At 57.3% G+C, this 57031-nt stretch carries 55 protein-coding genes and 1 pseudogene (1 of these 56 cut by a window edge); 28 read left to right on the top strand and 28 right to left on the bottom strand.

From position 1 onward, the window contains the following. Positions 1–272, bottom strand: a pseudogene (locus GHN86_RS14325) (7TM diverse intracellular signaling domain-containing protein); it reaches 2073 nt to the left of the window's first position. A gap of 286 nt (positions 273–558) precedes the next feature. On the opposite strand from GHN86_RS14325, the gene GHN86_RS14320 reads away from it, so the two are divergent. The 4 genes from GHN86_RS14320 to GHN86_RS14305 all read left to right on the top strand — a co-directional run bounded on the left by GHN86_RS14320 (position 559) and on the right by GHN86_RS14305 (position 4076). Then, on the top strand, positions 559–1356 hold the full coding sequence (locus GHN86_RS14320) for a hydroxymethylpyrimidine/phosphomethylpyrimidine kinase (RefSeq protein ID WP_153378973.1): 798 nt from the start codon (positions 559–561) through the stop codon (positions 1354–1356). A 17-nt stretch (positions 1357–1373) separates the two neighbouring features. Then, on the top strand, positions 1374–2003 hold the full coding sequence (gene thiE, locus GHN86_RS14315; protein WP_153378972.1) for a thiamine phosphate synthase: 630 nt from the start codon (positions 1374–1376) through the stop codon (positions 2001–2003). A gap of 17 nt (positions 2004–2020) precedes the next feature. After that, positions 2021–3304, top strand: coding sequence for a glutamate-1-semialdehyde 2,1-aminomutase (gene hemL, locus GHN86_RS14310; protein WP_153386785.1), 1284 nt, complete (start codon positions 2021–2023; stop codon positions 3302–3304). A gap of 223 nt (positions 3305–3527) precedes the next feature. Further along, the gene (locus GHN86_RS14305; RefSeq protein WP_146384414.1) at positions 3528–4076 is read left to right on the top strand and encodes a tetratricopeptide repeat protein; all 549 of its coding nucleotides are present in this window, start codon (positions 3528–3530) and stop codon (positions 4074–4076) included. 41 nt (positions 4077–4117) lie between these two features. On the opposite strand, the gene GHN86_RS14300 is transcribed toward GHN86_RS14305, so the two are convergent. Beyond that, entirely contained in the window at positions 4118–4444 is a 327-nt protein-coding gene (locus GHN86_RS14300; protein WP_122783210.1) for a DUF1820 family protein, read from the bottom strand. A gap of 132 nt (positions 4445–4576) precedes the next feature. Between GHN86_RS14300 and miaB the strand changes: the two genes are divergently transcribed. From miaB to lnt, 5 genes are all read left to right on the top strand, one after another. Continuing rightward, the gene (gene miaB / locus GHN86_RS14295; RefSeq protein WP_153378970.1) at positions 4577–5905 is read left to right on the top strand and encodes a tRNA (N6-isopentenyl adenosine(37)-C2)-methylthiotransferase MiaB; all 1329 of its coding nucleotides are present in this window, start codon (positions 4577–4579) and stop codon (positions 5903–5905) included. 203 nt (positions 5906–6108) lie between these two features. After that, positions 6109–7128, top strand: coding sequence for a PhoH family protein (locus GHN86_RS14290; protein WP_153378969.1), 1020 nt, complete (start codon positions 6109–6111; stop codon positions 7126–7128). Next, positions 7121–7582, top strand: a complete 462-nt coding sequence (gene ybeY, locus GHN86_RS14285; protein WP_153378968.1) for an rRNA maturation RNase YbeY — start codon at positions 7121–7123, stop codon at positions 7580–7582. The genes GHN86_RS14290 and ybeY overlap by 8 nt, the downstream gene beginning before the upstream one ends. Before the next feature lie 37 nt (positions 7583–7619). Then, complete coding sequence (locus GHN86_RS14280) at positions 7620–8459, top strand: HlyC/CorC family transporter (RefSeq protein ID WP_153378967.1); 840 nt, start codon at positions 7620–7622, stop codon at positions 8457–8459. Between the two features lie 23 nt (positions 8460–8482). After that, positions 8483–10006 (top strand): apolipoprotein N-acyltransferase, encoded by a 1524-nt coding sequence (gene lnt, locus GHN86_RS14275; protein ID WP_153378966.1) that lies wholly within the window; start codon positions 8483–8485, stop codon positions 10004–10006. A gap of 110 nt (positions 10007–10116) precedes the next feature. Here lnt and GHN86_RS14270 read toward each other — a convergent pair whose 3' ends face one another. Both GHN86_RS14270 and GHN86_RS14265 read right to left on the bottom strand, forming a co-directional pair. After that, the gene (locus tag GHN86_RS14270; protein ID WP_153378965.1) at positions 10117–10878 is read right to left on the bottom strand and encodes a YdcF family protein; all 762 of its coding nucleotides are present in this window, start codon (positions 10876–10878) and stop codon (positions 10117–10119) included. A 156-nt stretch (positions 10879–11034) separates the two neighbouring features. Further along, on the bottom strand, positions 11035–11322 hold the full coding sequence (locus GHN86_RS14265; protein ID WP_153378964.1) for a hypothetical protein: 288 nt from the start codon (positions 11320–11322) through the stop codon (positions 11035–11037). A gap of 234 nt (positions 11323–11556) precedes the next feature. Between GHN86_RS14265 and leuS the strand changes: the two genes are divergently transcribed. From leuS to GHN86_RS14240, 5 genes are all read left to right on the top strand, one after another. Continuing rightward, positions 11557–14163, top strand: a complete 2607-nt coding sequence (gene leuS / locus GHN86_RS14260; RefSeq protein WP_153378963.1) for a leucine--tRNA ligase — start codon at positions 11557–11559, stop codon at positions 14161–14163. A gap of 90 nt (positions 14164–14253) precedes the next feature. Next, the gene (gene lptE / locus GHN86_RS14255) at positions 14254–14859 is read left to right on the top strand and encodes an LPS assembly lipoprotein LptE (protein WP_153378962.1); all 606 of its coding nucleotides are present in this window, start codon (positions 14254–14256) and stop codon (positions 14857–14859) included. Between the two features lie 43 nt (positions 14860–14902). Further along, positions 14903–15940, top strand: a complete 1038-nt coding sequence (gene holA, locus GHN86_RS14250) for a DNA polymerase III subunit delta (RefSeq protein WP_153378961.1) — start codon at positions 14903–14905, stop codon at positions 15938–15940. 79 nt (positions 15941–16019) lie between these two features. Further along, complete coding sequence (gene arfA / locus GHN86_RS14245) at positions 16020–16169, top strand: alternative ribosome rescue factor ArfA (RefSeq protein WP_003444166.1); 150 nt, start codon at positions 16020–16022, stop codon at positions 16167–16169. A 50-nt stretch (positions 16170–16219) separates the two neighbouring features. Next, positions 16220–17533, top strand: coding sequence for a lytic murein transglycosylase (locus tag GHN86_RS14240; protein WP_153378960.1), 1314 nt, complete (start codon positions 16220–16222; stop codon positions 17531–17533). 160 nt (positions 17534–17693) lie between these two features. Here the strand turns inward: GHN86_RS14240 and GHN86_RS14235 are convergent, their stop codons facing one another. The 13 genes from GHN86_RS14235 to GHN86_RS14175 form a co-directional block, all read right to left on the bottom strand. Then, positions 17694–18665 carry a S66 peptidase family protein gene (locus GHN86_RS14235; RefSeq protein ID WP_153378959.1) on the bottom strand — a complete coding sequence of 324 codons (972 nt, stop codon included), beginning with the start codon at positions 18663–18665 and terminating at the stop codon, positions 17694–17696. A 4-nt stretch (positions 18666–18669) separates the two neighbouring features. After that, complete coding sequence (gene lipA, locus GHN86_RS14230; RefSeq protein WP_153378958.1) at positions 18670–19710, bottom strand: lipoyl synthase; 1041 nt, start codon at positions 19708–19710, stop codon at positions 18670–18672. 1 nt (position 19711) lies between these two features. Then, the gene (gene lipB / locus GHN86_RS14225; protein ID WP_153378957.1) at positions 19712–20365 is read right to left on the bottom strand and encodes a lipoyl(octanoyl) transferase LipB; all 654 of its coding nucleotides are present in this window, start codon (positions 20363–20365) and stop codon (positions 19712–19714) included. Continuing rightward, positions 20365–20640, bottom strand: coding sequence for a DUF493 domain-containing protein (locus tag GHN86_RS14220; RefSeq protein ID WP_153378956.1), 276 nt, complete (start codon positions 20638–20640; stop codon positions 20365–20367). Before GHN86_RS14220 ends, lipB begins: the two co-directional genes overlap by 1 nt. A 79-nt stretch (positions 20641–20719) precedes the next feature. Beyond that, a complete protein-coding gene (locus GHN86_RS14215; protein ID WP_153378955.1) occupies positions 20720–21877 on the bottom strand; it encodes a D-alanyl-D-alanine carboxypeptidase family protein in 1158 nt (385 codons plus the stop codon). 173 nt (positions 21878–22050) lie between these two features. Further along, positions 22051–23043 (bottom strand): septal ring lytic transglycosylase RlpA family protein, encoded by a 993-nt coding sequence (locus tag GHN86_RS14210; protein ID WP_153378954.1) that lies wholly within the window; start codon positions 23041–23043, stop codon positions 22051–22053. Beyond that, positions 23043–24053 carry a lytic murein transglycosylase B gene (mltB, locus tag GHN86_RS14205; RefSeq protein ID WP_153378953.1) on the bottom strand — a complete coding sequence of 337 codons (1011 nt, stop codon included), beginning with the start codon at positions 24051–24053 and terminating at the stop codon, positions 23043–23045. The genes GHN86_RS14210 and mltB overlap by 1 nt, the downstream gene beginning before the upstream one ends. Before the next feature lie 17 nt (positions 24054–24070). After that, the gene (gene rodA, locus GHN86_RS14200) at positions 24071–25174 is read right to left on the bottom strand and encodes a rod shape-determining protein RodA (RefSeq protein ID WP_194286221.1); all 1104 of its coding nucleotides are present in this window, start codon (positions 25172–25174) and stop codon (positions 24071–24073) included. 31 nt (positions 25175–25205) lie between these two features. After that, positions 25206–27101, bottom strand: a complete 1896-nt coding sequence (mrdA, locus tag GHN86_RS14195; RefSeq protein ID WP_153378951.1) for a penicillin-binding protein 2 — start codon at positions 27099–27101, stop codon at positions 25206–25208. A 12-nt stretch (positions 27102–27113) separates the two neighbouring features. Beyond that, entirely contained in the window at positions 27114–27581 is a 468-nt protein-coding gene (gene rlmH / locus GHN86_RS14190; RefSeq protein ID WP_003444191.1) for a 23S rRNA (pseudouridine(1915)-N(3))-methyltransferase RlmH, read from the bottom strand. 9 nt (positions 27582–27590) lie between these two features. Continuing rightward, positions 27591–28085 (bottom strand): ribosome silencing factor, encoded by a 495-nt coding sequence (gene rsfS, locus GHN86_RS14185; protein ID WP_153378950.1) that lies wholly within the window; start codon positions 28083–28085, stop codon positions 27591–27593. Between the two features lie 69 nt (positions 28086–28154). Further along, on the bottom strand, positions 28155–28799 hold the full coding sequence (gene nadD, locus GHN86_RS14180) for a nicotinate-nucleotide adenylyltransferase (RefSeq protein WP_194286220.1): 645 nt from the start codon (positions 28797–28799) through the stop codon (positions 28155–28157). Positions 28800–28845: 46 nt separating this feature from the next. Next, the gene (locus tag GHN86_RS14175) at positions 28846–30117 is read right to left on the bottom strand and encodes a glutamate-5-semialdehyde dehydrogenase (RefSeq protein WP_153378949.1); all 1272 of its coding nucleotides are present in this window, start codon (positions 30115–30117) and stop codon (positions 28846–28848) included. Positions 30118–30293: 176 nt separating this feature from the next. Between GHN86_RS14175 and GHN86_RS14170 the strand changes: the two genes are divergently transcribed. Then, entirely contained in the window at positions 30294–30998 is a 705-nt protein-coding gene (locus GHN86_RS14170; protein WP_153378997.1) for a DNA-3-methyladenine glycosylase, read from the top strand. 166 nt (positions 30999–31164) lie between these two features. Further along, a complete protein-coding gene (locus GHN86_RS14165) occupies positions 31165–32481 on the top strand; it encodes a bifunctional DedA family/phosphatase PAP2 family protein (protein ID WP_153378948.1) in 1317 nt (438 codons plus the stop codon). 12 nt (positions 32482–32493) lie between these two features. On the opposite strand, the gene GHN86_RS14160 is transcribed toward GHN86_RS14165, so the two are convergent. Genes GHN86_RS14160 through GHN86_RS14150 form a run of 3 tightly spaced genes read right to left on the bottom strand, consistent with a single transcriptional unit; the run spans position 32494 to position 34173 of the window. After that, positions 32494–33087, bottom strand: coding sequence for an LON peptidase substrate-binding domain-containing protein (locus tag GHN86_RS14160; RefSeq protein WP_153378947.1), 594 nt, complete (start codon positions 33085–33087; stop codon positions 32494–32496). Between the two features lie 10 nt (positions 33088–33097). Continuing rightward, the gene (locus GHN86_RS14155) at positions 33098–33814 is read right to left on the bottom strand and encodes an LrgB family protein (RefSeq protein ID WP_153378946.1); all 717 of its coding nucleotides are present in this window, start codon (positions 33812–33814) and stop codon (positions 33098–33100) included. Then, entirely contained in the window at positions 33811–34173 is a 363-nt protein-coding gene (locus GHN86_RS14150; protein ID WP_153378945.1) for a CidA/LrgA family protein, read from the bottom strand. The genes GHN86_RS14155 and GHN86_RS14150 overlap by 4 nt, the downstream gene beginning before the upstream one ends. Positions 34174–34337: 164 nt before the next feature. Here GHN86_RS14150 and GHN86_RS14145 point away from each other — a divergent pair, with 164 nt between their 5' ends. Both GHN86_RS14145 and GHN86_RS14140 read left to right on the top strand, forming a co-directional pair. Then, complete coding sequence (locus tag GHN86_RS14145) at positions 34338–36020, top strand: C13 family peptidase (protein WP_153378944.1); 1683 nt, start codon at positions 34338–34340, stop codon at positions 36018–36020. A gap of 49 nt (positions 36021–36069) precedes the next feature. Beyond that, positions 36070–36711 carry an oxidoreductase gene (locus GHN86_RS14140; protein ID WP_153378943.1) on the top strand — a complete coding sequence of 214 codons (642 nt, stop codon included), beginning with the start codon at positions 36070–36072 and terminating at the stop codon, positions 36709–36711. 6 nt (positions 36712–36717) lie between these two features. On the opposite strand, the gene GHN86_RS14135 is transcribed toward GHN86_RS14140, so the two are convergent. The 4 genes from GHN86_RS14135 to GHN86_RS14120 all read right to left on the bottom strand — a co-directional run bounded on the left by GHN86_RS14135 (position 36718) and on the right by GHN86_RS14120 (position 41119). Beyond that, entirely contained in the window at positions 36718–37005 is a 288-nt protein-coding gene (locus GHN86_RS14135) for a YceK/YidQ family lipoprotein (protein ID WP_153386783.1), read from the bottom strand. Then, positions 36998–37627 carry a flavin prenyltransferase UbiX gene (gene ubiX / locus GHN86_RS14130; RefSeq protein WP_153378941.1) on the bottom strand — a complete coding sequence of 210 codons (630 nt, stop codon included), beginning with the start codon at positions 37625–37627 and terminating at the stop codon, positions 36998–37000. Before ubiX ends, GHN86_RS14135 begins: the two co-directional genes overlap by 8 nt. After that, complete coding sequence (gene mpl, locus GHN86_RS14125) at positions 37624–38973, bottom strand: UDP-N-acetylmuramate:L-alanyl-gamma-D-glutamyl-meso-diaminopimelate ligase (RefSeq protein ID WP_153378940.1); 1350 nt, start codon at positions 38971–38973, stop codon at positions 37624–37626. Before mpl ends, ubiX begins: the two co-directional genes overlap by 4 nt. Before the next feature lie 256 nt (positions 38974–39229). After that, positions 39230–41119: a sigma-54-dependent Fis family transcriptional regulator gene (locus GHN86_RS14120; RefSeq protein ID WP_153386781.1), complete on the bottom strand. Its 1890-nt coding sequence runs from the start codon at positions 41117–41119 to the stop codon at positions 39230–39232. 340 nt (positions 41120–41459) lie between these two features. Here GHN86_RS14120 and GHN86_RS14115 point away from each other — a divergent pair, with 340 nt between their 5' ends. The 10 genes from GHN86_RS14115 (at position 41460) to GHN86_RS14070 (ending at position 53122) form a co-directional block, all read left to right on the top strand. Continuing rightward, on the top strand, positions 41460–42980 hold the full coding sequence (locus tag GHN86_RS14115; protein WP_153378938.1) for an aldehyde dehydrogenase family protein: 1521 nt from the start codon (positions 41460–41462) through the stop codon (positions 42978–42980). A gap of 215 nt (positions 42981–43195) precedes the next feature. Then, complete coding sequence (eat, locus tag GHN86_RS14110; RefSeq protein ID WP_153378937.1) at positions 43196–44644, top strand: ethanolamine permease; 1449 nt, start codon at positions 43196–43198, stop codon at positions 44642–44644. A gap of 49 nt (positions 44645–44693) precedes the next feature. Further along, the gene (locus GHN86_RS14105; protein ID WP_153378936.1) at positions 44694–46094 is read left to right on the top strand and encodes an ethanolamine ammonia-lyase subunit EutB; all 1401 of its coding nucleotides are present in this window, start codon (positions 44694–44696) and stop codon (positions 46092–46094) included. A 2-nt stretch (positions 46095–46096) separates the two neighbouring features. Beyond that, positions 46097–46897, top strand: coding sequence for an ethanolamine ammonia-lyase subunit EutC (gene eutC, locus GHN86_RS14100; RefSeq protein WP_153378935.1), 801 nt, complete (start codon positions 46097–46099; stop codon positions 46895–46897). A gap of 353 nt (positions 46898–47250) precedes the next feature. Continuing rightward, complete coding sequence (locus GHN86_RS14095; protein WP_153378934.1) at positions 47251–47904, top strand: DedA family protein; 654 nt, start codon at positions 47251–47253, stop codon at positions 47902–47904. Between the two features lie 15 nt (positions 47905–47919). After that, positions 47920–48744 carry a zinc-dependent peptidase gene (locus GHN86_RS14090; protein ID WP_153378933.1) on the top strand — a complete coding sequence of 275 codons (825 nt, stop codon included), beginning with the start codon at positions 47920–47922 and terminating at the stop codon, positions 48742–48744. A gap of 87 nt (positions 48745–48831) precedes the next feature. Further along, on the top strand, positions 48832–49359 hold the full coding sequence (gene ppa / locus GHN86_RS14085; RefSeq protein WP_016779241.1) for an inorganic diphosphatase: 528 nt from the start codon (positions 48832–48834) through the stop codon (positions 49357–49359). A 255-nt stretch (positions 49360–49614) separates the two neighbouring features. Continuing rightward, a complete protein-coding gene (locus GHN86_RS14080) occupies positions 49615–50355 on the top strand; it encodes a LexA family transcriptional regulator (RefSeq protein ID WP_153378932.1) in 741 nt (246 codons plus the stop codon). 371 nt (positions 50356–50726) lie between these two features. Next, a complete protein-coding gene (locus GHN86_RS14075; RefSeq protein WP_153386779.1) occupies positions 50727–51968 on the top strand; it encodes a tyrosine-type recombinase/integrase in 1242 nt (413 codons plus the stop codon). A gap of 140 nt (positions 51969–52108) precedes the next feature. Further along, on the top strand, positions 52109–53122 hold the full coding sequence (locus tag GHN86_RS14070; RefSeq protein ID WP_153386777.1) for a hypothetical protein: 1014 nt from the start codon (positions 52109–52111) through the stop codon (positions 53120–53122). Between the two features lie 171 nt (positions 53123–53293). Here GHN86_RS14070 and GHN86_RS14065 read toward each other — a convergent pair whose 3' ends face one another. The 4 genes from GHN86_RS14065 to GHN86_RS14050 all read right to left on the bottom strand — a co-directional run bounded on the left by GHN86_RS14065 (position 53294) and on the right by GHN86_RS14050 (position 56487). Further along, positions 53294–54772: a YfjI family protein gene (locus GHN86_RS14065; RefSeq protein ID WP_153386774.1), complete on the bottom strand. Its 1479-nt coding sequence runs from the start codon at positions 54770–54772 to the stop codon at positions 53294–53296. A 12-nt stretch (positions 54773–54784) separates the two neighbouring features. Beyond that, positions 54785–54988: a helix-turn-helix transcriptional regulator gene (locus GHN86_RS14060; RefSeq protein ID WP_228389621.1), complete on the bottom strand. Its 204-nt coding sequence runs from the start codon at positions 54986–54988 to the stop codon at positions 54785–54787. 311 nt (positions 54989–55299) lie between these two features. Next, positions 55300–55710 (bottom strand): helix-turn-helix domain-containing protein, encoded by a 411-nt coding sequence (locus tag GHN86_RS14055; protein ID WP_153386772.1) that lies wholly within the window; start codon positions 55708–55710, stop codon positions 55300–55302. An 84-nt stretch (positions 55711–55794) separates the two neighbouring features. Then, positions 55795–56487 (bottom strand): YagK/YfjJ domain-containing protein, encoded by a 693-nt coding sequence (locus GHN86_RS14050; protein ID WP_153386769.1) that lies wholly within the window; start codon positions 56485–56487, stop codon positions 55795–55797. Positions 56488–57031: the final 544 nt, after the last annotated feature.

Raw genomic sequence — 57031 nt, 5'->3', positions numbered from 1 at the left:
GTGCGGTGTAGGTCGGGGTTTTGCGGTTGATAGCGCAAGTCCAGCTTGACCCAGAAGGCTGAGTGGGAATAACCGGCATTCAAGGTGTCTTTATTGAGAGGCTTGAACAGTTCGTCATGGCCGATAACATCTGCCAGCGTCGCCGTACCACTCGCATCTTCAAAGACTTGCATCACTCGGCCCAAGGGCAGGCTCTGTGTGGTTTCGTCAAAATCCACTGCGCTGGCCAGCATCGGCAGCCAGCCCAACAACATCATCAGCAAATAGCGCATACAGCCCCAACGTGGCTGCCTGGCAGTATGGGTAATTCGCTCATTCCCTTTGAGACCCCACTGACCAAACAACCTGTTATTAATTTGCGGCCACTTTAACATAGCCACTAGTGGCAAATATGCATCACTCTAAAATTCACATCAAAGGCTCTAGGTCGGGCTTTACAGGGATATTTCAGCGCAAGCAGAATAGTGGCAAAACGCCAACTAGCGATTGATCGCGCGCTGCACATCAGGCTTCGGGCAACGCGCCTGAAAAAACCGTTTGGTGGTAAGCTCGCGCACCATGAATATCTACAGTTCTCGCCCCGTTATCCTCTGTCTCTCCGGCCATGACCCCAGTGGGGGTGCCGGCTTGCAGGCAGATATCGAAGCTCTGCTGGCTCAAGGCTGTCACGCCGCTCCAGTGGTCACTGCCCTGACTGTGCAGAACACGGTCAATGTCCGCGACTTCCGCGTGCTGGATCGCGAGTGGGTACTGGCGCAAGCCGATGCCGTGCTCACCGACTCCTGCGTTGCGGCGGTCAAGCTGGGCATGCTCGGCTCGCTGGAAATGGTCGACACTGTCGTCCAATTGCTGCAAGCCAACCCGCATCTGCCGATGGTCTGCGACCCGGTACTGCGCGCGGGCGGCGGAGGACGTCTGGGCAAGGACGAAGTAGGCTTCGCCATGCGCGAGCGCCTGCTGCCTTTGGCTACCATTGCCACGCCCAACTTGCCTGAAGCCCGCATCCTCGCCGAACTGCCCGATGGCAGTGCCGATGAGTGCGCTGAAAAGCTCCTGCCTTTTTGCCAACATTTATTGATCACCGGCGGCCACGGTGACGAACACGAAGTCCATAACCGTTTGTACAGCCGCGACGGCAGCCGTCATACCTTCACCTGCTATCGCTTGCCCGGCAGTTACCACGGCTCGGGCTGCACGCTGGCCAGTACGCTGGCTGGCCGGTTGGCCATCGGTGAGCAACTGGTCAGCGCCGTCGAAACTGCGCTCAATTACACGTGGCGCACGCTGCGCGATGCCGAGCAACTGGGCCAAGGACAATTTGTCCCCCGTCGCTTGCCACTGGATTTCTGTTCGTAACGCGAGAGGCTCGACCTATGACCTTGCGAGGCCTGTACGCAATCACTGATAGCCAGCTGCTCTCCGGCAAACTGCTGGCCTATGTAGAGGCGGCCCTTGATGGCGGTCTGACCCTGTTGCAGTACCGAGACAAAAGTAGCGATGACGCCCGTCGACTGCGCGAAGCCGAGGCTTTGCGCGATTTGTGCGCACGGTACAACACCCGGTTGATCATCAATGATGATGCAGAGCTGGCAGCCCGTCTGGGTGTCGGTGTGCACCTTGGCCAGACCGATGGCCCCCTGACCCCGGCCCGCGCTCTGCTCGGCCCCAAGGCGATCATCGGTTCGACCTGTCACAGCCAGATTGATCTGGCCGAGCAGGCTGCCAAAGAAGGCGCGAGTTATGTCGCTTTCGGTCGCTTCTTCAATTCCAGCACCAAACCCGGCGCCCCGACCGCAACCCTCGACGTGCTCGATAAAGCTCGATCGCAGCTGAAATTGCCCATCTGTGTGATCGGCGGCATCACCCTCGACAATGCCGCGCCACTGGTTGCCCACGGTGCCGATTTACTCGCCGTGGTGCATGGCCTGTTTGGTGCCGACAGTACTCGGGAAGTGACTCGCCGCGCCTTGGCCTTCAACCAATTGCTTAATACCGAATCCTGATTCAGAGAGAGCCCATCATGTCTCGTTCCGAAACCCTGTTTGCCAATGCCCAGAAACACATCCCCGGTGGCGTCAACTCGCCCGTTCGCGCGTTTAAAAGCGTGGGCGGTACACCGTTGTTCTTCAAGCACGCCGAAGGGGCTTACGTCACCGACGAAGACGACAAGCGCTATGTTGATTATGTAGGCTCATGGGGCCCGATGATTCTGGGCCACAGTCATCCAGAAGTACTGGATGCCGTGCGTGCGCAACTGGAACACGGCCTGTCGTACGGCGCTCCAACGGCCATGGAAACCGAGATGGCCGATCTGGTGTGCTCGATTGTGCCGTCGATGGAAATGGTCCGCATGGTCAGCTCCGGCACGGAAGCCACCATGAGCGCCATCCGCCTGGCGCGTGGCTTTACCGGCCGCGACAATATTCTCAAATTTGAAGGCTGCTATCACGGCCACTCCGACAGCTTGCTGGTCAAAGCCGGTTCTGGCGCACTGACTCAAGGCGTTCCCAGCTCAGGCGGTGTACCAGCCGATTTCGCCAAGCACACCCTGACGACCACCTTTAACGACCTCGACGCCGTTGAAAAACTGCTTAGCGAAGTGGGCGACACCGTGGCCTGCATCATCGTTGAGCCAGTGGCGGGGAACATGAACTGCGTACCGCCTGCGCCGGGCTTCCTGCAAGGTTTGCGCAGCCTGTGCGACAAACATGGCGCGGTGCTGATTTTTGACGAAGTGATGACGGGCTTCCGTGTCGCGTTGGGCGGTGCTCAAGCGCACTACGGTGTGACACCGGACCTGAGCACGTTCGGCAAAATCATCGGCGGTGGCATGCCGGTTGGCTGCTTTGGCGGTAAACGCGAAATCATGCAGCACATCGCCCCGTTGGGCCCGGTTTATCAGGCAGGCACCCTCTCGGGTAACCCTCTGGCCATGGCCGCTGGCCTGACGACCCTGCGCCTGATCAGCCGCCCGGGCTTTCATGCCGAGCTGAGCGACTACACCACTCGCCTGCTCGACGGCCTGCAACAACGCGCCGATGCGGCCGGTATTCCATTCGTCACCACCCAGGCCGGTGGCATGTTCGGCCTGTATTTCAGCGGCGCTGATGACATCGTCACCTTTGACGATGTCATGGCCAGCGATGCGGATCTGTTCAAGCGCTTCTTCCACCTGATGCTGGAAGGCGGCGTGTATTTGGCGCCTAGTGCCTTTGAAGCGGGTTTCACTTCGATTGCCCACGGTGACAAGGAGTTGAAGCTGACCCTCGACGCGGCCGAACGTGCCTTCGCCGCATTGAAGTAAGCACTGAAACCGGTAAGGGCTTAGGCCCTTGCCGACTTTTTAGGCGGTAATGGCTGATTCAATTACGCCACCCGTCCAAAATCGTCTTAAATCAACGGATATCGCGGTCAGGCAGCAGAAAAACGAGTAAAGACTTTGTAAGGTTGCCTCTGCTTATTTCATAATGCGCGCCTATAGACCCCTTGGTTGTACTTGCCCACCTTTCAGAGGTACGTCGAATCTCATGAACCGCACCGGCCGCGCCCTTGCATTGGGCTGCCTGTTGCTCCTGCAGCCGCTGCTTGTCCAGGCTGGCGGTAACTCGTTGTTGATTCCGGCAATGGGTCGCTGCACCCTCGATACACAGCCAGAAAACCTGGCTGAGGCGCTGGCCGCCTGCGAAGCAGCCGCCAAAACCGGCGATGCAGAAGCTGAATACGAGTTGGGCGAGTTCTATTACGACGGTAAAAACACCCCCCGCGACCTCAACAAAGCATTGAGCTACTTCGAGCAGGCGTCCCTGCAAGGCCACGCAATGGCCCAGTACCAGCTCGGCACCATGTTCTTCAAGGGCGAAGGTGTACCGGCCAATAACATTCAGGCGTATATCGTATTGAAGATGGCGGCCGTCAATGGCGCCGAAGAGGCATTGGACACCGCGGATCAGGTGGCAGAGCAAATGCCCCGCGACCAACTCGAAACCGCGACCCAAGTGTTGGGACAGATCTTCCGCAAATACCTGCTGGAACTGCAATCAGCCGACGGACGTTCGCCGTTTTCGCCGCTGCCTTGAGCGCCTCACACCACTACGTCACGCCAACTATCACAAACGCCCTATTTTTCCGGCATCGGAAACGGAAACGGCATCACATTGCTGACGCCACGGGCTTCGCTGATTTTCGGGGTACCCAGTCGCTCCACTTCGTCGATGCGCACAATCGAATGCATCGGCACAAAGCTGCGCACCACGCCTTCGAATTGAGCCTTGAGCTTTTCTTCGCTCGGATCAACGACCATTTGCGTGCGCTCACCGAAGACGAATTCCTCCACTTCCAGAAACCCCCACAGATCACTTTGATAGATCTGCTTGGCGTACATTTCGAACACCTGGCCCTGATTAAGGAAAATCACCTTGTAGATTGGAGCGTCACGTTTGGTCATGGTGGGCGGGTAAACATCTGAGGATATAAAAGAGGGTGCGAACTATAGCATAGCCACCAGACGCACAACGCTAGGAAGCAAAGCCCATGCCCCCTATAATGCGCGGTTCTTTGAATCACTTGATGAACACCCATGGCCAAGAAGCTTTACATCGAAACCCACGGCTGCCAGATGAACGAGTACGACAGCTCACGCATGGTCGACCTGCTGGGTGAACATCAAGCCCTGGAAGTCACGGCGCGCGCTGAAGACGCTGATGTCATTCTGCTTAATACCTGCTCGATCCGTGAACGCGCGCAAGATCGCGTTTATTCGCAATTGGGCCGCTGGCGCGAACTGAAACTGGCCAACCCGGACATGGTGATTGCCGTTGGCGGTTGTGTTGCCAGTCAGGAAGGCGCCGCCATCCGCGACCGTGCACCCTACGTTGACGTGGTATTCGGCCCGCAAACCCTGCACCGCCTGCCCGAAATGATCGACGCCGCCCGCATCACCAAGCTGCCACAAGTGGACGTGTCGTTCCCTGAAATCGAAAAATTCGATCACCTGCCAGAACCTCGCATTGACGGGCCCAGCGCTTACGTCTCGGTGATGGAAGGGTGCAGCAAGTACTGCACGTTCTGTGTCGTGCCTTACACCCGCGGTGAAGAAGTCAGCCGTCCGTTCGATGACGTACTGGCAGAAGTCTTTCACCTGGCTGAAAACGGTGTGCGTGAAGTGACGTTGCTGGGCCAGAACGTTAACGGTTATCGCGGCTTGACCGAAGACGGTCGCTTGGCCGATCTCGCCGAGTTGATTCGCGTGGTGGCGGCCATCGACGGGATCGAGCGCATTCGTTACACCACCTCGCACCCGCTGGAATTCTCGGACAGCCTGATTCAGGCGCATGCCGAAGTGCCTGAGCTGGTGAAGCATTTGCATTTGCCGGTGCAGTCCGGTTCGGATCGCATCTTGTCGGCGATGAAGCGCAACCACACAGCATTGGAGTACAAATCCAAGCTGCGCAAACTGCGTGCGGCCGTGCCAGGCATTTGCATCAGCTCTGACTTTATTGTCGGTTTCCCGGGTGAGACGGAAAAAGACTTCGAGCAGACCATGAAGCTGATTGAAGACGTCGGTTTCGACTTCTCTTATTCGTTTGTGTACAGCCAGCGGCCGGGCACGCCTGCAGCCGACCTGACCGACGACACCCCGGAAGAGCGCAAGAAAGAACGCCTGAACGCGCTGCAACATCGCCTCAACAAGCAGGGTTTTGAGATCAGCCGACAAATGGTGGGCTCCACTCAGCGGATTTTGGTCACGGATTACTCGAAGAAAGACCCCGGCGAGCTGCAAGGTCGCACCGAGAACAACCGCATCGTCAACTTCCGCTGCGATAACCCGCAGTTGATCGGCCAATTTGCCGACGTGCATATCGATGCCGCGCAACCGCACTCGTTGCGGGGCTCATTGCTGAATTGACTTCGCTCTGTAGCCGCTGCCGCAGGCTGCGATAAGATCCGCAGGATCTTCAGCCCTGAAACGCGTGCGTCCGCTGCGTGGACGTTCGCAGCCTGCGGCAGCGACTACAGGTTCTACGTCGCATCAGTAAGTCCTTTCGCCCATGACCTGCTAGCGTTATCCTTCAATTCATCTTAATTGCCTAAGGGCGGCTAAATACGACCTTGAACGCACCCATCGAACCACATCGTTTTCTTCTCGAGCCGTTTGAGGCTCGCCGTTTCGCCAATCTGTGCGGGCAATTCGACGAGCACTTACGCTTGATCGAACAACGCCTCACGATCGTAATCCGCAATCGCGGTAATCAATTCGAGCTGATTGGCGACCCCAAACTGACGTCTTCCGCAGAAATCCTGCTGCGCCGTCTATACCGCGAAACACAAGCCTCAGAGCTTTCGCCGGACATGGTGCACCTGTTCCTGCAAGAATCTGCCGTAGAAGACCTCGCCAGTAACCCGGTGGCTGAAGCCAGCGTATCGTTGCGCACCAAAAAGGGCATGATTCGTCCTCGCGGTATTAATCAGCAGCGCTACGTCAAAGAAATTCTGGGTAACGACATCAACTTCGGCATTGGCCCAGCGGGTACGGGTAAAACCTATTTGGCCGTGGCCTGCGCCGTTGATGCCCTTGAGCGCGAGCAAATCCGCCGCATCCTGCTGGTGCGTCCAGCAGTTGAAGCGGGCGAGAAGCTGGGGTTTCTACCCGGCGACCTGTCGCAGAAAATCGATCCGTACCTGCGCCCGCTTTACGACGCCTTGTACGAAATGCTGGGCTTCGAATATGTCGCCAAGCTGATCGAGCGCCAGATCATCGAAGTGGCACCGCTGGCCTACATGCGCGGGCGCACTCTGAACAACAGTTTCATTATTCTCGACGAAAGCCAGAACACCACCGTCGAGCAAATGAAGATGTTCCTGACCCGTATCGGCTTTGGTTCTACGGCCGTGATAACCGGTGACATTACCCAGATCGACCTGCCAAAAGGCACTAAATCGGGGCTCAATCACGTCATCGAAGTGCTAAAGGATGTACCCGGTATCAGCTTTACCCACTTCCAGTCCAAAGACGTCGTGCGTCACCCACTGGTGCAGCGCATCGTAGAAGCCTACGGGCGCTATGAGCAGGAAGCCGCAGACAAGCTCGCCGCACTGCCTGCTGCCAAGGATTACCGCAAAGATGCTTGAGCTTGACCTGCAACTGGCGACCGACGCCACTGCCCCCAGCGAAGCCCAGTTCCGCCAATGGTGCGAACTGGCCTTGCGCCAGCGCACGGCTGATTCAGAAATGACCATTCGTCTAGTAGACGAAACTGAAGGCCGTGAGCTAAATCACACCTGGCGTCAGAAAGATTACGCCACCAACGTGCTGTCCTTCCCGGCCGATGTGCCGGATGAATTCCTCGATATCCCGTTATTGGGCGATCTGGTGATATGCGTACCCGTGGTTGAACGCGAGGCGACTGAACAAGGCAAATCGCTTGAAGCACACTGGGCGCATCTGGTGATTCATGGCTGCTTGCATCTTCTGGGTTACGACCATATAGAAGATGAAGAAGCTGAAGAGATGGAAGCGCTGGAACGAACGTTGCTTGCTGAACTGGGTCATCCTGACCCGTACGCTGACGACGATACTGAATAACCCCACTGAAACAACCAAGGGATACGAGTAAATCGCTATGAGCGAAGACCGATCGAGCAACGGGCAAAAGTCATGGTTAGGTAAGCTGACCCAGGCCTTTGCCCATGAGCCGAAAAACCGCCAGGAGCTGCTTGAGCTGCTGCGTGAAGCACACCAGAACAAACTGTTGGACAGTGAAGCGCTGGCCATCGTCGAAGGCGCCATTCAAGTGGCTGACCTGCAAGTACGGGACATCATGGTTCCGCGCTCGCAGATGATCAGCATCAAGGCGACCCAGACCCCCCGCGAATTTCTCCCGTCGATCATTGATGCTGCGCACTCGCGCTATCCGGTGATCGGGGAAAGTCATGATGACGTCCTGGGCGTCCTTTTGGCCAAAGACCTGTTGCCGCTGATCCTTCAAGAAAACGGCGACAAATTCAACATCAAGGACTTGCTGCGCCCGGCCACCTTCGTCCCGGAATCCAAGCGCCTGAATGTGTTGTTGCGCGAGTTTCGTGCCAACCACAACCACATGGCCATCGTGATCGACGAATACGGCGGCGTGGCCGGTCTGGTGACCATCGAAGACGTGCTTGAACAGATCGTTGGCGATATCGAAGACGAACATGATGTTGAAGAAGACAGCTACATCAAGCCGCTGCCCAGCGGAGATTTCCTGATCAAAGCCCTGACCCCTATCGAGAATTTCAACGAGTTCTTCGACAGCGAATTCTCCGACGATGAGTTCGATACAGTGGGTGGTTTGGTCATGAGCGCGTTCGGGCACCTGCCAAAACGTAACGAAGTCACTGAAATCGGCCCTTATCGCTTCCGCATCCTCAATGCTGACAGCCGCCGGATTCACTTGATTCGACTGACGCCCATCACCCGCTAAACCTCTCAACACCAAGGATTGAAATGCGCTGGATAACCTCCCCCGGCTGGCCCGGTAACCTGCTGGCCGTGGTGGCCGGCGCACTGACCACCTTGGCGTTGGCGCCTTTCGACATATGGCCACTGGCACTGGTTGCCTTGGCCATGTTCTACCTCGGCTTGCGCGATTTGTCGCCCAAGCAGGCGCTGGGTCGGGGCTGGTGCTTCGGCTTTGGCCTGTTTGGTGCTGGCACCAGCTGGATTTACTACAGCATCCATAACTTTGGCGGCGCCTCCGTGCTGTTGGCAGGCTTGTTGATGCTGGCCTTCACCGCGGCAATCGCCTGGTTCTTCGCCCTGCCCGCCTGGATCTGGGCGCGCTGGATCCGTCGCAACGAAGCTCCGCTGGCAGACACCTTGGCGTTTGCGGCCCTGTGGGTCGTCCAGGAGATGTTCCGCGGCTGGTTCCTGACTGGTTTTCCGTGGCTTTACTCGGGTTACAGCCAGCTGGACGGCCCTCTCGCCGGGCTCGCACCGCTGGGCGGCATGTGGTTGATTTCATTCACCCTCGCATTAACCGCTGCCCTGCTGTGTAACCTGCCGCGCTTAATCAAAGCCAAACGCAAAGGCTTTATATTCGCGGGCGCGGTGTTACTGATTGGCCCTTGGTGCGTTGGCATTGCGCTTAAGCATCACGCCTGGACAAGCCCTTCGGGCGATCCGCTCAGCGTGGCCGCTATTCAGGGCAACATAGAACAAAGCATGAAATGGGACCCGGCGCAGCTCAATGCCCAGCTGGCGCTGTACCGCGACATGACATTGAGTTCAAAACGCGTTGACCTGATCATCTGGCCGGAGACCGCGATTCCGATACTCAAGGAAAATGCTGAAGGGTATCTGAGCATGATGAGCCGGTTTGCGGCTGATCGACATTCAGCGTTGATTACCGGCGTGCCGATACGTCAGGAAGTGCACCATCAGCCGCGCTACTTCAACGGCATCACTGCGGTGGGTGAAGCGGATGGCAATTACCTGAAACAAAAGCTGGTGCCATTTGGCGAGTACGTGCCGTTGCAGGATGTGTTGCGGGGCCTGATCGCGTTCTTTGACCTGCCCATGTCAGACTTTGCCCGCGGCCCGGCGGACCAAGCCATGTTGCAAGCCAAGGGTTATCAGATTGCCCCACTGATTTGCTATGAAGTGGTGTACCCCGATTTCGTGGCCGGCCTTGCGGCTCAAAGCGATATTTTGCTGACCATCAGTAACGACACCTGGTTTGGCACCTCGATTGGTCCGCTGCAACACTTGCAGATGGCGCAGATGCGCGCACTGGAAGCGGGACGCTGGATGATTCGGGCGACCAACAACGGTGTTACGGCACTGATTGATCCGTATGGACAAATCACCACGCAAATACCGCAGTTCGAGCGTGGGATTATGTACGGCGAAGTAGTGCCAATGCATGAGCTGACACCGTACCTGCAATGGCGGTCTTGGCCGTTGGCTATTTTGTGCTGCTTGTTAATCGGCTGGGCGCTGGTGACCAGTCGGATTGCCAAGACGGTTTAGGACCAACAACCCTCACCCCAACCCTCTCCCAGAGGGAGAGGGAGCAGATGTGTGGTGTAAGTCCCCTCTCCCTCCGGGAGAGGCGTGGTGAGGGGCTTTTGATCTTCAGCTCATTGGTAAATAAACCGATACGCCACCTGCCCCACCGCCTCATTAAGTAACAGTCCCGACTGCCAGATAGCCGAATACTCCGGCATCCAGCCCCCCAGCGGCCGCGCATCATCCGCGCTCAAAAACCCCACGGGCGCAGCCACCACCTCAAACCCGGCCTGCTCGAAGCTCCACACCGAGCGCGGCATATGCCAAGCCTGAGTCACGACCACTACACGCCTGATGCCCTGCGGCAACAAAATGCCAGCCGTCATGTGTGCGTTTTCCCACGTCGTACGGCTCTGCTCTTCCTTCCAGCGCACAGACACGCCGAAGTCATCGCACAGCGAATCAGCCATCAACTGCGCTTCACTCGGCGGCGAGCCGTCTTCCAATCCCCCAGCAGTCAACACCGGCAACCCCGACGCTTTAGCCAAGCGGGCCGCATACCGTAAACGTTCAAGCCCGATCAACGTCGGTTGATCGCGGCCCCACGCTGGATCGCCCCGTTCACGCCCCGATCCCAACACTACAATCGCATCCGCGCGGGCAGCCAGCGTTGACCATTCACTGAGCACCAGCGCGGGCTCACGCTCGACTACCCGGGCAGCCCACTGCACCACCACCGGCAAACTCATGAGCCAAAGACCACCCAATCCGGTCGCAAACAGGACACAGGCTAAACGCGGGCGCACATCCTTCAGCCACCAGGCAAACGCCAGCAGCAGCAAAAATAATCCGGGGGGCAATAGAAGGTGTTTAACAACATATCGAATAGGCATCGAGCATCTCCACAGATGCCCGAAGCCTAAGGGGGCTGAAGGGACTCATCAACAGGCCAGGCCACAATTGAACGCTCATGCCTGCTGCATCAACCCGGGAAACACACGCGGGTATACGATTTTCAGCAAGGGTGTGATGAATAGGGTCATACACCCTTACTTTCCCTGCACCCTGTCTTTCAGCCAGATGACCTTGGCTTTATAAGGGGGTTCATGCTCACTCATGCTGCTTTTGGGGCGTACATCAGCCTCACGTCCCATCCGGTTCAAATACACATTGATCAACTCCAAGTCGGCACGACTCAAACCACGCAATTCCAAATCGACAGGTTGCTCGTTACGCAATTGCACTGCCGTTCTTGCTGAATCAAGAGCCACACTCAAACGATCAATCAGCCGCTCATACACCTGCGTTTTTATAGCGGTTCGTTGCGTCTCTGCCATTCGTTCACCTCACACTAAGGAATTATATCCTCCCCCCGGATAGCTTAGCTGCGCTTGTAAAACCGGTGAGGCACTGCGACCAACGGAGCCATGAGGCAATCAAGGTTTCCCTCGATAGAGTGGGGTCATGTATGCTACGGGACTTCCTGTAACCCCTGCTCCAACCTGACCGGGCGCGCAAACGCCTGAGTATGTTGAAGAGGATTAGGCCACCCTTTATCAGTACAAGTAGCCATGCACGAACAATATCAGCCCCGTGAAATAGAAGCCGCCGCCCAATCATTCTGGGACAACCAAAAGTCCTTCGAAGTCAGCGAAGATCCAGGCAAAGAAACCTATTACTGCCTATCGATGTTCCCGTACCCAAGCGGCAAGCTACACATGGGGCATGTGCGCAACTACACCATCGGCGACGTGATCTCCCGCTATCAGCGCATGCTCGGTAAAAACGTTCTGCAACCCATGGGTTGGGATGCGTTCGGTATGCCGGCAGAAAACGCCGCGATGAAAAACAAGGTCGCCCCTGCCAAGTGGACCTACGAAAACATCGCCTACATGAAAACCCAGTTGCGCAGCCTTGGGCTGGCCGTTGACTGGTCGCGTGAAATCACCACCTGCAAGCCGGATTACTACCGCTGGGAACAATGGCTGTTCACTCGCCTGTTCGAAAAAGGGGTGATCTACCGCAAAAACGGCACCGTGAACTGGGACCCGGTTGACCAAACCGTTCTGGCCAACGAACAAGTGATCGATGGCCGCGGTTGGCGTTCGGGCGCAGTAATCGAAAAACGCGAAATTCCGATGTACTACTTCAAGATCACTGCTTACGCAGATGAATTGCTTGAAGGCCTCGACGATATGCCCGGCTGGCCGGAGCAGGTCAAAACCATGCAGCGCAACTGGATTGGCAAATCCCGCGGCATGGAAGTGCAGTTCCCTTACGATCAAGCTTCTATCGGCGAAGCCGGCGCACTCAAGGTGTTCACCACCCGTCCCGACACGCTGATGGGCGCGACCTACGTGGCCGTGGCTGCCGAACACCCGCTGGCCACACTGGCTGCGCAAGGTAACCCCGAGCTGCAAGCCTTTATCGCTGAATGCAAAGGCGGCAGCGTTGCAGAAGCCGATATGGCGACCCAAGAGAAAAAGGGCCTGCCAACACCGTTGTTCGTGCTGCACCCGTTGACTGGCGAAAAACTGCCGGTATGGGTCGCAAACTACGTATTGATGCATTACGGCGATGGCGCTGTGATGGCAGTCCCAGCACACGACGAACGCGATTTTGAATTTGCGACCAAGTACAACCTTCCGGTTAAAGCGGTCGTTCGTACCAGCGCTGGCGAAGAAACCCCGGCCCCGTGGCAGGATGCTTACAACGAACACGGCGTACTGATCAATTCCGGCGAATTTGACGGTCTGGACTTCCAGGCAGCCTTCGACGCCATCGAAGCAGCCCTGACTGCCAAAGGCCTGGGTCAATCGCGCACCCAGTTCCGCCTGCGCGACTGGGGCATCAGCCGTCAGCGCTACTGGGGCTGCCCGATCCCGATCGTACACTGCGATACCTGCGGTGACGTGCCTGTGCCGGAAGACCAATTGCCTGTCGTTCTGCCAGAAGATGTCGTACCCGACGGTGCTGGTTCGCCCTTGGCACGCATGCCTGAGTTTTACGAATGCAGCTGCCCTAAATGTGGCGCCCCGGCCAAGCGCGAAACCGACACGATGGACACCTTCGTCGAGTCCTCGTGGTACTACGCCCGTTACGCTTCGCCGCACTATGAAGGCGGCCTGGTCGAAAAATCGGCAGCTGATCACTGGTTGCCGGTTGATCAATACATCGGCGGCATTGAACACGCGATCCTGCACCTGCTGTACGCGCGCTTCTTCCATAAACTGATGCGCGACGAAGGCTTGGTCAGCTCCAATGAGCCGTTCAAGAACCTGCTCACTCAGGGCATGGTGGTTGCCGAGACCTACTTCCGTACGCTGGACAACGGTGGCAAGGACTACTTCAACCCGGACGACGTTGAAATCGAACGCGATGCCAAGGCCAAGATCGTTGGTGCCAAGCTGAAAACTGACGGCCTGCCTGTCGAAATCGGTGGCACGCAGAAGATGTCCAAGTCGCTGAATAACGGCGTTGACCCGCAATACATGATTCAACAATACGGCGCTGACACCTGCCGCCTGTTCATGATGTTTGCTTCGCCACCTGACGCGAGCCTGGAATGGTCCGACTCAGGGGTTGAAGGCTCGCATCGCTTCCTCAAGCGTGTCTGGCGTCTGGCTTACCACCACGTTGGCCAGGGTCTGCCCGGCACACTGGACATCGCCAGCCTCAATGACGAGCAAAAAGTCGTTCGCCGTGCGATTCACCACGCCATCAAGCAAGCCAGCCAGGACGTCGGTCTTCATCACAAATTCAACACCGCCGTCGCTCAGGTCATGACCGTGATGAACGTGCTCGAGAAAGCCCCGCAAGCCACCGCGCAGGATCGTGCCTTGTTGCAAGAAGGCCTTGAGACCGTTGCACTGATTCTGGCGCCTATCACGCCGCACATCAGCCATGATCTGTGGAACCAGTTGGGCCATGCCGGTGCCATCATCGACGCCGCGTGGCCAACACTCGACGAAAGCGCGCTGGTGCAAGACACCCTGCAACTGGTTATTCAGGTTAACGGTAAATTGCGCGGTCAGATCGACATGCCAGCCGGTGCCAGCCGTGAAGAAGTTGAAGCGGCTGCCCGGATCAATGAAAACGTGCTGCGGTTTACCGAAGGCCTGACGATTCGCAAAGTGATCGTGGTGCCGGGCAAACTGGTCAACATCGTCGCCAGCTAAACAGGAACAGGCACCTGCAAAGAATGCGGGTGCCCATTAAAGCCTTCAGGGCCGCATCGTCGGCCTATCCGGTTTCAAGGGGAGCTACACATGATCAAACGCAATTTGCTGGTGATGGGTCTCGCTGTTCTGTTGAGCGCCTGCGGCTTTCAGCTGCGCGGTACCGGCACCAACCAACTGAGCATCACCGAGCTTGATGTGACCGCGCGCAATGCCTACGGCGAGACCGTTCGCCAACTGCGTCAGGTACTGGAAAACAGCGGCGTCAAAATCACCGACAGCGCACCGTACAAACTGGTACTGACCAGCGAGCAGGAATCGCAACGTGCAGCCACTTACACCGGTGTCGGTGGCACGGTTGAGTATCAACTGACCAATGTCTTGAACTATGAGATCGAAGGCCAGAACCACCTGCCGTTGCTCAGCAACAAAATCGAAGTGCATAAAATGTACTTGCAGGACACCAGTAACATCACGGGTTCCGAGCAGGAAGCTGCCGTGGCCCGTCAGGAAATGCGTCGTGAAGTCGTACAGCAAATGGTGCTGCGTCTTGAACAGCTGACGCCTGAGAAACTGGCTGAACTGCAAAAACTGGCTGATGAACGGGCTCAAGCCGAAGCGGCTGCTATCGAAGCGGCTCGCAAGGCTCAAGAAGAAACCCCTCAGCAGTCGCCACTCGAACTGCAAGACCAGTAAGGCATACGGGGCGCGCAAGCGCCCCGTCATCTATCAAGCCCCTATGAAACTCGCTCCCGCCCAACTCGCCAAACATCTGCAAGGCAGCCTTGCTCCGGTTTACATCGTCAGCGGTGATGACCCGTTGCTCTGTCAGGAAGCCGCAGATGCCATTCGCAGTGCTGCCCGCCAACAGGGTTTCGATGAACGCCAGGTATTCAGTGCCGACGCCAGTTTTGACTGGGGTTCGCTGCTGCAAGCAGGCGCGAGTATGTCGCTGTTTGCCGAAAAACGCCTGCTGGAACTGCGCCTGCCGTCGGGTAAGCCGGGTGACAAAGGCGCTGCGGCACTGATCGAGTATTGCTCGCGTCCGGCCGAAGACACTTTGCTGTTGATCAGCCTGCCCAAGCTTGATGGCAGTGCGCAAAAGACCAAGTGGGGCAAAGCGCTGGTCGAAGGTGCACACACTCAGTTCATTCAGATCTGGCCCGTGGATGCCAACCAGTTGCCGCAATGGATTCGTCAGCGCCTGTCAAACGCTGGCCTTTCAGCCAGCCACGATGCTTTGGAGCTGATTGCGGCCCGTGTCGAAGGCAATCTGCTGGCTGCCGCACAAGAGGTCGAAAAACTCAAACTGATGGCCGAAGAGGGCCAGATCACGGTTGAAACCGTGCAGGCTGCGGTGGCCGACAGTGCGCGCTTTGACGTGTTTGGTCTGGTCGACGCCGTACTCAATGGGGAAGCCGCGCACGCCTTGCGCATGCTCGAAGGTTTGCGCGGCGAAGGCGTCGAACCGCCGGTCATCTTGTGGGCACTGGCGCGGGAGTTGCGGGTACTGGCCAATATTGCATTGCAATACAGTCAGGGCATCCCGTTGGACAAAGCTTTCAGCCAAGCCAGACCGCCGGTGTGGGACAAGCGCAAACCGTTGATGAGCAAAGCCTTGCAGCGTTATTCGGCGCAGCGCTGGGCTCAGTTATTAATGGATGCGCAGAAGATTGACGCGCAAATCAAAGGTCAGGCGGCGGGCTCTGCCTGGAGCAGCTTGAGCCGCCTGACCTTGCTGATGTGTGGGCAGCGTCTGAACCTGCCAGCGGAGTGATGCGCCGATCCTGATACTGGACAACCGAAAAAAACTGGCCGATGATTTGCGCGTGTTCAACCACGTGAGAGTCAATGCCATGAGCAAGCGCCCCAACAAGGCCAAATCCATCGTCGCCCAACCCTTGTTCCGCAGCCGCCAGGAACGCCCCGCCAAAGGCAAAGGCAGCTATCGCCGCGAAGCCTTCCAGTCGAGAGACCGGGAGGCTTTTTACTTTCTGGCTGCCTGACAGCGGGAATGATAAGGTCTGCATCTGATTTGCATTACCTGGACCTGAGCATGCCCTTAAGCCATAAACGTGGTTGGCCGATGCGCCAACTGATCGCAGCATCCAGCGTCATTCTTTTAGTCGCCTGCGCTGAAAAACCGACCGCAGCCGATGCTCAACCCTTGCCTGTAACGCCCCCCGCGCCAGTGATCACCACAGGTACGCCCAACACAGACATGCCGGTTGTCACGCCCGAGCAGAGCTTTAGCGAGTGGCAAGCCAAATTCCGCGTACAGGCGCTCAACGCCGGTATCACCCCGCAGGTATTCGATAGCGCCTTTGCCGGCATTACGCCCGACATGAGCGTGATCAAGGCTGACCGCAGCCAGCCCGAGTTCAGCCGCCCGGTATGGGAGTACCTCGACGGTGCCCTTTCGCCTTTGCGTGTACGAAATGGCAAACGCTTGCTGGAAGAAAACGCTGAGCTGCTGACCCGAATTGAGCAACGTTACGGCGTCGACCGTCAGGCGCTGGTCTCGGTCTGGGGCATGGAAAGCAACTTTGGGACCTTCCAGGGCAACAATTCGGTGATCCGCTCTTTGGCGACGCTGGCCTATGAAGGCCGCCGCCCTGAGTTTGCGCAGAGCCAATTGATTGCAGCACTGAAGATTATTCAGGAAGGCGATGTAACGCCCGAGAAAATGCGTGGTTCCTGGGCTGGCGCAATGGGCCAGACTCAATTTATACCCACAACCTATGAAACCCACGCCGTGGATTTCGATGGCGATGGTCGTCGGGACATCTGGAACAGTTCGGCCGACGCACTGGCCTCAACTGCACACTACCTGCAGAGCTCTGGCTGGAAGCAAGGTCAGCCGTGGGGCTTTGAAGTCACATTGCCTACAGGTTTTGACTATGTACTGGCTGACGGCGCTGTGCGTAAAACCGTCAGTGAATGGCAGAAGCTCGGCGTGGCACTGCCTGCGGGCAAGTCGGTTCCGGACGGTACTGAAGAGCTGACCGCGACACTGTTGCTGCCCGCTGGTTATCGTGGCCCAGCGTTTTTGGTACTGGATAACTTCCGCGCCATCCTTCGCTATAACAATTCATCGTCATATGCATTGGCGGTAGGTTTGTTGTCTGAGCGTTTTGGGGGTGGTGGGACTATTTTGGGCGACTGGCCCAAAGATGATCGCCCGCTGAGTCGCTCTGAACGCGTTGAGCTGCAAACCCTGCTGAACCAGCGCAACTACGATGCTGGCAACCCGGACGGCATCATCGGCGCCAATACCCGCAAAGCGATTCGCAGTGCGCAGCAGGCGTTTGGTTGGCCGGCAGATGGTTATCCTTCGCATAAGCTGCTGGAAAGTTTGCGCAGTCAGTAAGTACCCTCACCCCAACCCTCTCCCTGAGGGAGAGGGAGCTGATTTGTGGTGATTTTTAAGCCGCGTGCGGCCAGTTCCTCTCCCTTCGGGGGAGGGAGCTGATTAGTGGCGTTGCCAAAATCCGCTTTTGCTTTTAATCCCCTCTCCCTCCGGGAGAGGGTTAGGGTGAGGAGCTTTTGATGTTGGCGGTATCAACCACCACCTGCTCAAGCACCACCTGCTGCTGATCCGCATCCAGCCGCACCAAGGCTCCCATCGGCAACGTCAGGTTGGGATCACAGTGCCCGCTGCGCCAACCAGATAAAACCGGAACCCCCAACGGTCCCAACTCCTGCCTGATCAAGCGCTCCAGCGCCACCGCATCAACACCAGCAACATCCCCCACCAACACCCCTCGAACCCGCTCGAGTTTGCCCGCCAATCGCAACTGCGTGAGCAGCCGATCTACCCGATACAGCGGCTCGTTAACATCTTCAATAAACAAAATGATGTCATCCGAATCCAGCTCAAACGCCGTGCCCATAGCAGCACAGATCATCGACAGATTGCCGCCCAGCAGTCGGCCTCTGGCCGAACCCGGCGCCAGCGTGCTCAGCGGATAGGCGCTGGGGTGTTCCAACACAGCACCTTGCTCGCCCGTAAGCATGCGCAGCAGTGACGATTGCGTTGGTTCTTGTTTACCGCCCAACAGGTCCGCATTCAGCATGGCCCCATGAAAGGTCACAAAGCCTGCGTAGCGGGTGATCGCCAGATGCAGTGCGGTGATGTCGCTGTAGCCTACAAAAGGCTTGGGATGGCGGCGCAGAAGCTCAAAATCGATACCGTCAAGCAAGCGTGGGCAGCCATAGCCGCCGCGCAGGCAAAAAATGGCATCAATGCTGTCGTCGGTAAAGGCTGCGTGCAAATCACGCAAGCGCACGGCGTCTGAACCCGCGAGGTAGCCGTCTTTCTCCCACACACCGTCAAACACCCTCAGCGAGTAGCCGTGGGCGTTCACCCATTGGGTGGCGCGTTCAAGATCAAGTTCAGCGGGACCTGCCGGGGCGATCAGGCCGATCACCCCGCCAGCGGGAAGCGCGGGTACCGCGCTGTGAACCTTGTAAGTCACGGGCGCGGTAAGCCGGCTGTTCATCGTATCAAGCACCTACCAGCATGGTTTTAACCAGTTTGGCTTGCTCGTCAGCATGGTACGAAGAACGTACCAACGGCCCCGATGCCACGTTTTTGAAGCCCATTTTGTAGCCTTCTTCGGCAAACCAGGCAAAGGTGTCCGGGTGCACAAAACGCTGAACCGGCAAGTGACTGCGCGACGGTTGCAGGTATTGGCCCAACGTCAGCATGTCGATGTCGTGTTCACGCATGCGCTTCATCACTTCAATGACTTCTTCGTCGGTCTCGCCCAAGCCCAGCATCAAGCCGGATTTAGTCGGGATATGCGGCATCATTTGCTTGAAGCGCTGCAACAAGGTCAGCGACCACTGGTAGTCGGAACCCGGACGCGCGGCCTTATACAGGCGAGGTACGGTTTCGAGGTTGTGGTTGAACACGTCAGGTGGCTCGGCCGCGGTGATTTCCAGCGCCACATCCATACGTCCGCGATAATCCGGCACCAAAGTTTCAAGGAGCACGTTCGGCGACAATTTGCGGATTTCACGGATGCAGTCAGCAAAGTGCTGAGCACCGCCATCACGCAGGTCGTCTCGGTCTACCGAGGTGATCACCACGTACTTCAAGCGCAGATCAGCAATGGCAACGGCCAGGCTTTCAGGCTCGTTGACGTCCAGTGGCTTCGGACGACCGTGGCCCACGTCGCAGAACGGGCAACGACGGGTGCAGATGTCGCCCATGATCATGAACGTCGCTGTGCCACCCGAGAAACACTCGCCCAGGTTCGGGCAGGAGGCTTCTTCGCACACGCTGTGCAATTTGTGCTTACGCAGCAAAGCCTTGATACGGTCGACTTCGGGCGAAACCGGAATGCGCACGCGAATCCAGTCCGGCTTCTTCGGCAGTTCGGTCGTCGGGATGATTTTTACCGGGATACGCGCAACCTTCTCGGCACCGCGCAATTTGACGCCGGTCTCAACCTTGGAACGGGCCTCGTTCGCACGGGCCACACGTTCGGAGATATCCAGCGTAGGGATCAGGGTTTGAACAGCGTCTTGCGCAGTAGTCATATCAATCGATTCCGCCCGTAAGGGTCGTCTGCTCAGCATAGTCGAGGTGTTTGACGAGTTGCGCACGCAGCCTCGCAACGACCTCGGCAAATTCAATCGGCCCTGCATGGTCACGCAACTGGGTCATCGCCAGCCCCGCGTAGCCACAGGGGTTAATCCGTCGAAACGGTTCCAGGTCCATGTCCACATTCAGGGCCAGACCATGGAAAGAGCAGCCATTGCGAATCCGCAGGCCCAAGGAGGCAATCTTGTCGCCCTCCACGTACACACCCGGTGCATCAGCCTTGGCCGCCGCACTCACGCCATAGCTGGCGAGCAGGTCAATCAGGCAAATTTCCATCCGGCTGACCAGCTCTCGTACACCAAAGCCCAAACGGCGTACATCCAGCAACAGATAAGCCACCAGTTGGCCCGGGCCATGGTACGTCACCTGACCACCGCGGTCCGACTTGACGACCGGAATATCGCCCGGCAACAACAGATGTTCGGCCTTGCCCGCCTGACCTTGGGTAAACACCGGCGGATGCTGCACCAGCCAGACTTCGTCTTGCGTGTCCGGCTTGAGCTTGCGCTCGTCGGTGAACCGCTGCATCGCTAGCCAGGTCGGCTCATAGTCAGCCAGCCCCAACTCGCGAAACCCCAGGACCTGCGGCATCACAGCACCATGTGCACAAAGCCGGTGGCGCGCAATTCGCTGTTGATGTTGTAAAGCTGGTCTTGATCGGTCGCAACGATGTGCAACTGGATCGTGGTGTACTTGCCGTTAGTGCTCTGGCGTTCGTCCACACGCGATTCATTGACCGTCGCGTGCTTTCGCATGATTTCGATGATTTTGTCCTTGTTGCCAACACCCGTGTCGCTGATGACCTTAACCGGGTAATCAGTCACTGGGAATTCGATCTTTGGCGCCTTTACTTCGGTATCGCTCATGGCGTATTGGCCTCGTAAGCCGAGAACTACAGAGATAACCCCGCGCCGTGTCAGCGCGGGGTCATACAGATGGCTGCAATCAGTTGAACAGACCATAGAAGAATAGACGGATGCTATCCCACACGCGTCGGAAAATACCACCTTCCTCAACGGGTTCAAGAGCGATCAGGTCTGCACTGTGTACAACCTTGTCGTCCAGTTTGACTTCTACCTTGCCGATCACGTCACCTTTGGCAATAGGTGCCATCAGTTGCGGGTTCATGGTCATGCTGGCAGCCAGTTTTTTCAATTGGCCTTTAGGCATGGTCATGGTCAAGTCTTCGGCCAAACCGGCTTTGACCTGATTGGTCGTGCCTTTCCAGACAGGGGCCTGGGCCAGCTCAACACCCTTCTGGTAGAAGGTCTGGGTTTCGAAGAAGCGGAAACCGTAGGTCAGCAGCTTTTGGGTTTCAGCAGCACGTGCCACTTCGCTGTTGGTGCCGAACACCACGGCAATCAGGCGCTGGCCGTCACGAACAGCCGAGGACACCATGCAATAGCCAGCTTCATCGGTGTGACCGGTTTTCAGACCGTCAACGGTCTTGTCACGCCACAGCAACAGGTTGCGGTTAGGCTGCTTGATACCGTTCCAGAAGAACTCTTTCTGCGAGTAGATCGCGTAGTGAGTCGGGTCTTCGTGAATGATCGCCCGCGCCAGCAACGCCATGTCGTGTGCCGACGAATAGTGCTCAGGGTTCGGCAGACCGGTCGGGTTCATGAAGTGGCTGTTGGTCATGCCCAGCTCGCCAGCGGTTTTGTTCATCATGTCGGCGAAGGCGTCTTCGCTGCCGGCGATGTGCTCGGACAGCGCAACACTGGCGTCGTTACCCGACTGAATGATGATGCCGTGCAGCAGGTCACTGACCGACACTTGAGTGCCGACCTTGATGAACATCCGCGAACCGCCGGTGCGCCAGGCGTTTTCGCTGACCGTTACGGGGTCGTTTTCGCCGATCTGACCGCGACGGATTTCCAGTGTCGCGATGTAGGCTGTCATCAGCTTGGTCAGGCTGGCCGGTGGCAGGCGCTGGTCGCCGTTGTTCTCAACCAGTACGTTACCGCTGCTGGCATCCATCAAAACGTAGGCTTTGGCTGCAAGCTGGGGGGCCGAAGGCATCATCTCAACGGCCCAGGCAGCAGGCGTGATGATCAGCGGGACAAGCAGACACAGGCGTTTGGCAAAGGTGGTGATGTTCATCCGTCTCTCGAAATTGTTAATAAAAACTTACCCTCACGGGCAAAACGGGTGTGGCAGCCGTTTGACAGGCTGTCGCGTGTTCAGTTGCAGGTCAGCCGTTCAAGGGCTTTTATTGTTGAGCCTGCCAACTGCGTCGAGCCTTCACGCATGAATGCCCGACGCTTTAATCAGTGTTACTGATCCGTCACAACGCTCGGCTGGCCCAGGTTGGCCAGTCGCACGCTGTTTTGTGTCTGCTGCACTTCATTCACCGAGCCAATCGGGCCCATGCGAACGCGGTGCAAGGTTTGCTGGTTACGCACCACAGAGCTGATAAACACCGGGGCGCTGACCATGCCACTGAGCTTGGAGCGAAGCAACTCTGCCGCATCAGGATTGGCGAATGCACCCACTTGCAAGTAGGTGCCCTGCCCCTTTTGGGCGGTTTGAAGCGGAATAACATCCGAGGCGTGCTGCTGGGCCGGCGGTGTCCATTGCTCGACTTTGCCGGTGTTGACCGTAGGCCCCGGTGCTGTCTGAGCCATTTTTGGCTCGTTAAGCATTAACGGCGCCGGTTGCCCACGCTGGGCCCACCAGGCTTGCGGGTCAATGCCTTCGACTTTGACCCGAGCTGTGCCGGTCTCGGCGTAACCCAGTTTTTTGGCCGCCGCGTAAGACAGGTCGATGATGCGGTCCGAATAAAACGGACCACGGTCGTTTACCCGCAGAACCACGGCTTTGCCGTTATCCAGGTTGGTCACTTTGACGTAGCTGGGCAGTGGTAAGGTTTTGTGGGCGGCACTCATGCCGTACAGGTCATAGACCTCGCCATTGGCGGTGTTTTGACCGTGAAACTTGGTGCCGTACCAGGACGCCGTACCAGAAGCCACGTAAGTCTTGGACTCCTGCATCGGGAAATAGGTCTTGCCCAGCACGGTATACGGGTTGGCCTTATAGGCCCCGGTGTGCAGGGTCGGAGTGGCATCCGGGATGCGCGACACATCGACGTCCCACCACGGCGCACCATCTTTATGCGCGCGGTTGATGTCCAGTCCCGGCTTGGCAGCAACGGCCACTGTGGTTTTTTGCGGGGTGCTCGGGCGGCTGCTGGAGCAGCTCACCACTGCCAGCGCAATTGACGCGCAGGCCACAAGTTTCAAAGGTGTGCGGATCGCTAAAAACGGCATTACTTGTTGCCCCGGGCTTGAACCAGCAGGTCGGACAGTTGGTGCACTGCCATGGCGTACATCACGCTACGGTTATAGCGCGTGATGGCATAAAAGTTCTTCAGGCCCATCCAGTATTCAGGGCCATTGGCGCCTTCCAGACGGAATGCCGTGACGGGCATTTCGTCACGCAGCGCATCATGACTCGACCAGCCCAGCGCTCGCAACTCCCCGACGGTTTTGATCGGCTCGATGCCTTGGGTCAAACCTTCGTCTGCGCGCTCGCCCTGCACTTCGGCGCGGGCCACGACCGGTTCACCGGCGACCCAGCCATGGCGCTTGAAGTAGCTGGCCACACTGCCAATGGCATCGTCCGGATTGCTCCAGATATTGATGTGGCCATCGTTGTCGAAATCCACGGCGTAGGCGCGAAAGCTGCTGGGCATAAACTGCGGCAAGCCCATTGCCCCGGCGTATGAGCCCTTGAGGGTCAACGGATCAACCTGCTCTTCACGGCTCAGCAGCAGAAACTCACGCAGTTCCTTGCGGAAAAACTCGGCGCGCGGCGGATAGTCAAAGCCCAGCGTCGACAAGGCATCAATCACCCGGTAGTTACCGGTGTTGCGGCCATAGAAGGTTTCAACGCCAATGATCGACACGATCACCTGCGCGGGCACCCCATATTCCTGCTCGGCGCGAGCCAGCACCGCTTCATGTTCACGCCAGAAATCGACACCTCTGGCCACGCGGGCGTCGGAAATGAAGATGGGACGGTACTCTTTCCATTGCTTGACGCGTTCTGCCGGGCGCGAAATGGCGTCGAGAATGCTCTGTTTACGCTGCGCCTCACGGAACACAGCCATCAGTTGCTCGCCGGCAAAGCCGTAATCGCGGGTCATTTCACCGACGAACTCGGCCACTTGGGGCGAACCTTCATAGTCGCCGGCTACCGCGCTTTGCGCTGTCCCGAACAGGCCCACAAAGCCCATCCACGGCGCAAATCGAGCGGCCCAGCCACGCATTACTTGCATTGAATAATTCACCTTAATCAAACTTGTGCGATCCATTTGCGATGTGTGTGGATCGACATCAAAACCCCGAACGCTGACAGCAGCGTCACGAGCGAAGTACCGCCGTAACTGATAAACGGCAAGGGCACGCCCACCACCGGCAACAAGCCACTGACCATACCGATGTTGACGAAGACATACACAAAAAAGGTCATGGTCAGGCTGCCTGCCAGCAATTTTCCGAACAGCGTTTGTGCCTGTGCGGTGATCACCAGGCCGCGACCAATCAACAGCAGGTAGATCAGCAGCAGCGCGCAAATGCCCACCAGACCGAACTCTTCGCCCATCACCGCAATAATAAAGTCGGTGTGGCTTTCAGGCAGGAAGTCCAGGTGCGACTGCGTACCCAGCAGCCACCCTTTGCCAAACACCCCGCCTGAACCGATCGCGGCTTTGGACTGAATGATGTTCCAGCCGGTGCCCAGCGGATCGCTTTCGGGGTCGAGAAAGGTCAGAACGCGCTGTTTCTGGTAGTCGTGCATGATGAAATACCACATGCCCACGGCCACCGGCACGGCAGCCGCCAGCACGCTGATAATCCAGCGCCAGCGCAAGCCGCCCATAAACAGCACGAACGCACCGCCCGCCAGCACCAGCAGCGCAGTGCCCAAGTCGGGTTGACGAACGATCAGGCCAAAGGGAATGCCGATCAGCAACAAACTCACGGCCACGTGCTTAAGCTGTGGCGGTAACGTGCGTTTGGACAAATACCAGGCAATGGTTGCTGGCATCAGAATTTTCATGAATTCCGACGGTTGGAAGCGAATGACCCCCGGAATGTTGATCCAGCGTGTCGCGCCCATGGCGTTGTGGCCCATCACATCCACCACCACCAACAGCAAAACGCCCGCCAGATAACCGATGGGCACCCAGCGCGCCATAAATCGCGGCTCCAGCTGGGCGATGATAAACATCGACACCAACCCGATACCAAATGAAGTGGCTTGCTTGGCCAGCAAATCCCAGCTTTTGCCGCTGGCTGAATACAGCACGAACAAACTGCCCGCCGCCAGAGTCAGGAGCAGAATCAGCAAAGGGCCATCGATGTGCAAACGCTGAAGCAGCGTGGCACGCCGACGCATCACATCCTCGCTGGAGAGGATGCGGTCAAAATTACTCATCATTGGCCGTAACCTCTGCCTTCAAAGGACCGGCGTACTCAGGTTTGAGCTTGCCTTCAGCGTCCAGCAGCCAGGCATCCATGACCTTGCGCACCACGGGCGACGCTACCCGGCTGCCGGCTTCGCCGTTTTCAATCATCACCGAGACGGTAATTTGCGGGTTATTGGCCGGCGCAAAGCCAACGAACAATGCGTGGTCACGGTGACGCTCCTGTACTTTGGAACGGTCGTATTTCTCGCCCTGCTTGATCGCCACCACCTGCGCCGTACCACTCTTGCCGGCAATCAGGTACTGCGCGCCCACACCCGCCACCCGGGCCGTGCCGCGGGCACCATGCACCACTTGCTGCATGCCGTGGTTGACCTTGGCCCAGCTGGACGGATCACGCAGCACGATGTCGGGCATCGGGTTCGGATCAACCGGGGGGACGCCCTCAATGGTTTTGGCCAGATGCGGACGTATCCATTTGCCCTTGCTGGCGATCAACGCGGTCGCCTGCGCCAATTGCAAAGGAGTGGACTGCATATAGCCCTGACCAATCCCCAAAATCAGGGTTTCACCGGGGAACCAGGCTTGACGCCGAGTGGCGCGTTTCCAGTCACGGGACGGCATCAGCCCGGCCGACTCTTCGAACATGTCGAGGGAGACTTTTTGACCAATGCCGAATTGGTTCATGTACGTGGACAGGCGATCTATCCCCAACTTGTGGGCCAGGTCATAGAAGTAGGTGTCGTTGGAACGCATGATCGCCGTGTCCAGATCGACATAGCCGTCACCTGTGCGGTTCCAGTTACGGTACTTGTGATCGTAATTGGGCAACTGGTAATAGCCGGGGTCGTAGACCCGCGACCCGGCGGTGATTACGCCACTGTCCAGACCGGCAATCGCCACTGCCGGTTTGATGGTCGAACCCGGCGGGTACAGGCCACGCAGGATGCGGTTGAACAACGGCCGGTCAATCGAATCGCGTAACTCGGCATACGCCTTGAAGCTGATACCGGTCACAAACAGATTGGGGTCAAAACTTGGCTGGCTGACCATGGCCAGCACTTCACCGGTCATCGGATTCAGTGCTACCACCGCACCACGGCGACCGGCCAGCGCCTCTTCGGCCGCCTCTTGCAGCTTGATATCGAGGCTGAGCACGATGTCCTTGCCCGGAATCGGGTCGGTGCGTTTAAGCACCCGCAACACCCGGCCCCGTGCGTTGGTTTCAACTTCTTCGTAACCCACCTGACCATGCAACTCGGCTTCGTAAAAACGCTCGATGCCGGTTTTTCCAATGTGATGGGTGCCGCTGTAATTGACCGGATCGAGGGTTTTAAGCTCTTTCTCGTTGATGCGTCCCATGTAACCCACCGAATGCGCAAAATGCGCGCCCTGCGGGTAATGACGAACCAATTGCGCCACGACCTCAACCCCGGGCAAGCGGAACTGGTTCACGGCAATGCGGGCGATCTGTTCTTCATTCAGCTCAAACAGAATCGGCACCGGCTCAAACGGCCGCCGCCCCTGCTTCATGCGCTTTTCAAAGAGCGCACGATCATCCGGGGTCAGCTCCAGCACCTGAACGATGGTGTCAAGCACTTGTGGCCAGTCACCGGAACGCTCGCGCGTCATGCTCAGGCTGAAGCTGGGACGGTTGTCCGCGATCACCACACCATTACGGTCAAAGATCAGACCCCGGGTCGGAGGGATCGGCTGGACGTGCACCCGGTTATTTTCTGAAAGCGTGGAGTGATACTCGTACTGCACCACTTGCAGAAAATACAGACGTGCGATCAGCACACAAATCAGTGCCACCACCACGCATGCGCCGACCACGACACGGCGGCGCACAAGGCGAGCGTCTTTCTCGTGATCTTTTAGGCGAATCGGCTGAGACATTCGGGACGCTGACTATTTGTGATAAGGGTGCCCGGACAACACCGTCCAGGCGCGATACAACTGCTCACCAATCAGAATCCGTACCAACGGGTGCGGCAACGTCAGCGGCGACAGCGACCAGCGCTGATCGGCGCGGGCGCAGACTTCGGGTGCCAGCCCTTCAGGGCCACCGACCATAAAGTTCACCGTGCGCGAGTCCAGGCGCCAGCGGTCGAGTTCGACCGCCAGCTGCTCAGTGCTCCAGGGCTTACCGTGCACCTCAAGGGTGACGATCCGCTCACCCGGACCGACCTTGGCCAGCATGGCCTCGCCTTCCTGACGGATAAAACGGGCCACGTCAGCATTCTTGCCACGGGTATTGAGCGGTATTTCCACCAGTTCAAGGGCCAGTTCGGATGGCAGACGCTTGGCATATTCATGCCAGCCTTCTTCCACCCACTTGGGCATACGCGAACCGACAGCGATCAGGCGCAGGCGCACAACGAACCCTTACTCTTGGTCTTTGTTGAGCTTGGTGAAATGCTCATGGGTGTTTTCCGGGCTGTGGTGAGCAGCGCTTTCAGCACGGCTCTGTGCAGCACCGGCCCACAGGCGTTCCAGGTCGTAGAACTGACGGGCGCTGGCGGTCATCATGTGGACGATCACGTCGTCCATGTCCAACAGTACCCAATCGCTGTCGCCCTTGCCTTCTTCACCCAGTGGCTTGATGCCCAGGGCTTTGACGGCTTCACGGACCTTGTCCAGCATCGCGCCGATCTGACGGTTCGACGTACCGGTGGCGATGATCATGAAGTCAGTGATGCTGTGCTTGTCACGCACGTCGATGACCTGAATGTCCTGGCCCTTGACGTCTTCCAGCGCGGCCACGGCAACCTTGACCAGCTCTTCACCTTTAAGAGGCTCGGCAGCGAAGGTTTTTTCCGGCAGTGGAGCGCTTTTGAAGGTGCCTTTACGCTTTACTTTGCTTACATCTTTGTCAGTCATATAAAACTCGTTTTGCTCGTATGTTCGGGGGGTTCAATACACGTTAGATCGTGCCATGAACCACGCCTTTCAGTTCGACGCACGGTAAAGCCCGTGCGCATCGATATAGGCCAGGACCGCGTCGGGCACCAGGTAACGTACCGACTTACCGCTGGCCAGCAGTTGACGGATCTGGGTGGCGGATACCGCGAGCGGTGTCTGCCAGACGAATGCAATCTGTCCGCTCGACCCTTTCAGGGCCAGCGGGTCGCTTACCGAGCGCGCTGCCAGCAGGTTGCGCAAGGCATCCGGCGGTTCGCTGTCGGCATCCGGGCGCTGTAGCACCAGGATATGGCAATGCTGGAGCAACTCCTCCCAGCGGTGCCACGTGGGCAGGCCGCAAAAAGCGTCCCAGCCCAACAATAAAAACAACTGGTCATCTGCGGCCAGCTCGGCCCGCATCAGTTCCAGGGTGTCAATGGTGTAAGACGGCGTGTCCCGATGCAGCTCCCGAGGGTCGACCTTGAGCGGAACCACTCCGGCCACCGCGCACTCCACCATCGCCAGACGGTCAAGCGCCGACACCTGCGGCGTATCGCGATGGGGCGGCCTGGCATTGGGGGTCAGACGCAGCTCATCGAGCGTCATCATCTCCGCCACTTCCAGCGCCCCGCGCAAATGCCCGATGTGCACCGGGTCAAAGGTTCCACCCAGCACACCGATGCGCAGGGGCAACACTTTAGTGACCGGCACTGTCGCTAACGTGCTGAGGTCGGCCAAGTCAGACTGGCTCCTGACCGCGTAGCTGGCCGTCACCGACCACTATGTACTTCTCACAGGTCAGACCTTCAAGTCCTACCGGACCGCGGGCGTGCAGCTTATCAGTAGAAATGCCAATCTCGGCACCCAATCCGTATTCAAATCCATCGGCAAAGCAGGTTGGTGTGTTGAGCATCACCGAACTGGAGTCGACTTCGGCCATAAAACGGCGGGCGTCGCCCTGATGTTCGGTCACAATCGAGTCGGTGTGATGGGAGCCATAGTGATTGATGTGCTCAATCGCCTGATCCAGCCCGTCCACCACGCGAATCGATAGAATCGCGTCCAGGTACTCGGTGTGCCAGTCTTCTTCGGTGGCGGGTTTCACGTCGATCATTGCTTGTGTGCGTTCACAACCGCGCAATTCGACGCCTTTAGCGCGGAACTGTTCAGCCATTGCCGGCAAAAACTGCGCGGCCACCGCCTGATCCACCAGCAAGGTTTCCATCGCGCCGCAAATACCGTAACGGTAGGTTTTGGCGTTGAACGCGATGCGCTGCGCCTTGACCAGATCGGCCTGAGCACTCACGTACACATGGCAAATACCGTCGAGGTGCTTGATAACTGGCACCTTGGCATCACGGCTGACGCGCTCGATCAAACCTTTACCGCCACGGGGCACGATCACGTCCACGTACTCGGGCATCGTGATCAACGCCCCAACGGCGGCGCGGTCAGTGACTTCAACCACTTGCACCACGGCCGGCGGCAGCCCGGCCTCGGCCAGACCTCGCTGGATACAGGTGGCAATCGCCCGGTTGGAGTGAATGGCTTCAGAGCCGCCGCGAAGAATCGTCGCGTTGCCCGACTTAAGACACAGGCTGGCGGCATCAATGGTCACGTTCGGACGCGACTCGTAGATGATGCCGACAACGCCCAGCGGCACGCGCATTTTGCCGACCTGAATCCCCGAAGGGCGGTAGCTCATGTCGCGAATGGCGCCGACCGGGTCCGGCAAACTGGCCACCTGACGCAAACCGACGATCATGCCGTCGATGCGCGCCGGGGTCAGCGCCAGACGCTCCAGCATGGCGGGCTCAAGACCATTGGCCCGGCCAGCGGCCAGATCCAGCTCATTGGCAGTCGTCAGTTCGGGTCGCGCGGCATCCAGTGCGGCAGCCGCCGCCAGCAAGGCACGGTTTTTTTGCCCGGTACTGGCACGGCCAATCACTCGGGAAGCTTCACGAGCAGCGCGACCCAAACGGGTCATGTAGTCAAGAACGGACTCAGTCATGGTCTCAAGGGTCTTGGCAGGGAGGAAAGCGGCCGATTATAGCTGTCGCGTAGCCTCAATCACAGCAGTGGCTGGCGGATGGTCGAAATGGGCTGCGAATACAGCGTGTTCAGCAAGGATTAAGCATGTGTTGCTATGATCTGCGCTTTTTCAGCCATCCACTGACCGACCTGAACATGCCCATTATGTTGCCGGACTCATTTTTCGACCGTGACGCCCAGTTACTGGCGCGCGAACTGCTGGGCAAAGTGATACGACACCGGGTCGACGGCCTGTGGCTTAGCGCCCGGATCATTGAAACCGAGGCGTATTATTGCGCGGAAAAAGGCAGCCACGCTTCGTTGGGCTACACCGAAAAGCGTAAAGCGCTGTTTATGGATGGCGGCCACATCTACATGTACTACGCGCGCGGTGGTGACTCGCTGAACTTTAGCGCTCACGGTCCGGGTAATGCCGTGCTGATCAAATCGGCTCATCCCTGGCTGGATGAGCTGTCTGGCCCCGCCAGCTTGTCCCGCATGCAACTGAACAATCCTGACGCCCAAGGCAACTCGCGACCCGAGCAAAAACTCTGTGCCGGGCAAACACTGCTGTGCAAAGCGCTGGGCCTGAAGGTGCGCGAATGGGATGCAAAATGTTTCGACCCAGAACGTTTAAGGGTCGATGACGTCGGAGCAAAACCGGCGCGCATCATCCAGACCACGCGATTGGGCATCCCTCACGGGCGCGACGAGCACTTGATGTACCGGTTTGTGGACGCGGAGTATGCGCCGTATTGCACGCGCAACCCGTTGCGTAGGGGGCAGGTTGAAGGGCGTGATTATGTGATCGTTGAACCGCTGCCCTCACCCCAACCCTCTCCCGGAGGGAGAGGGGGCTGATCGGTGGCGTAACACACATTTGCTTTTGCCTTTAGTCCCCTCTCCCTCCGGGAGAAGGTGTTGATCGGTGGCGTAACACACATTTGCTTTTGCTTTTAGTCCCCTCTCCCTCTGGGAGAGGGCTAGGGTGAGGGGCTTTTGATCCAATACAAATAAGGACATAAACATGGGCCCATGGCTCGACAGCATCACTGGCTGGCTCACCGCAAACCCACAATGGTTGGGCCTGGCGGTCTTTATCGTAGCGTGCGTGGAGTGCCTGGCGATCGCCGGGATCATTGTTCCCGGCACGGTCTTGCTATTCGCCATAGCTGTCATGGCTGGCAGCGGGGCTCTGACTTTAGGTGAAACCCTGCTCCTGGGCTTCTGCGGCGGTTTACTCGGCGATGCGGTGTCTTACTTTTTGGGCAGACGTTTCCACCAAAACATCCGGCGCTTGCCACTGCTGCGCACGCACCCGGAGTGGATGAACGGTGCCGAAACCTACTTCCACAAATACGGCATCGTCAGCCTGTTGGTGGGTCGTTTTATCGGCCCTCTGCGGCCCATGCTGCCCATGGTTGCCGGCATGTGTGACATGCCCATCCCGCGCTTTATCGGCGTCAGTCTGTTGGCAGGCGCGGGGTGGTCCGTGGCTTATCTGTTACCGGGCTGGGCCACTGGCGCGGCCATTCGGCTGCCACTGCCCGAAGGCTTCTGGCCGCAAGCCGCCATGGTTGCGGTCGGGCTATGCGCATTGCTGGGGCTGAGCATCAATGCCAGTATTCGCCGACAACCCAAAGCCACCCTGCTGATTGGCGCATTAAGCCTGACCTTGTTACTGGCCGTATTCATCGGCTACCCGTACATGACGGCGTTCGATCAAGGCATCAACGCTCTGGTGCAAGAGCACCGAAGCAGCGCCATGGACACTGCCGCCGTGCTGGTGACGCAAATCGGCAACTTCCGCACCCAGTTTTTGGCCGCCGCACTGATCTGCGTGATCTTGCTGTTCACGCGCCAATGGCGAGCCATGTGGTTTTTTGGTGGGGTGACGCTGGTGACCGCCCTGACCAACACCGCCACCAAGCACTTCTTTGCGCGGGTACGCCCCGAAGTGCTGGTAGACCCACTGACCAGCTACAGCATGCCCAGCGGCCACAGTTCAGGCGCCTTTGCGTTCTTTATTGCACTGGCGGTTCTGGCGGGACGCAACCAACCCCAACGCATGCGCGTGACGTGGGTGCTGTTGGGGTGCCTGCTGGCGATCACCGTGGCGATGACGCGGGTTTATCTGGGCGCTCATTGGCCTACCGACATCACTGCAGGGGCGCTGCTGGCCATCACCGTTAACGCTTTTGCATTGGCCCTGAGCCAGCGCTTTATGCCGCTGGAGCCTGTGCCGCAAAAAATCTGGTGGCTGATCTTGCCTTCAGTGACCGCGCTGTATGGCTTTTTTATGCTCGGCCACCTGTCCAAAGAGCTGCTGCGTTACGCCTATTAGCGGGGGTGCTGCTCAACTATTGAGCATCTCGCCCTGCATTTCATCGAGCAGGACCTGGATGCCGTCCAGACGCTGCTGCGGGTCATTGACCAGCAGCAGCTCCAGCTTGTCCTCTTCGGCAAAGGGCAAGAGATACGCCAACTGATTGGCCAACGACTGCTGCCCCGCCACCTCGGTGCTCATGTTCAAGGCCGCCACCATCGGGTGCTCGGCCAGCGCCTTGAGCAACGCCAGCAGGTCCTGGTCTTCTTCGGCCAAGGGCTGCTCGGGCACCTCGTCCAGCCACTCAACCTCTGCCACCATGAGTTGATCGCGCTGAAGCTCGGTGTCCAGCACCTCAAAACGGCGCCCGCCTTCGACCCGAATCCCCAACAGGCCATTGTCCTGACGCTGAAAATCACGGACCAACGCCTCACACCCCACCCGGGCAATACCTTGCGGTGCGTCGCCGACCTCTTCACCTTCCAGAATGCACACCACACCAAAGCCCGTCCCCTGCTTCATGCAGCGGGCAATCATGTCCAGATAGCGCGCTTCGAAGATCTGCAAGTCCAGTACGCAGCCCGGAAACAACACAGTGTTTAAAGGAAACAACGGCAACGTCATAATTTGGTTCCTACGCTATAAGGGAGACGGCAAATGGCAAAAATACAGCCGTTGCCACGCCCATCAAACTCATCGCCAGCGCCGCAAAGGCGCCGCATTCTTCGCCTTCCTGCAAGGCCACCGATGTGCCCACCGCATGGGCGGTCATGCCCAGCGCCATGCCGCGCGCTTCCGGGCTGTGAACCCGCAAAAGTCGTAACAGACCTGGGCCGAAAATGGCTCCGATCACCCCGGTAATGAGTACAAATACTGCTGCCAGCGCCGCAACGCCACCGATTTGTTCGGCCACCAGCATGGCGATTGGCGAGGTGACTGACTTGGGCGCCAATGTCATCAACATCATGTGCTCGGCACCGAACCACTGCCCCAGCAGCACCACCGAGGCGGTCGCCACAACACCTCCAAACACCAGCGTAGTAAAGATGGGCCAGAACAGCTGATGAATCCGCCGCAGGTTCAAGTAAAGCGGCACCGCCAGCGCCACGGTGGCCGGGCCCAGCAGAATGCTGAGAATCTCGGTGCTTTTGCGGTATTCGACGTAACTCAAACCGCAACTGAGCAACACCCCAATGACCAGCAGCATGGAAGCCAGCACCGGTTGCAGGAAAATCCAGCGGGTCTTTTCATAGGTCGCCAGCACTAATTGATAGGCACCCAGAGTGATACCAATGCCAAACAAGGGGTGATGAATCACCGACTGCCAGGCGTCCTGCCATTCAAGGTTCATGGCCGCTCCTCAGGATGAGCGTGGCCTTTGAGCAAGCGCTGCATCAGCACTCCGACAAACGCCATGGAGATCAGCAGCGACAGCACCAACGCCCCGGCAATCGCCCAAAAATCGGCCGCGATGTCCGCGGCATAGACCATCACGCCTACCGCTGGCGGCACTAGCAACAAGGGCAAATAGCGCAATAAACCACTGGCGGCCTGGCTTAAAGGCTCGCTCACCCGACCGCGCACCATCAAGAACACCAACAGCAGTAACAGGCCGATGATCGGCCCCGGCAATACCGGGACGAACAAGTGATTGAGGGCCGTGCCGAGCAATTGAAACAGCACCAGCCAAGTCAAACCGCGTAACAACATTTCACCTCTCCAGCGATTATTATTTTTGGCCCTGCATTATAAGCACGTCCCTTCTCAAGCCGGCATCGGCTACCCGCCGAATATGTACACATGTTTCATGCGCACCTATAGAGCCGCTTGGGTTGCTGCGGCATACTCGCAGGCCTAACTTTGCGGATCCTGCCATGCGCTCACTTGCTCCCCTTGCTTTGACATTGCTGCTGACTGCCTGCGGTGAGGGGGAATCGCTATTGCCACCCGACGCACGCCTGCCGGATGGCGGGCGTTATCGCGGCGAAGTGGTCAATGGGCTACTGCAAGGCCAGGGCCGCATCGACTACCCCAATGGCAGTTGGTACGCCGGTGAATTCCACAAGGGCTTGTGGCAGGGTCAGGGCGAATGGCACGCCAGCAATGGTGACGTCTATCGCGGCGGCTTCGAGCAAGGTCTCTATAGCGGACAAGGCAGCCTGACCACCCATGACAGCACCTATGTCGGCGGCTTCAAGCAAGGCCGACGCGAAGGGGAAGGCACCCTCAAACAGGGCGAAATGACCTACCGCGGTGAATTCAAGGATGATCAATTTTCGGGTATCGGCCACCTTGAGCTCGAAGACGGCAGCCAGTATCAGGGTCAGTTCGCCCACGGCAAACCCCACGGCGAAGGCAAGCGCAGTGACGCCAGTGGCAATGAGTTCAGCGGCCAGTTCGTCAATGGCGATCTTGAAGGCAATGGCATCTTTAACAGCGCTGATGGCGACCAGTACGAAGGTGCCTTCAAAAACAACCAGTTGAATGGCAAAGGCCGCTACGAAAATGCCGACGGCGATGTCTGGATCGGTGAATTCAAGGACGGTGCCCTGACCGGTCAGGGCGAATTGATCGGGATCGACGGTTCCCACTATCGCGGCCAGTTCAATGAGTGGCGTTTTAACGGCCCAGGTCACCTGAGCATGCCCGATGGCAGCACCTATGTCGGTGAATTTGCCGCCGACACCTATCATGGCCACGGCACCCTGACCTTGAGTGATGGCACCGTACTAAGCGGCGAATGGGTAAACGGCCAGCGGGTGCGCGATGCCAAAGGCGCCGTGCTGCCCGACCCGCTGGAGCTGGGGCTGCTCAATCAAGGCACCCTGCTAAATGAAGCGCTGAACGCGGTTGCCCCCTCGACCCCGGCCGTCGAGCTGTACAGCCTGGTGCTGGCCGGCGATGGCAAGCAAAGCGTATTCAAGCGCGAAGCCGAGTACGTCAACAACATGCTCGCCAGCCGCTTTGGCAGCCGTGGCCAGATCAGCCTGATCAACCACCGCGATCACCTCCTGGACCGGCCAATGGCCACCCGAGAAAATCTTTACCGCGCCGCTAAAACCTTGGCTGAACGCACGGGCCCCGAAGATTTGGTGTTTATCTACCTCACCAGCCACGGCACCGCCGAACACCAATTGGTGCTGGAACAACCGCGCATGGAACTTGCAGACCTGGCCGCTGACGAACTTGCAGCGGCACTGGCGCCATTGAAAAACCGCGACAAGATCATCGTCATTTCGTCCTGTTATTCCGGCGGGTTTATTCCGGCCCTCAAAGATGAAAAGACCCTGATCATGACCGCATCCAGTGCTGACAATGTTTCATTTGGTTGTTCGGAAGAAGCCGACTTCACTTATTTCGGCAATGCGCTGTTCGCTCAGGCGCTGAACCAGACCGACGACCTGCAAAAAGCTTTCAAGCTAGCCACTCACGCCATCACTGAACGAGAACAGGCTGAGGGTTACGAACCTTCCGATCCCCAACTATGGGCGCCAAAAGGCGTTCTGGCCCACTGGCAACGCTTACGTCAACAGCAAGCAAAACAGGCTTTGCAATAAGCAAAGCCCCCCGAGCTGACTAAGCTGAATGTATCAAGGGAGACACACTATGCATTTGAGACCTTCCAACATTCTGCTGGCAGGAGCGTCCGGGCTTACCGGCGAACACTTGCTTGACCGTTTGCTGAACGAGCCCACCATCAACCGTGTTCTGGCCCCGTCGCGCAAACCATTGGCACCCCATCCACACCTTGAAAACCCTGTGGGCGATCCTGCCGTATTTCTGCCGCAACTGAGCGGCAAGGTTGATGTGGCGTTTTGCTGCCTGGGCACCACGATCAAAATAGCCGGCTCAGAGGCTGCTTTTCGGGCGGTCGACCATGACATGGTGGTGGCGTTTGCCAAACGCGCCCTGGAAATGGGCGCACGGCATCTGGTGGTGATTAGCGCCATCGGCGCCGACCCGAAATCATCGGTGTTTTATAACCGGGTCAAAGGCGAGATGGAGCAGTCGCTGCGGGCTCAAGGCTGGCCACAACTGACCATTGCCCGCCCCTCGATATTGATTGGTGATCGCCTTGAACCGCGACTGGCCGAGCAAATTGCCGGGCCGCTGTCCAAACTGATTCCGGGCAAGTACCAAGGTATCGAGGCTTGCCACCTCGCACGCGCACTGTGGCGTCTGGCGCTGGAGGAACAAGAAGGTACGCGGGTTATTGAGTCGGATGAATTACGCAAACTCGGCAAGTAAACGGCCTTACAGCCCTCCGCTGGCCTGAAAGCCGACACCCAGCACTGTGAGCACTGACAACGGCAGCAGTAGCGTGTCGAGCAGCGCGCTGGCGGGCAGGTCTGCCCCCGGATAACGCGGGGCCTCGGCGCCAAGGCGTTCCGTTGCACAACACCCGCCTTGCAGCGCATAGAGGTCCAGCCGAGTCCCTGAGTAGACCACCGGGGCGCCCGGCTTGGCCGCGTCCAGCGTGCGAACACTGGCGCAACCCCCCATATGCAAAGTCATCAACAGCGCCAGCAGCGCCTTATTCATCGCCGCCCACGTGGTGCTCGCCCCACCGCGGGAGCATGTCTTGCGGGATGTTCAGCAGATTGAGAATCCGCGCCACGACAAAATCCACCAGATCATCAATGGTCTGCGGCTGGTGATAAAAGCCCGGTGATGCTGGCAATATCACGACGCCCATGTTCGACAGCTTGAGCATGTTTTCAAGGTGGATACTGGAATACGGCGCCTCACGGGGCACCAGAATCAACTGACGGCGCTCTTTGAGTGTCACATCGGCAGCGCGCTCAATCAGATTGTTGCAAGCGCCCGTCGCAATACCCGACAAAGTGCCCGTTGAACACGGCACCACCACCATCGCAGCAGGCGCGCCTGAGCCGGAGGCCACCGGCGACATCCAGTCTTCCTTGCCGTACACCCGGATCTGACCGGCCGCCGCGCCGGTGTACTCGGTCAGAAAGGTTTGCATGGCCTGGGGCTTGGGTGGCAACAGCACATCGGTTTCAGTGGCCATCACCAATTGGGCGGCCTTGGAAATCAGAAAGTGCACTTCGCGGTCTTCCCGCACCAGACAGTCGAGCAGGCGCAGCGCGTACGGCATACCCGAAGCCCCGGTGACTGCCAGCGTGATGCGTTCCGGGCCGCTCATCGCAGCGCGTCCGCCAATTTACCGTGCAGACCACCAAAGCCGCCGTTGCTCATGATGACGACATGAGTACCGGGCGTGACCTTCGCCTTGACCTCGGCAATGATGGCCTCCAGCGAGTCGCAGACCTTGGTTGGCACAGGGCTGGAAGCCACAGTGCCCGCAAGGTCCCAGCCCAGATTGGCCGGTGCGTACCAGACCACGTGGTCGGCTTGCACGACACTGTGCGGCAAGCCATCACGGTGCGCGCCCAGCTTCATGGAATTGGAGCGCGGCTCAATCACCGCAATCAGCGGCGCATCACCGATGTGTTTGCGCAGGCCATCCAGCGTGGTGGCAATGGCGGTCGGGTGATGGGCGAAGTCGTCATAAATGGTGATGCCGTGCACTTCGGCGACCTTTTCCATGCGCCGTTTTACGCTTTTGAACGCGTTCAACCCGGCGATAGCCAAGCTCGGCACCACACCTACGTGACGCGCGGCAGCCAGCGTGGCCAAGGCATTGGCTACGTTGTGCTGGCCTGTCATATCCCATTCGACTGTGCCTTGCACGCTGCCTTCGAACAGCACGTCAAAACGCGAGCCGTCATCACTGAGCAAACGGGCTTGCCATTGACCACCTTCGCCGGTGGTTTGAACCGGCGTCCAGCAACCCATCTCAATCACGCGCTGCAATGCAGGCTCGGTCGTGGGATGTATGACCAGACCTTCACTCGGGATGGTGCGCACCAAATGGTGAAATTGGCGCTCAATGGCTGGCAGATCGGGGAAGATGTCTGCGTGATCGAACTCGAGGTTATTGAGGATCGCAGTGCGTGGGCGGTAGTGAACAAATTTTGAACGCTTGTCGAAAAAGGCGCTGTCGTATTCGTCGGCTTCCACCACAAAGAACGGCGTATCACCCAGACGGGCGGACACGGCAAAGTTCTGCGGCACACCGCCAATCAAAAAGCCCGGCGCCATGCCCGCGTGCTCCAGCACCCAGGCCAGCATGCTGCTGGTGGTGGTTTTGCCGTGAGTGCCCGCGACGGCCAGCACCCAGCGACCTTGCAACACGTGATCAGCCAGCCATTGCGGGCCTGAAACATAGGGCAGGCCTTTATTCAGTACATACTCCACCGCTGGGTTGCCGCGTGACAGGGCATTGCCAATCACCACCACATCGGGCGCGGGGTCGAGTTGGGCCGGGTCATAGCCCTGCGTCAATTCAATGCCTTGAGCTTGCAGCTGGGTGCTCATTGGCGGATAGACGTTAGCGTCGGAACCGGTAACGTGATGGCCCAGCTCTTTGGCCAACACCGCCAGAGACCCCATGAAAGTGCCGCAAATACCAAGAATATGAATGTGCATAGTCGACCTCGTAAAACATCGGCGAAGGGTAGCGTAGGAGAGTTCTTTTAGCACCTATGTTTCGGTTCGACGGCCTAAACCCTCACCCTAACCCTCTCCCTAAGGGAGAGGGGACTGACCGCGTGCACCTTCACATTCATCGCCAATCTGCCCCATTCTCCAAAAAGGAGAGGAATGACCGTGCACAATTTCAAAATCACCGCCAATCTGCCCCCTCTCCCTCCGGGAGAGGGTTGGGGTGAGGGTGCTTCAGGGTTCAACGCGCTATCCCATGCCTGCGCAGCTTGCGATAAAGCGTATTACGACTGACCCCCAACTGCTCTGCCGTCTGCGTCATATGCCAGCGGTGCTGCTCCAGCGCCACCAACAAGGCCAACTTTTCCGCATCTTCCAGCGGGTGTTCAGACTGCCGGGCAGGTTCAGCAGTGACCTGACGAATGGCCCCCGGCAAATCATTCACTTCAATCACCCCGCTGTCACACAACGCGGCCATCGCTCGCAATACCGTGCGCATTTGCCGTACGTTGCCCGGCCAGCCAAAACCCAACAACGCAACACGCGCGCAAGGGCTGACCGCGATCCGCTGGTCCCCCGCCTCCTGCGCCAACAAGACGTCCAGCAACTGCGCTTTATCGGTGCGATCTCGCAAGGCTGGCAAGCCAATCTCCAACCCATTCAACCGGTAGTACAAATCTTCACGAAAAGTGCCCGCCGCCACATGCTCCTGCAAGTTGCGGTGGGTGGCACTGATGATGCGCACATTGACCGCCAGCGGCTCACCCCCAATCGGCACCACCAAGCGGTCTTCCAATACTCTTAATAGCCGGGTTTGCAGCGCCAGCGGCATATCGCCAATTTCATCCAGAAACAACGTGCCACCATCGGCCTGCTGCAACTTGCCCGGCATCCCTTCTTTGCGGGCGCCAGTGAAACTGCCACCGCGATAACCGAACAGCTCGCTTTCAATCAAATTCTCGGGAATCGACGCGCAATTGAGTGCGATAAAAGGCTGTTGGCTGCGCAAGCTGGCCTGATGCACGGCCTTGGCGAACACCTCTTTGCCCGAACCGGTTTCGCCATTGATCAACAACGGCACATCCCGCTCGAACACCCGCAGCGCCCGTCGAAAATGCTGTTGCAGGCCCTCATCCCCCAGACAAATACCGTTCAGGCGCGGAGCGGCTTCAGGCAGCGCTTGAGCCTTGAGCGGCGTCGGCATACTGCGCGGCTGCCCACGCACGACGACAAACAGACTGCGACCGTCGCGCGTGCGTAACGGCCAGCAGTTATTGGCCTGTGCGCTGGCCCGAGAGAAAAGCTCGTCACGCGGGCAGTCGAATACGCTTTCAACAACTTGCCCGAGCAAGCCTGCGCGACCGTTGCCGAGCAAATTCAAAGCACTTTGATTGATCGCCACAATCACGCCGTCGCCATCAAACGCCAGCATCCCTTCACTGAATAGCCCCACCGACTGCGCTTGAACATTGAAGCGCAGCAGCCACTGATGCTCGTAGTGGCGCAGGAAGTAGTTGTTTTCGATGAGCTTGGTCGAGAGATTGATCAGCGCCATGCTATGAAACTGGCTCTGGCGTGAAACCTCATGGCGGGCCGAGGACACATCCAACACCGCCAGCAATTCACCCTGAGGATCGAACACCGGGCTCGCTGAACAGGTCAGTCCGGTATGACGCCCGCGAAAGTGCTCGTCCTGATGAATCGTCAACGCCTGACGCTCGATCAGGCACGTACCGATTCCGTTGGTCCCCTCGCGCGCCTCGCTCCAGTCAGCGCCCAGCCACAAACCCGCCCGCTCAAAGACGGCACGCTCAGTCGGCGCGGTGACGCAGTTCAGAATTACCCCGTGAGCATCGGTCAGCAGCACCGCATGCCCGGCCCCGGACAGTTGCTGGTGCAGGCTGTTCATTTCATGCCCGGCAAATTGCAGCACCTGCTGCAAACGCTCCCGCCTCTCCAGAATCCGGGCGTGCTCAAGCACCGTCGGGGCGATGGTCTGCGCAGGATCGAGGTGGTAGTCGTCCAGGCAGCGTTGCCAGGAACGAATAATAGAAGGGTCACAACCCAGCGGGCGGCCTTGGGTGACATCTATGACTTGCCGCGCGTGGCGGCTGAGTTCGGTGTTGTGCATTGTTATTGTTCTCCGTTCTCGGCGGTCCCGCGCTCGTGTGAGGCATTTTTCCTCAACCCCAGCAGAGACCCAGTTCAAACCGAACGCCCAGCATCCTCTTGGCTCCCGACCATTGCAATCATGAACTGACTCGCCGGTCGTCGACTGTGTCACCCCTGGCACACCCTGTCACAGCGAGCGTGTCACTTTTGGCACAGTCGCGAGTTCGCCCGCCTTGACCAAGACCTGCCAAGCCCCGGCCTGCCTGACTCTCAGCAAGATGGCCCGGCCTTTGCTGCTGGATTGACCAGCGCCACAGCGCACCCTCCCATAAGCACAATAAAGCCAGGAGACACTCACCATGCGTTACGCACAACCCGGTACTGAAGGCTCGATCGTCTCGTTCAAGAGCCGTTACGGTAACTACATCGGCGGCGAATTCGTGGCACCGGTCAAAGGCCAGTACTTCACTAACACTTCGCCGGTTAACGGCAAAGCCATTGCCGAATTCCCGCGTTCGACCGCCGAAGACATCGAAAAGGCCCTCGACGCGGCCCATGCGGCGGCCGATGCCTGGGGTGCGACCTCGGTACAGGCCCGCTCTCTGGTCTTGCTGAAAATTGCCGATCGCATTGAGCAGAACCTCGAACTGCTGGCCATCACCGAAACCTGGGACAACGGCAAAGCGGTGCGTGAAACCCTGAATGCCGACGTCCCGCTGGCGGCTGATCACTTCCGTTATTACGCCGGCTGCATCCGCGCCCAGGAAGGCAGCGCCGCCGAAATTGACGGCAACACCGTGGCGTATCACATCCACGAACCGCTGGGCGTGGTCGGGCAGATCATCCCGTGGAACTTTCCGCTGCTGATGGCCGCCTGGAAACTCGCCCCGGCGCTGGCCGCCGGTAACTGCATTGTGCTCAAACCGGCGGAACAAACGCCGCTGAGCATCACCGTGTTTATGGAACTGATCGGCGACCTGTTGCCGCCGGGTGTGCTCAACGTGGTGCAAGGCTTCGGTAAAGAAGCTGGCGAAGCCTTGGCCACCAGCAAACGTATTGCCAAAATCGCCTTCACCGGCTCCACCCCGGTGGGCGCACACATCATGAAATGCGCCGCCGAGAACATCATCCCGTCGACCGTCGAACTGGGCGGCAAGTCGCCCAACATCTTCTTTGAAGACATCATGCAGGCCGAACCGGCGTTCATTGAGAAAGCGGCCGAAGGTTTGGTGCTGGCGTTCTTCAACCAGGGCGAAGTGTGCACCTGCCCATCGAGGGCACTGGTGCAGGAATCCATTTACGACGACTTCATGAAAGTGGTCATGCGCAAAGTCGAAGCCATCAAACGCGGCGACCCACTGGACACAGACACCATGGTCGGCGCACAAGCGTCCGAGCAACAGTTCGACAAAATCCTGTCCTACCTGGAGATTGCCAAAAACGAAGGCGCTGAACTGCTGACCGGCGGCGCAGTGGCCAAACTCGAAGGCGATCTGGCTACCGGCTATTACATCCAGCCGACCCTGCTCAAGGGCACCAACAAAATGCGTGTCTTCCAGGAAGAAATCTTTGGCCCGGTGGTCAGCATCACCACCTTCAAGGACGAAGCAGAAGCGCTGGCGATTGCCAACGACACCGAGTTCGGCCTGGGTGCTGGCCTGTGGACGCGCGACATCAACCGCGCCTACCGCATGGGCCGTGCCATCAAGGCGGGTCGCGTCTGGACCAACTGCTACCACCTCTACCCGGCCCACGCTGCGTTTGGTGGTTACAAAAAATCCGGTGTCGGCCGTGAAACCCACAAAATGATGCTCGACCATTACCAACAGACCAAAAACCTGCTGGTGAGCTACGACATCAACCCGCTGGGCTTCTTCTAACCTCTCGGCCCCGTAGCAGCTGCCGAAGGCTGCGTCCGGCGGCAAAGCCGTCGTAGATTCGATGAATGCGGTTTTTCTGAACAAACCGAACAGTTGGATTTACGACGGCTACGCCGCCGGACGCAGCCTACGGCAGCTGCTACAGATTACTCTGGCTCATCTTTTGCTTTACACCCTGTCAAATTTTTCAAACGATAAAGAACAGGTGACTGCACATGCCTAGCGAACCGATTGCCGCGACAGCGGCCCCTTCTTCCGTCGACTTTGAAAAAGTCGGCTCCGATTACTTTCAACAACGCGAACTGAAAAAAGGCGCCGCCGGTTGGGTCCTGCTGGTGGGTCTGGGCGTGGCTTACGTCATTTCCGGCGACTACGCCGGTTGGAACTTCGGCCTCGCCCAAGGCGGCTGGGGCGGGATGTTTATCGCCACCCTGCTGATGGCCACCATGTACCTGTGCATGTGCTTTTCGCTGGCCGAACTGTCCTCCATGATCCCGACTGCCGGCGGCGGCTATGGCTTTGCCCGAAGCGCATTCGGCCCTTGGGGCGGCTTCCTCACCGGCACCGCCATCCTCATTGAATACGCCATCGCCCCCGCCGCCATTGCCGTGTTTATCGGCGCCTATTGCGAGTCGCTGTTCGGCATTGGCGGCTGGATGATTTATCTGGCGTTCTACATCATCTTTATTGGCATCCACATCTTCGGGGTCGGTGAAGCGCTCAAATTGATGTTTATCATCACCGCCGTCGCCGCCATCGCTCTAGGCGTGTTTCTGGTGGCGATGGTGCCGCACTTCAGCGTCGCCAACCTGCTGGACATTCCGGTCACTCAAGCCAAGGGCGCCAGCGCCTTCCTGCCCTTCGGCTACGTCGGCGTATGGGCCGCCATCCCCTATGCCATCTGGTTTTTCCTCGCCGTCGAAGGCGTTCCACTGGCTGCCGAAGAAACCAAAAACCCCAAGCGCGACCTGCCTCGCGGCCTGATCGGCGCCATGTTGGTGCTCGTGACCTTCGCCCTGCTGATCCTGATCATCGGCCCCGGCGGCGCAGGCGCCCATCACTTGATGGCCTCCGGCAACCCGCTGGTTGAAGCACTGAGCAAGTCCTACGGCGGCTCGACCTGGATGGGCGGCTTTGTGAATCTGGTGGGCCTGGCCGGTTTGATCGCCAGCTTCTTCTCGATCATTTACGCCTACTCCCGTCAGATCTTCGCCCTCTCCCGCGCGGGTTACTTGCCACGCAAACTGTCGCAGACCAACAAAAGCAAAGCCCCCGTGCTGGCCTTGATCATTCCCGGCATCATCGGGTTTGGTCTGTCGCTGACCGGCCAAGGCGATTTGCTGATTCTGGTGGCCGTGTTTGGCGCAACCATTTCCTACGTGCTGATGATGGCTGCGCACATCACCCTGCGCATTCGTCGCCCCAAAATGGAGCGTCCGTATCGCACACCGGGCGGAATTTTCACTTCAGGCATCGCTTTGGTGCTTGCTTGTGTCGCGGTCGTCGCCGGATTTCTGGTGGACCCGCGGGTGGTGATTGGCGCGGCGGTGATTTATGGCGTATTGATTGCCTACTTCGCGTTCTACAGTCGACATCACTTGGTGGCCGGTACACCGGAAGAGGAATTCGCGGCGATTCAACAGGCCGAAAAAGCCTTGCACTAACCGCGAGCGTCACGTCAGGCGCACTGCGCCTGACGTTAAGGAGCATTGAATGGCAACTTTTTCTCACGCGGTCGGAACTCAGACTTACCGTTTTGACAGCCTCAAAGACTTGATGGCCAAAGCCAGCCCGGCCCGTTCAGGGGATTTTCTGGCGGGCGTGGCCGCGCAGAACGACGGTGAACGCGTCGCTGCACAAATGGCACTGGCTGACATTCCCCTCGCCTATTTCCTGCAAGAAGCACTGATTCCTTACGAAACCGATGAAGTCACCCGGCTGATCATCGACAGCCATGACCGGCTAGCCTTCACCCCGGTGAGCCACCTGACCGTCGGCGGTTTTCGTGACTGGCTGCTCAGCGACGCCGCTGACGAACACAGCCTGCGCGCCTTGGCGCCCGGCCTGACCCCGGAAATGGCCGCCGCCGTCTCCAAGATCATGCGTGTGCAGGACCTGGTGCTAGTGGCGCAGAAGATCCGCGTCATCACCCGGTTTCGCGGCACCATGGGCCAGCGCGGGCGCCTTTCGACCCGCCTGCAACCCAATCACCCCACCGACGACCCGGCCGGTATCGCGGCCAGCATTCTGGATGGCCTGTTGTACGGCAACGGCGACGCCATGATCGGCATCAACCCTGCCACAGACAGCATCGCCTCCATCTGCGACTTGTTGAACATGCTCGACGCCATCATTCAGCGCTACGAGATCCCCACTCAATCCTGTGTGCTGACTCACGTCACCACTTCCATTGAAGCGATCAATCGAGGCGTGCCGCTGGACTTGGTGTTTCAGTCGATTGCCGGCACCGAAGCCGCCAATGCCAGCTTCGGCATCAACCTGAATGTATTGCAGGAAGGCTACGAAGCGGGCTTGAGCCTCAATCGCGGCACGTTGGGCAACAACCTGATGTATTTCGAAACCGGCCAAGGCAGCGCGCTGTCGGCCAACGCCCATTTCGGCGTTGACCAGCAAACCTGCGAAACCCGCGCCTACGCCGTCGCCCGGCACTTCAAGCCGTTTCTGGTCAACACCGTGGTGGGCTTTATCGGCCCCGAGTATTTGTACAACGGCAAACAAATCATCCGCGCCGGGCTTGAAGATCACTTCTGCGGCAAGTTGCTGGGCGTGCCGATGGGCTGCGACATCTGTTACACCAACCACGCCGAAGCCGATCAGGACGACATGGACACCCTGCTCACGCTGCTCGGGGTGGCCGGGATCAACTTCATCATGGGTATTCCGGGGTCAGACGACATCATGCTCAACTATCAGACCACGTCATTCCACGACGCCCTTTATGCCCGCAAAACCTTGGGACTCAAACCTGCCCCAGAGTTCGAGCAGTGGCTGAGCAAGGTCGGAATATTTACCCAGATCGATGGCCGCATTGAGTTCGGTCATCAATTGCCGCCAGCCTTTCGTCAGGCGCTGGCTCATTTGGGAGGGCGCTGATCATGACTGACGCTCTTAACCCGTGGCTTGAACTGCGTCGCCTGACCCCGGCAAGAATTGCGCTGGGCCGCACGGGCACCAGCCTGCCGACCCATGCCCAGCTGGATTTTCAGTACGCCCATGCGCAAGCGCGGGACGCGGTGCATTTACCGTTTGATCATACCGGCCTGAGTGAACAACTGGCCGAGCGCGGGCAAACCACGCTGCTGCTGCACAGTGCCGCCCCGGACCGAAACAGCTACCTGCAACGTCCCGATCTGGGGCGCAAGCTCGATGAAGCTTCGGCGCAACACTTGCGTGAGCACGCGCAGGCCAATCCCGGCGGCATCGACCTGGCTATCGTGGTGGCAGACGGCTTGTCGGCGCTGGCCGTTCATCGTCACACCCTGCCTTTTTTGAACCGCATGCAAGCGCATATCGACCAAGCTGGCTGGCGCCAGTCGCCGGTGATTCTGGTGGAACAGGGCCGCGTGGCCGTGGCGGATGAAATTGGCGAGTTGTTGAGCGCACGGATGGTGGTGATGTTGATTGGCGAGCGTCCCGGCCTCAGTTCGCCGGACAGCCTGGGGCTGTATTTCACCTACGCGCCCAAAGTCGGCCTGACCGATGCCTACCGCAACTGCATCTCCAACGTTCGGCTTGAAGGATTGAGCTACAGCATGGCCGCTCATCGGTTGGCGTATTTGATGAATGAAGCCTGCCGCCGACAACTGTCGGGGGTTAACTTGAAAGACGAAGCGCAGGTTAATACCCTCGAATCCGAAGTTCCCAATGAAAACTTCTTGCTTAAGGACGCAGACTAAAAATCGACCTAAATCTCTGTAGCAGTTGACGAGTAGTGCGAGGCTACGTCCGGCTGCGTAGCAGCCGTAAGCCATACAGTCGGGTGATTTCAGATATACCGCGCTCAATTAGCTGGCGACGATTGCATCGTCGAACGCAGCCTCGCACCACTCGTCAGCTGCTACGGGGAGTGGCGAAGCGAAGACTTTACTTCCAAATACACGCTTGGCTACAAACTCCATCAGCAGAATTCGCGTCAGCCCGTATAATCCAACTCGTTAAAATTGTACGAAATTACTACTTAGCTTGTAGTTAAATACCATCTCCCCCCGCACAGGCCTGCTGAGTCGGGTCATCAACACAGGTGCTTCACATGGATTTCAACCCGCTCGACATTATCTTGCACCTCGATGTGTACCTCGACTTGCTGGTAAACAATTACGGGCCGTGGATCTACGCCATCCTGTTTCTGGTGATCTTTTGCGAAACCGGTCTGGTGGTCATGCCGTTTTTGCCGGGTGATTCCCTGCTCTTTATTGCGGGCGCGGTCGCGGCTGGCGGCGGCATGGACCCGGTATTGCTGGGCGGCCTGCTGATGGTGGCGGCGATTTTGGGCGACAGCACCAATTACGTCATCGGACGAACGGCGGGTGAACGCCTGTTCAGTAACCCGAATTCGAAAATTTTCCGCCGCGACTACCTGGAAAAAACCCACGATTTCTATGAACGTCATGGCGGCAAAACCGTGACCATGGCGCGCTTCCTGCCGATTTTCCGCACCTTCGCGCCCTTCGTTGCCGGTGTTGCGCACATGTTCTACCCGCGCTTCCTGATGTTCAGCGTAATCGGCACCATCCTGTGGGTGGGCGGTCTGGTCACGCTGGGTTACTTCTTCGGCAACGTACCGTTCATCAAGACCAACCTGTCGTTGCTGGTGGTGGGCATCATCCTGCTGTCGTTGGTGCCGATGATCATTGGCGTGATCCGCAGCCGCATGGGCCGCACCCCTGTAAAAGCTAAAGCCTGATCGCGGCCCGCCCTTATGTGGTCACTGCGCGAATGGCGGCGCCAGAGAATTCTGGCGCAGCACCCGGTTGCTTCTGATGTATGGCACAACGTTCGCCAGCACTTGAGCATCCTCGACGGCCTGGATGACGCGCAGGACAAATGGCTGCGCGAAACCAGCATCCTGTTCCTGCAAGAAAAACACCTGACCCCCATGCCGGGCGTAGACCTCACCGAAGAAGGCCAGCTGCTGCTGGCCGCGCAGGCGCAACTGCCGCTGCTCAACCTCGGCGATCTGGACTGGTATCAGGGTTTTCACGAAATCGTGCTGTACCCCGACGATTTCATCAGCCCTCAACGCCATCGCGATTCAAGTGGCGTGGAACATGAGTGGGAAGGTCATCACAGCGGCGAAGCCTGGCAACACGGCCCCGTGGTTCTGGCCTGGCCCGGCGTTCTCGCCAGTGGTGGCTGGGAAGGTTACAACCTGGTGATTCATGAGTTGGCGCACAAACTCGACATGCTTAACGGCGCAGCGAACGGCATGCCACCGTTGCACAGCCACATGGTTGTCAGTGATTGGACGCAAGCCATGCAACATGCCTACGACCACCTCAACCACATCCTTGATCATCACCCCGATCACGCCCCAATCGACCCGTATGCGGCGGAAAACCCGGCTGAATTCTTTGCCGTCACCAGCGAATACTTTTTCAGCGCGCCCGACCTGCTGAACCGTGCCTACCCGCAGGTCTATCAACAACTCGGCCTGTTTTATCGCCAGGACCCTTTGGCCCGGCTGCTCACGCTGCAAAGCGAACACCCCGAATACCGTGCGCAGCCCCTGCACGGCCAGACGTGACGGCGTTATACGAATACGCCTATAATCGCCGCCACTTTTTGGTCAAATTGGCCAAGTAAATTCGCCTATACACGGGGGCACCGCCCAATGAGCTACAGCAAGATTCCGGCTGGCAAAGACCTGCCGAATGACATCTACGTCGCCATCGAGATTCCGGCCAACCACGCGCCGATCAAATATGAAATCGACAAAGACAGCGATTGCCTGTTCGTTGACCGCTTCATGGCGACCCCAATGTTCTACCCAGCCAACTACGGCTTTATCCCTAACACCCTGGCTGACGACGGTGACCCCCTCGACGTGCTGGTTGTGACCCCTTACCCGGTTGCTCCAGGTTCGGTTATCCGTGCACGCCCGGTGGGCATTCTGCACATGACCGACGACGGCGGTGGCGATGCCAAAGTAGTTGCCGTACCTCACGACAAACTGTCCCAGCTGTACGTTGACGTGAAAGAGTACACCGACCTGCCACCGCTGCTGATTCAACAAATCCAGCACTTCTTCGAGAACTACAAAGATCTCGAAAAAGGCAAATGGGTGAAAATCGAAGGTTGGGGCGACGCTGAAGCTGCCCGCGCCGAGATCACCAAATCGGTTGCTGCCTACAAAGGCTAAAAGAAGTCGGTCATGCCTTAATGGCATTTCCACTTCCTGAAAAACCTCGGTTCGCCGAGGTTTTTTTATGCCCGAAACATCACTACCAAACGGTCTGTTCAAGAGGTTTAACGATTAAGCCGTGCACTAGTAGGAATTTACTTAAAAAGCCTCGGAAACTTCTTCTGATGATAGGGATTTATCCTATTTCAGACCTGCTTTATTGAACGCTTGGTTTATTTAAACGGACAGGGGTTGCCCGTAAACTCCCTATTCATGAATACATCCGGTGATCGCCTCAAGTCACTCCTGCGGGAGTGCCATTTATCCGCTTCGGACTTCGCCGCCAACCGCCGCGTTACGCCGCAGCACGTCAACAACTGGTTCAAACGCGGTATACCTATGGCCCGCCTGGACGAAATTTCCGAACTGTTGTGCGTCAACAGCCGATGGCTACGGACGGGGGAAGGCGTAAAACATCCTTCAGTCCCGGGACTGAGCCCCAACGCACCCAAAATGACCACTGCGGCCTCACCTGATGCCGACTTTCCTGCCAGCGACATCGCCGTCCCCTATTACAACGAAGTCCTTAGCCCCAGCGTCCTGGGCAAAACCCGCGTGGTTGAAATCCCCGACCATCACGTGCGATTGAGCCTTGCCTGCCTGCTCGCCATGGACGTCAACCCGGACGAAGCCATCTGCGCGCCCATGCTCGGCAACAGCATGGCCTGCCGGATACAACACGGTTCAACGGTCGCCATAGACCGCAGCCTGACCCACATCGTCGACGGCGAAATTTACGCCCTCGAACATGACGGCATGTTGCGCATCAAATACGCCTACCGGCTGCCCAACAATGGCCTGCGCCTGCGCAGCCACAACCCGGGCGAGTACCCGGACGAAGCCTTCAGTGAATTACAAATAGAGCAGCAACACATACGCATTCTGGGCTGGGTGTTCTGGTGGTCGACCTTGAACACACGACGCCCTGTCGTGCCTTACGCACTGAGTGAATAACACCGGTTGGGCTTTTTTCTGGGAAAAGCGAAGCAACCTCAGTATGATTGCCGCACTTGCGCATCCCCCTCGCTCACCGCGAGCAGGCATGCAGGGCCAGGCAACACAAGGTTGCCCTGCCCCACTCCCCGTTTGAAGGTGAGTACGGTTTACCAAAAATAAACCAGACCCACCCCCGAGAAGCCGGCCACAAGCCGGCTTTTTAATTGTCCGAAATAATCCTATCCCATCCGATAATCTTCCTGATAGCTTAGCTATTCCGGGGGTTTCAGGCATTATCCTGTCCGATGGCGTTCAACGCCACTTGACCTCATCCGACGATGAAGTGGGGGGACAGGTGGGGGGACAAAACGGACGACAGGGGAAATCCAATGGGTAAGCTGAATCCGAAACAAGTCGAAAACCTGACCGAACCTGGCACCTATGAAGATGGTGATGGACTTCGCTTAGTCGTCAAACCTACCGGACGTAAATCCTGGCTACTTCGCTTCCAGCTGGCAGGCCGTCGCAGAGAGATGGGCCTGGGCTCATTCCCTGAGGTCAGTCTCAAGAAAGCCAGACAAGATGCCAGCACCAAACGCACCCAATTGAGTGACGGCATAGACCCATTAGCCGCTCGCGACATAGAGCGCGCCGCTCAACGGGAAGCCCAGCGTGCAAGTGAAGCCAAGCAACTGAAGTTCGAGACACTCGCAACGGAATACCGTGATGCTCACGGCGCGGCATGGTCGGATAAATGGCGTAAAGGCTGGCTGCGAAAGCTGGAGCTGTATGCGTTCGATCACATAGGCAAGCTGTCAGCAGAAGACATCGGAACTCGCGAAGTGCTCAAGGTGTTGCAACCCATCTGGGCCACTAAGACTAGAACCGCCGACGAGGTACGCGGACAGATCGAACAAGTCCTGGACGCCGCCAAGGCACGCAATCTACGACAAGGTGAGAACCCTGCTCGCTGGCGCGGGCATTTAGACAATCTGTTGAGTCGTGCTGAAAAGAAGAAGGCTCGGAAGCGTGAGCACTTTGAAGCATTGCGGTGGCAGGACGTACCCACTCTGATGGCTAAACTCAGCGCAAACACCACACCAGCGTCCTTGGCCGCTCAACTACTGATCATGACCAGCGCACGCGCCCACATGGTGAGGTTTGCACGTTGGGATGAGTTTGATCTGGAAGCTGGGACATGGTCGTTGCCAGGTGAGCGTATGAAAATGCGTATAGCGTTCGTAATCCCGCTTGCCGAGGAAGTCGTAAAGCTGGTGAAGAGCATTCCGCAAGATGAAGGAAGCCCTTTCCTTTTTCCTGGCCAGGGCAAGACTGGGGTCATGCATGCAAACGCGGTAAGAACGCTTCTGCATGGCATGGAATACAAACAAGTCACGCGACACGGTTTTCGATCATCATTTCGAGACTGGGCGGGAGAATGCACTCAATTCCCGCGCGAGGTTTGCGAGATGGCTCTCGCTCACGACGAACGCGACCAGACTGAGGGAGCCTACTCTCGGACTGACTTTCTCGACAAGCGACGCGCCCTAATGGGCAGATGGGCCAATTACTTAACTTCTAAGGATCTGCTGCAAGAGCCCACTCATGAGCAGCACGCAGCCAAAGTGTAGGGACGGTGCATACAGGTAACTACGACGCAGCAGTCCAATAGATACCTGCTCACAAAGAGCATATGCCCATACGAGCAACGTGATTCACCCTCACCCAAACATCGCTGCTACTCTATCGTCCCCATCTATCAGATAGGAATATGACCTTGTCATTCCGGAACAATGTTGAGGCGAGTGCAGTGAGTCCACATACAGTCACGGCGACTATGCTACTCAACAAAGCTGCCCAGGTTGTACAGCACGTGTTTGACCTGCGGGGAATAGCCCAGCATGCGAGAGAGCAAACGCTGCAGTCGCTTTATGAACGGATGGATAGTTTTGAGATCCGACCTCTCGAGAACAATCAAGTCGACCCGATCATTCGTCAAAGCAAGGTCGCGATTGAAGAAAAGCTGACCGAGCATACCGACGCCTCCCTGCAACAGGCAGTCCACGTGCGATTTGTCTACGACAAACACTTGCTGCTACTGAATACGCCGAGAGCAGAAGCCTCATATGAGCAATATTTACAGGACATGGTCGCTTCTTTAATGCTGGCCAATCGTCATATGGCAATGCTAGAGGCACTGGAGAACATAAAGAATAAAATTTACATTGTTCGCGCTTCTGCAGGAGGAAACTCTAAAAAAAAAGCGCCATCTACAAAAATAACCTCTCAACTTCTTGAAGCCATGATCAAGGGCATGATCTATAATAATGCGAAACTCGTAAAACGAGATAAAACTCATGTCGCCGACGAGATAGCTACACGCATCTTCAAAGTCAACCGCGAGTTCGAGATGTTAGATATCGCCAATCTCGATGATTTGAAGCACAAGGTACGAAATATCCTGTTTGAAATTAGCCGTACCTGTAAGCAAGGCGACCAGCGAAAAGCAGATCGCTTGCAACTAGGGTATTCCCTCCGCCACTCGTTTCCAAATCGAAATACGGAAGAAGAGCGCCAGATGGACGTGGAGGCCGCGCGCACTTTTGGGCGAATTGAAGGAATAAAAGTGGCGTTGATTCAGCAGATGAAACAGCGGTTTGGAGAGTTGCCGACGTCAGCAATTGAAACGTTGGAGACCACTGGCGATATGGATCAACTGCAAATCTACCTAGAGCGGCTAACAGAGGCCCGGTCTGTAGATGACGTCATTCAAAATGCCCAATGAGAGATATTAATCTAAATGAAAACGCCACCGTGACGGTGACGTTCTCAATTCACAAGTAGCAACAGGCATACGATCGCCCAGTAATGGCTGACGATTGCGGATTATTTCCTCATGGCTGAGCGCGCTAACATAGCTTGGCGCTACACAGCACCATCAGGCCCTATGCCCCCGCTAAATTGAAGTTTTAAAAGGATCAAGAACACTTCTAGTAGTAAAGTTGCTCATCGAGCGCTCAGGAAATATATCAAGACACACGACCTTTCCAACCTTTGACAACAACACCTTCCTCTGCGCCATGAGCACTTCTATAGCAGAATCTAGACGCTTCACGTCACGCACCGGATTGGGCCCCCTTTGTCGAATTGAGTTCTTCGCTACGAACCTCACACCAGACTCTCGCTCTTTCTGCAGCCAAGCGTCCAATTTCTGAGCATCAGCTTCTTCTTGAGGTTGTGGCGTAAACATCCGTAAAAACTCGTCAGAGTACCAAAAGCAAACTTCGATAGCTGCCTCCAAGGTTTCCACAGCTATTTCTCCATCTTTTTTTTCGAAGAAATGAAATATAGCAGCGACTCTGGCGATATTATCTGCCAACTTGGACGCATGATCCCCCATACCAAAATATCGCCCTCCCGGTCTAATCTGCGCCTCCACCCCATTAAAAATACTGACCCACCGGTGAATCGCCGCCTGAGAAAACCTAACCACCAACTTCGGCTTCTTGGGGTCAGCTAGAAACTCAACACTGTTTTTAAGTATCTCGCCGACGCGCTCAGAAAACCTGTCACAACAATCCCAACGCGCGGCGCCTTCCGTAATAAACCGAGTCCCCTGAGTAGACTCTGGACTGCAAACCAAAAACCTAGCCCACAAGCCAGACCCACGTGATTTTTCACCGTTTTTCTCCATATAGCTAAAAAAGGAACTTTCTTGAACCATTAACGATACCGTCAACCGTCCTCTGACCTCATAACTTTCAGCCGACACACGATCAACCGTTATGGTATCCCCGCTCCATAACGCATTTTGTTTTGAAAGGTCATTGAATGCCTTACCCGTCAGCACGCCACCGCCCTCACTGGAGATAAGTCCAGCTACTGGAATGTTCTGGTGCAAGCCAAGAAACAACGCCTCTGACGTAGCATCTTCGTACAGCAACTTGAAGCGCCTAGGTTTGATCGGCGTACAGGCTTGATGTTCCATGAGTTGTCTATTCGGATCACCCCCCTCCGACTGATCCAATAGTAGAGTTTCTTTCAAGATAGCCTTTCGACGAGCGTCCCAGATCGACTGTTTAGCACGCCAATCAGAGAGCTCTGATTGATAAATAACATCCATCTCATCCTGAAAGCGCCGAACTCCTCCCATAAATACATTCTCTGCGGTCGACTTTCGCTCCCCAGAGTTGGCCACCGTGAGCACCATTAGTGATACCGGACTGATTTGGCCATTTGGTTTACAGACATCAATTGAACCTTGAGCCGCAGTCGCCATGGTTGGCAACGCAGCTGAATAAATAAGTGCTCGCGGGGCCATTATATTGCGCTCAGCTTCATCTACTGCGGCCCCGATAATCGGCAAAGCCATAGACCTTGGAAATGCTCCACCTGGGACAGGAAGCCAACTTGACACACCATTAGAAAAATTCATAAACCACCCCTCTCAAGAATTCACGCTGTAAACATTTCGGCTTTCTGCAATTCGGGACTCAATCCACCGACAAACATCCTCCTCAATCCAACCTACAGCTGACGCCCCCAATTTAATCGGCCTGGGAAAACTGCAGTCGTACCTGGGCGACATTGGATTTAAGCGATCGTAGATGGTCGACGTACTCAGCCCGAGACGCTCTCGCAACTGCCGCATACGCAAAATTCTTAACATCAGTTTATTACTGTTTTCTTTGATCATTTCTACACCCTCTTCGGCTACGGATTCGATGAGAAGGACTCTAAAGCCCCTGCCTCCCCTAGTCGTTGAAGGTGCTAAACGCCACACCCACTCTAAGCAGATCTATAGACATCGCCGTGCATTTTGTGCTTGTCGATTTCACCCCATCGAATCTGCCTGGGTCCACTGCAGCTGCTATTCCTGCTATTAGTAGCAGGAATAGCAGCCTCACTTCCCCCTACCTCCGCTCAAGCCTCCCTTTCGGCTGCACCCTTCGCGTGAATAATTCAGCAGCCATGAGCCGCCTGCTGGTCAACCCATTGCAGTAGTAAGGCCCTACCAGGTCCGCTTGGCCGTCGTCGACCCTGCTCCCAGTCCTGCAGCGTGCGAGAGCTGATCCCCAACTGTTTGGCGAGCCCCCGCTGGGTTAGCTTCAGTCGTTGACGCAAACAACATACTTGCCTGAGGACGTCTGAAGATATCGAGCGGTCCTGCGTGGGATTATGCTGTCTCCTTGGCCCTTGCTGAGGAAGTTGCTTCGAAAACTCAGAGTTAACCGTTGTAAAAGTAGATAAGGGAAATTCGGAACTTACAGGCGCAGGCGGCTGCACTGCCTCTTGCGAACTTACCTGTGACTGACTTTCATACTCAGGGTGCCGAGTGAGAAACTCACGGCGCCAATGCTCGCTGTAGCTCATGCGAAAGACTCCTTTTCCAGTGAGGAACAGTGCGGCATTGCCGCACCATACAATAGGCATATTGAAACACCTATCTGACCGTACTCAGATTCGGCTGGTGGTAAACACTGCAAAGCCCTGCCTCAGCTCCTGTGACTTGCTGTATTCCTTACACAAGTAGCTCATGGCGTAGACCACCGGCTTGATCGAATCAGGAAAGCGCCGCTCCATGCACTGGTAAACCTGACCACTGAGTTTGTCCTGGCAGGCATGCACCAACCCTGACATGTCGTGTGCAGCACAACCAATTGCCCAGGCCCAAGCGCGCACGATGCGATGAAACAAGTTCTCTCTGCTGTAAGTGCCGTCTGCGCTAGGCCCGTAGTTACCTAAGCCTCCAATGGCGTCGTAGTTGAGCAATAGCATGAGGTGATAATGGGGTGCCTCGCTGCTGTTGCGCTCCCGACACCAGATGTAGCGAATTTCAGTCGAGTACTTAGTCTCCGCCCAAGCCAACTCTTTATTTAACTGGTAGAAGAAGCGAGTCATCACCTCGTTACTGATGAGCGCATCGGAAGGCATCAACCCAACGGGATAACGTAAATCCACCCGACAGACTAAGGTACGGGACTGTACCGAGAGACAGTGCTGTAAAGCCTCCAAGCCACGCTCTAGGTAGTTCTCAATCAACGGACCATGTGCCAACTGTTGCTGCACGGTGAACCCACGGTATTTATTATCGTAATATAACTTCAGACTAGTATTGCTGGGATGACGTTTGGGTTGATGCTGGAACATGATCGATTTCCTGTAGGCAGTGCGTTAGGGATCCACCGGGAGGAACACAACACCAGGTGCAATTCGGCACCTTGCTTCGGCTTATACGCTGATAACAACTTTCAAAGGGCTTTGACTTGTAGTCACGCCATACGTTATTGCTGCTTATGGCGAGCTAGGCTTGTAGGTATCTATCAGCACACACCCATTAGGTGAGTGCTATGGAAGACTCAACACTCAATGACAACCATGCTAATTATTAGTCACAATTACAGAGCGTGCTAGATACATACTACTTTAACCGTAACAACAGCACTGCCGCACCTGCACATACTCTGGACAAACAAGCCGCATGAAAACTTATTCTCCAGTACACCAGCAAGGAAACGGACTTTAACATTCATAAAAAGATTCCATTCTCATTCGAAATAATAGCGTACAAACCGACAGGTATGTGCCATCGGTGATCTGCAGTCATATAGACACTTGGCGGTTGCAGGAGCTGAGTGCAACACGGTTATTGAATTGAAGCCGGAGCATCATGCCGCATAGCCAAGGCTTCCTG

The sequence above is a fragment of the Pseudomonas helleri genome (assembly GCF_009600315.1).
Lineage (GTDB): Bacteria > Pseudomonadota > Gammaproteobacteria > Pseudomonadales > Pseudomonadaceae > Aquipseudomonas > Aquipseudomonas helleri_A.
Note: the sequence above shows the minus strand (reverse complement) of the source record. Positions and strands in the feature narration are given on the sequence as shown.

Coding starts and splice junctions, on each gene's coding strand:
- thiE (WP_153378972.1), top strand. CDS start 1,374: ATGACCTTGCGAGGCCTGTACGCAATCACTGATAGCCAGCTGCTCTCC.
- mpl (WP_153378940.1), bottom strand. CDS start 38,973: ATGCACATTCATATTCTTGGTATTTGCGGCACTTTCATGGGGTCTCTG.
- GHN86_RS14060 (WP_228389621.1), bottom strand. CDS start 54,988: ATGCGGCAGTTGCGAGAGCGTCTCGGGCTGAGTACGTCGACCATCTAC.
- GHN86_RS14300 (WP_122783210.1), bottom strand. CDS start 4,444: ATGACCAAACGTGACGCTCCAATCTACAAGGTGATTTTCCTTAATCAG.
- GHN86_RS14105 (WP_153378936.1), top strand. CDS start 44,694: ATGGCAACTTTTTCTCACGCGGTCGGAACTCAGACTTACCGTTTTGAC.
- ppa (WP_016779241.1), top strand. CDS start 48,832: ATGAGCTACAGCAAGATTCCGGCTGGCAAAGACCTGCCGAATGACATC.
- arfA (WP_003444166.1), top strand. CDS start 16,020: ATGAGCAAGCGCCCCAACAAGGCCAAATCCATCGTCGCCCAACCCTTG.
- GHN86_RS14135 (WP_153386783.1), bottom strand. CDS start 37,005: ATGAATAAGGCGCTGCTGGCGCTGTTGATGACTTTGCATATGGGGGGT.
- GHN86_RS14265 (WP_153378964.1), bottom strand. CDS start 11,322: ATGGCAGAGACGCAACGAACCGCTATAAAAACGCAGGTGTATGAGCGG.
- GHN86_RS14280 (WP_153378967.1), top strand. CDS start 7,620: ATGAGCGAAGACCGATCGAGCAACGGGCAAAAGTCATGGTTAGGTAAG.
- GHN86_RS14210 (WP_153378954.1), bottom strand. CDS start 23,043: ATGCCGTTTTTAGCGATCCGCACACCTTTGAAACTTGTGGCCTGCGCG.
- GHN86_RS14090 (WP_153378933.1), top strand. CDS start 47,920: ATGTGGTCACTGCGCGAATGGCGGCGCCAGAGAATTCTGGCGCAGCAC.
- GHN86_RS14320 (WP_153378973.1), top strand. CDS start 559: ATGAATATCTACAGTTCTCGCCCCGTTATCCTCTGTCTCTCCGGCCAT.
- GHN86_RS14235 (WP_153378959.1), bottom strand. CDS start 18,665: ATGAACAGCCGGCTTACCGCGCCCGTGACTTACAAGGTTCACAGCGCG.
- GHN86_RS14270 (WP_153378965.1), bottom strand. CDS start 10,878: ATGCCTATTCGATATGTTGTTAAACACCTTCTATTGCCCCCCGGATTA.
- GHN86_RS14115 (WP_153378938.1), top strand. CDS start 41,460: ATGCGTTACGCACAACCCGGTACTGAAGGCTCGATCGTCTCGTTCAAG.
- GHN86_RS14095 (WP_153378934.1), top strand. CDS start 47,251: ATGGATTTCAACCCGCTCGACATTATCTTGCACCTCGATGTGTACCTC.
- GHN86_RS14075 (WP_153386779.1), top strand. CDS start 50,727: ATGGGTAAGCTGAATCCGAAACAAGTCGAAAACCTGACCGAACCTGGC.
- GHN86_RS14050 (WP_153386769.1), bottom strand. CDS start 56,487: ATGTTCCAGCATCAACCCAAACGTCATCCCAGCAATACTAGTCTGAAG.
- lptE (WP_153378962.1), top strand. CDS start 14,254: ATGATCAAACGCAATTTGCTGGTGATGGGTCTCGCTGTTCTGTTGAGC.
- lipB (WP_153378957.1), bottom strand. CDS start 20,365: ATGCCGCAGGTCCTGGGGTTTCGCGAGTTGGGGCTGGCTGACTATGAG.
- mltB (WP_153378953.1), bottom strand. CDS start 24,053: ATGCAAGTAATGCGTGGCTGGGCCGCTCGATTTGCGCCGTGGATGGGC.
- mrdA (WP_153378951.1), bottom strand. CDS start 27,101: ATGTCTCAGCCGATTCGCCTAAAAGATCACGAGAAAGACGCTCGCCTT.
- eat (WP_153378937.1), top strand. CDS start 43,196: ATGCCTAGCGAACCGATTGCCGCGACAGCGGCCCCTTCTTCCGTCGAC.
- ubiX (WP_153378941.1), bottom strand. CDS start 37,627: ATGAGCGGCCCGGAACGCATCACGCTGGCAGTCACCGGGGCTTCGGGT.
- GHN86_RS14150 (WP_153378945.1), bottom strand. CDS start 34,173: ATGTTGTTACGCGGTTTGACTTGGCTGGTGCTGTTTCAATTGCTCGGC.
- GHN86_RS14140 (WP_153378943.1), top strand. CDS start 36,070: ATGCATTTGAGACCTTCCAACATTCTGCTGGCAGGAGCGTCCGGGCTT.
- lnt (WP_153378966.1), top strand. CDS start 8,483: ATGCGCTGGATAACCTCCCCCGGCTGGCCCGGTAACCTGCTGGCCGTG.
- GHN86_RS14165 (WP_153378948.1), top strand. CDS start 31,165: ATGGGCCCATGGCTCGACAGCATCACTGGCTGGCTCACCGCAAACCCA.
- GHN86_RS14220 (WP_153378956.1), bottom strand. CDS start 20,640: ATGAGCGATACCGAAGTAAAGGCGCCAAAGATCGAATTCCCAGTGACT.
- GHN86_RS14175 (WP_153378949.1), bottom strand. CDS start 30,117: ATGACTGAGTCCGTTCTTGACTACATGACCCGTTTGGGTCGCGCTGCT.
- hemL (WP_153386785.1), top strand. CDS start 2,021: ATGTCTCGTTCCGAAACCCTGTTTGCCAATGCCCAGAAACACATCCCC.
- leuS (WP_153378963.1), top strand. CDS start 11,557: ATGCACGAACAATATCAGCCCCGTGAAATAGAAGCCGCCGCCCAATCA.
- GHN86_RS14070 (WP_153386777.1), top strand. CDS start 52,109: ATGACCTTGTCATTCCGGAACAATGTTGAGGCGAGTGCAGTGAGTCCA.
- rodA (WP_194286221.1), bottom strand. CDS start 25,174: ATGCGTCGGCGTGCCACGCTGCTTCAGCGTTTGCACATCGATGGCCCT.
- GHN86_RS14160 (WP_153378947.1), bottom strand. CDS start 33,087: ATGACGTTGCCGTTGTTTCCTTTAAACACTGTGTTGTTTCCGGGCTGC.
- GHN86_RS14065 (WP_153386774.1), bottom strand. CDS start 54,772: ATGAATTTTTCTAATGGTGTGTCAAGTTGGCTTCCTGTCCCAGGTGGA.
- GHN86_RS14145 (WP_153378944.1), top strand. CDS start 34,338: ATGCGCTCACTTGCTCCCCTTGCTTTGACATTGCTGCTGACTGCCTGC.
- lipA (WP_153378958.1), bottom strand. CDS start 19,710: ATGACTACTGCGCAAGACGCTGTTCAAACCCTGATCCCTACGCTGGAT.
- rsfS (WP_153378950.1), bottom strand. CDS start 28,085: ATGACTGACAAAGATGTAAGCAAAGTAAAGCGTAAAGGCACCTTCAAA.
- GHN86_RS14055 (WP_153386772.1), bottom strand. CDS start 55,710: ATGAGCTACAGCGAGCATTGGCGCCGTGAGTTTCTCACTCGGCACCCT.
- GHN86_RS14080 (WP_153378932.1), top strand. CDS start 49,615: ATGAATACATCCGGTGATCGCCTCAAGTCACTCCTGCGGGAGTGCCAT.
- miaB (WP_153378970.1), top strand. CDS start 4,577: ATGGCCAAGAAGCTTTACATCGAAACCCACGGCTGCCAGATGAACGAG.
- GHN86_RS14170 (WP_153378997.1), top strand. CDS start 30,294: ATGCCCATTATGTTGCCGGACTCATTTTTCGACCGTGACGCCCAGTTA.
- ybeY (WP_153378968.1), top strand. CDS start 7,121: ATGCTTGAGCTTGACCTGCAACTGGCGACCGACGCCACTGCCCCCAGC.
- GHN86_RS14120 (WP_153386781.1), bottom strand. CDS start 41,119: ATGCACAACACCGAACTCAGCCGCCACGCGCGGCAAGTCATAGATGTC.
- GHN86_RS14240 (WP_153378960.1), top strand. CDS start 16,220: ATGCCCTTAAGCCATAAACGTGGTTGGCCGATGCGCCAACTGATCGCA.
- GHN86_RS14305 (WP_146384414.1), top strand. CDS start 3,528: ATGAACCGCACCGGCCGCGCCCTTGCATTGGGCTGCCTGTTGCTCCTG.
- holA (WP_153378961.1), top strand. CDS start 14,903: ATGAAACTCGCTCCCGCCCAACTCGCCAAACATCTGCAAGGCAGCCTT.
- GHN86_RS14155 (WP_153378946.1), bottom strand. CDS start 33,814: ATGAACCTTGAATGGCAGGACGCCTGGCAGTCGGTGATTCATCACCCC.
- eutC (WP_153378935.1), top strand. CDS start 46,097: ATGACTGACGCTCTTAACCCGTGGCTTGAACTGCGTCGCCTGACCCCG.
- GHN86_RS14215 (WP_153378955.1), bottom strand. CDS start 21,877: ATGAACATCACCACCTTTGCCAAACGCCTGTGTCTGCTTGTCCCGCTG.